At 56.7% G+C, this 56,252-nt stretch carries 55 protein-coding genes, 1 pseudogene and 1 other annotated feature (1 of these 57 running past the window's edge); of the genes and pseudogenes, 10 read left to right on the top strand and 46 right to left on the bottom strand.

All coding sequences use genetic code 11. The annotated features are described in order from the left end of the window. Both B5477_RS05350 and B5477_RS05345 read left to right on the top strand, forming a co-directional pair. Positions 1-158, top strand: partial view of a ferritin-like domain-containing protein gene (locus B5477_RS05350; RefSeq protein ID WP_159448940.1) — the 3' end only. It extends 394 nt beyond the left edge of the window; 158 of the gene's 552 nt are visible here — the last part of the coding sequence; its start codon lies off the left edge, out of view; its stop codon occupies positions 156-158. Positions 159-221: 63 nt separating this feature from the next. Further along, positions 222-1,649 (top strand): spore germination protein, encoded by a 1,428-nt coding sequence (locus tag B5477_RS05345; RefSeq protein WP_079698734.1) that lies wholly within the window; start codon positions 222-224, stop codon positions 1,647-1,649. A gap of 43 nt (positions 1,650-1,692) precedes the next feature. Here B5477_RS05345 and B5477_RS05340 read toward each other — a convergent pair whose 3' ends face one another. The 3 genes from B5477_RS05340 to B5477_RS05330 all read right to left on the bottom strand — a co-directional run bounded on the left by B5477_RS05340 (position 1,693) and on the right by B5477_RS05330 (position 3,281). Next, complete coding sequence (locus B5477_RS05340) at positions 1,693-1,860, bottom strand: LLM class flavin-dependent oxidoreductase (RefSeq protein ID WP_341455979.1); 168 nt, start codon at positions 1,858-1,860, stop codon at positions 1,693-1,695. Positions 1,861-2,262: 402 nt separating this feature from the next. Next, positions 2,263-2,841: a tRNA 5-(aminomethyl)-2-thiouridylate-methyltransferase MnmM gene (mnmM, locus tag B5477_RS05335; protein ID WP_079698732.1), complete on the bottom strand. Its 579-nt coding sequence runs from the start codon at positions 2,839-2,841 to the stop codon at positions 2,263-2,265. Beyond that, positions 2,838-3,281, bottom strand: coding sequence for a GatB/YqeY domain-containing protein (locus B5477_RS05330; RefSeq protein ID WP_079698731.1), 444 nt, complete (start codon positions 3,279-3,281; stop codon positions 2,838-2,840). Before B5477_RS05330 ends, mnmM begins: the two co-directional genes overlap by 4 nt. A 158-nt stretch (positions 3,282-3,439) precedes the next feature. On the opposite strand from B5477_RS05330, the gene B5477_RS05325 reads away from it, so the two are divergent. Next, positions 3,440-3,670, top strand: a complete 231-nt coding sequence (locus B5477_RS05325) for a hypothetical protein (RefSeq protein ID WP_079698730.1) — start codon at positions 3,440-3,442, stop codon at positions 3,668-3,670. A 103-nt stretch (positions 3,671-3,773) separates the two neighbouring features. Continuing rightward, a complete protein-coding gene (locus tag B5477_RS05320) occupies positions 3,774-4,298 on the top strand; it encodes a GNAT family N-acetyltransferase (protein WP_079698729.1) in 525 nt (174 codons plus the stop codon). A gap of 56 nt (positions 4,299-4,354) precedes the next feature. Here B5477_RS05320 and rpoN read toward each other — a convergent pair whose 3' ends face one another. The 5 genes from rpoN to B5477_RS05295 form a co-directional block, all read right to left on the bottom strand. After that, the gene (rpoN, locus tag B5477_RS05315; protein ID WP_159448939.1) at positions 4,355-5,713 is read right to left on the bottom strand and encodes an RNA polymerase factor sigma-54; all 1,359 of its coding nucleotides are present in this window, start codon (positions 5,711-5,713) and stop codon (positions 4,355-4,357) included. A gap of 61 nt (positions 5,714-5,774) precedes the next feature. Beyond that, on the bottom strand, positions 5,775-6,245 hold the full coding sequence (locus tag B5477_RS05310; protein WP_079698727.1) for a GNAT family N-acetyltransferase: 471 nt from the start codon (positions 6,243-6,245) through the stop codon (positions 5,775-5,777). Positions 6,246-6,273: 28 nt separating this feature from the next. Further along, positions 6,274-7,758, bottom strand: a complete 1,485-nt coding sequence (locus B5477_RS05305) for a DUF1846 domain-containing protein (RefSeq protein WP_079698726.1) — start codon at positions 7,756-7,758, stop codon at positions 6,274-6,276. 226 nt (positions 7,759-7,984) lie between these two features. After that, on the bottom strand, positions 7,985-8,734 hold the full coding sequence (locus B5477_RS05300) for a peptidylprolyl isomerase (RefSeq protein ID WP_079698725.1): 750 nt from the start codon (positions 8,732-8,734) through the stop codon (positions 7,985-7,987). Between the two features lie 104 nt (positions 8,735-8,838). Then, positions 8,839-9,555, bottom strand: a complete 717-nt coding sequence (locus tag B5477_RS05295) for a peptidylprolyl isomerase (RefSeq protein ID WP_159448938.1) — start codon at positions 9,553-9,555, stop codon at positions 8,839-8,841. Positions 9,556-9,782: 227 nt separating this feature from the next. Between B5477_RS05295 and B5477_RS05290 the strand changes: the two genes are divergently transcribed. Beyond that, positions 9,783-10,271, top strand: a complete 489-nt coding sequence (locus tag B5477_RS05290; protein WP_079698723.1) for a methylglyoxal synthase — start codon at positions 9,783-9,785, stop codon at positions 10,269-10,271. Between the two features lie 96 nt (positions 10,272-10,367). Further along, a complete protein-coding gene (locus tag B5477_RS05285) occupies positions 10,368-10,769 on the top strand; it encodes a putative ABC transporter permease (RefSeq protein ID WP_242942126.1) in 402 nt (133 codons plus the stop codon). A 124-nt stretch (positions 10,770-10,893) separates the two neighbouring features. On the opposite strand, the gene B5477_RS05280 is transcribed toward B5477_RS05285, so the two are convergent. The 16 genes from B5477_RS05280 to trxA all read right to left on the bottom strand — a co-directional run bounded on the left by B5477_RS05280 (position 10,894) and on the right by trxA (position 27,960). Further along, positions 10,894-13,284: an Ig-like domain-containing protein gene (locus tag B5477_RS05280; RefSeq protein ID WP_079698722.1), complete on the bottom strand. Its 2,391-nt coding sequence runs from the start codon at positions 13,282-13,284 to the stop codon at positions 10,894-10,896. Then, on the bottom strand, positions 13,281-13,721 hold the full coding sequence (locus B5477_RS05275) for a hypothetical protein (protein WP_143533546.1): 441 nt from the start codon (positions 13,719-13,721) through the stop codon (positions 13,281-13,283). Before B5477_RS05275 ends, B5477_RS05280 begins: the two co-directional genes overlap by 4 nt. Before the next feature lie 262 nt (positions 13,722-13,983). Next, positions 13,984-15,225 carry a tyrosine--tRNA ligase gene (gene tyrS, locus B5477_RS05270; protein WP_079698720.1) on the bottom strand — a complete coding sequence of 414 codons (1,242 nt, stop codon included), beginning with the start codon at positions 15,223-15,225 and terminating at the stop codon, positions 13,984-13,986. 91 nt (positions 15,226-15,316) lie between these two features. Further along, positions 15,317-15,567, bottom strand: a binding site (T-box leader). A 79-nt stretch (positions 15,568-15,646) separates the two neighbouring features. Beyond that, positions 15,647-16,861, bottom strand: a complete 1,215-nt coding sequence (locus B5477_RS05265) for a hypothetical protein (protein WP_079698719.1) — start codon at positions 16,859-16,861, stop codon at positions 15,647-15,649. A gap of 235 nt (positions 16,862-17,096) precedes the next feature. Next, complete coding sequence (gene recN / locus B5477_RS05260) at positions 17,097-18,782, bottom strand: DNA repair protein RecN (RefSeq protein WP_079698718.1); 1,686 nt, start codon at positions 18,780-18,782, stop codon at positions 17,097-17,099. A 28-nt stretch (positions 18,783-18,810) separates the two neighbouring features. Continuing rightward, a complete protein-coding gene (argR, locus tag B5477_RS05255; RefSeq protein ID WP_079698717.1) occupies positions 18,811-19,275 on the bottom strand; it encodes an arginine repressor in 465 nt (154 codons plus the stop codon). A gap of 35 nt (positions 19,276-19,310) precedes the next feature. Beyond that, on the bottom strand, positions 19,311-20,168 hold the full coding sequence (locus B5477_RS05250) for an NAD(+)/NADH kinase (protein WP_079698716.1): 858 nt from the start codon (positions 20,166-20,168) through the stop codon (positions 19,311-19,313). A 12-nt stretch (positions 20,169-20,180) separates the two neighbouring features. Further along, complete coding sequence (locus B5477_RS05245) at positions 20,181-20,984, bottom strand: TlyA family RNA methyltransferase (RefSeq protein WP_079698715.1); 804 nt, start codon at positions 20,982-20,984, stop codon at positions 20,181-20,183. Positions 20,985-20,996: 12 nt separating this feature from the next. Then, positions 20,997-22,844: a 1-deoxy-D-xylulose-5-phosphate synthase gene (gene dxs, locus B5477_RS05240; RefSeq protein ID WP_242942125.1), complete on the bottom strand. Its 1,848-nt coding sequence runs from the start codon at positions 22,842-22,844 to the stop codon at positions 20,997-20,999. A 43-nt stretch (positions 22,845-22,887) separates the two neighbouring features. After that, the gene (locus B5477_RS05235) at positions 22,888-23,376 is read right to left on the bottom strand and encodes a divergent PAP2 family protein (protein ID WP_079700392.1); all 489 of its coding nucleotides are present in this window, start codon (positions 23,374-23,376) and stop codon (positions 22,888-22,890) included. Between the two features lie 77 nt (positions 23,377-23,453). Then, on the bottom strand, positions 23,454-24,356 hold the full coding sequence (locus B5477_RS05230) for a polyprenyl synthetase family protein (RefSeq protein ID WP_117507976.1): 903 nt from the start codon (positions 24,354-24,356) through the stop codon (positions 23,454-23,456). Between the two features lies 1 nt (position 24,357). After that, a complete protein-coding gene (gene xseB / locus B5477_RS05225; RefSeq protein WP_079698713.1) occupies positions 24,358-24,564 on the bottom strand; it encodes an exodeoxyribonuclease VII small subunit in 207 nt (68 codons plus the stop codon). Positions 24,565-24,568: 4 nt separating this feature from the next. Next, on the bottom strand, positions 24,569-25,795 hold the full coding sequence (xseA, locus tag B5477_RS05220) for an exodeoxyribonuclease VII large subunit (RefSeq protein ID WP_079698712.1): 1,227 nt from the start codon (positions 25,793-25,795) through the stop codon (positions 24,569-24,571). Continuing rightward, a complete protein-coding gene (locus tag B5477_RS05215) occupies positions 25,792-26,727 on the bottom strand; it encodes a tRNA (adenosine(37)-N6)-threonylcarbamoyltransferase complex transferase subunit TsaD (protein ID WP_079698711.1) in 936 nt (311 codons plus the stop codon). Before B5477_RS05215 ends, xseA begins: the two co-directional genes overlap by 4 nt. A 154-nt stretch (positions 26,728-26,881) precedes the next feature. Then, entirely contained in the window at positions 26,882-27,376 is a 495-nt protein-coding gene (locus tag B5477_RS05210) for a DUF4830 domain-containing protein (RefSeq protein WP_079698710.1), read from the bottom strand. Between the two features lie 266 nt (positions 27,377-27,642). Continuing rightward, on the bottom strand, positions 27,643-27,960 hold the full coding sequence (gene trxA, locus B5477_RS05205) for a thioredoxin (protein ID WP_079698709.1): 318 nt from the start codon (positions 27,958-27,960) through the stop codon (positions 27,643-27,645). A gap of 318 nt (positions 27,961-28,278) precedes the next feature. Between trxA and B5477_RS05200 the strand changes: the two genes are divergently transcribed. Beyond that, the gene (locus tag B5477_RS05200) at positions 28,279-29,583 is read left to right on the top strand and encodes a hypothetical protein (RefSeq protein ID WP_079698708.1); all 1,305 of its coding nucleotides are present in this window, start codon (positions 28,279-28,281) and stop codon (positions 29,581-29,583) included. A 97-nt stretch (positions 29,584-29,680) separates the two neighbouring features. On the opposite strand, the gene B5477_RS05195 is transcribed toward B5477_RS05200, so the two are convergent. The 7 genes from B5477_RS05195 to B5477_RS05160 form a co-directional block, all read right to left on the bottom strand. Next, on the bottom strand, positions 29,681-30,598 hold the full coding sequence (locus tag B5477_RS05195) for a collagen-like triple helix repeat-containing protein (protein WP_242942124.1): 918 nt from the start codon (positions 30,596-30,598) through the stop codon (positions 29,681-29,683). Between the two features lie 405 nt (positions 30,599-31,003). Then, positions 31,004-32,686, bottom strand: a complete 1,683-nt coding sequence (locus B5477_RS05190) for a recombinase family protein (protein WP_007860184.1) — start codon at positions 32,684-32,686, stop codon at positions 31,004-31,006. A 95-nt stretch (positions 32,687-32,781) separates the two neighbouring features. Further along, on the bottom strand, positions 32,782-33,468 hold the full coding sequence (locus tag B5477_RS15300) for a DUF6870 family protein (RefSeq protein ID WP_205123935.1): 687 nt from the start codon (positions 33,466-33,468) through the stop codon (positions 32,782-32,784). A gap of 47 nt (positions 33,469-33,515) precedes the next feature. Then, on the bottom strand, positions 33,516-33,758 hold the full coding sequence (locus B5477_RS05175; protein WP_002604473.1) for a helix-turn-helix domain-containing protein: 243 nt from the start codon (positions 33,756-33,758) through the stop codon (positions 33,516-33,518). Beyond that, positions 33,742-34,179, bottom strand: a complete 438-nt coding sequence (locus B5477_RS05170; RefSeq protein WP_002604474.1) for a sigma-70 family RNA polymerase sigma factor — start codon at positions 34,177-34,179, stop codon at positions 33,742-33,744. Before B5477_RS05170 ends, B5477_RS05175 begins: the two co-directional genes overlap by 17 nt. Positions 34,180-34,652: 473 nt before the next feature. Continuing rightward, a complete protein-coding gene (gene rlmN / locus B5477_RS05165; RefSeq protein ID WP_002584956.1) occupies positions 34,653-35,636 on the bottom strand; it encodes a 23S rRNA (adenine(2503)-C(2))-methyltransferase RlmN in 984 nt (327 codons plus the stop codon). 16 nt (positions 35,637-35,652) lie between these two features. Then, positions 35,653-35,838 (bottom strand): cysteine-rich KTR domain-containing protein, encoded by a 186-nt coding sequence (locus tag B5477_RS05160; protein WP_003431289.1) that lies wholly within the window; start codon positions 35,836-35,838, stop codon positions 35,653-35,655. Positions 35,839-36,236: 398 nt separating this feature from the next. On the opposite strand from B5477_RS05160, the gene B5477_RS05155 reads away from it, so the two are divergent. The 3 genes from B5477_RS05155 to B5477_RS05145 all read left to right on the top strand — a co-directional run bounded on the left by B5477_RS05155 (position 36,237) and on the right by B5477_RS05145 (position 38,778). Beyond that, positions 36,237-36,593: a helix-turn-helix transcriptional regulator gene (locus tag B5477_RS05155; protein WP_002584957.1), complete on the top strand. Its 357-nt coding sequence runs from the start codon at positions 36,237-36,239 to the stop codon at positions 36,591-36,593. A 560-nt stretch (positions 36,594-37,153) separates the two neighbouring features. Then, positions 37,154-37,483: a plasmid mobilization protein gene (locus tag B5477_RS05150; RefSeq protein WP_002584958.1), complete on the top strand. Its 330-nt coding sequence runs from the start codon at positions 37,154-37,156 to the stop codon at positions 37,481-37,483. Further along, complete coding sequence (locus B5477_RS05145) at positions 37,444-38,778, top strand: relaxase/mobilization nuclease domain-containing protein (RefSeq protein ID WP_007860193.1); 1,335 nt, start codon at positions 37,444-37,446, stop codon at positions 38,776-38,778. The genes B5477_RS05150 and B5477_RS05145 overlap by 40 nt, the downstream gene beginning before the upstream one ends. A gap of 70 nt (positions 38,779-38,848) precedes the next feature. Here B5477_RS05145 and B5477_RS05140 read toward each other — a convergent pair whose 3' ends face one another. The 15 genes and pseudogenes from B5477_RS05140 to B5477_RS05070 all read right to left on the bottom strand — a co-directional run bounded on the left by B5477_RS05140 (position 38,849) and on the right by B5477_RS05070 (position 56,116). Continuing rightward, a complete protein-coding gene (locus B5477_RS05140) occupies positions 38,849-39,610 on the bottom strand; it encodes a hypothetical protein (protein ID WP_007860195.1) in 762 nt (253 codons plus the stop codon). 366 nt (positions 39,611-39,976) lie between these two features. After that, positions 39,977-40,186, bottom strand: a complete 210-nt coding sequence (locus B5477_RS05135; protein ID WP_007860197.1) for a transposon-transfer assisting family protein — start codon at positions 40,184-40,186, stop codon at positions 39,977-39,979. A 4-nt stretch (positions 40,187-40,190) separates the two neighbouring features. Then, a complete protein-coding gene (locus B5477_RS05130) occupies positions 40,191-43,220 on the bottom strand; it encodes an antirestriction protein ArdA (RefSeq protein ID WP_007860198.1) in 3,030 nt (1,009 codons plus the stop codon). A 126-nt stretch (positions 43,221-43,346) separates the two neighbouring features. After that, positions 43,347-43,715 (bottom strand): cysteine-rich VLP domain-containing protein, encoded by a 369-nt coding sequence (locus tag B5477_RS05125; RefSeq protein WP_007860200.1) that lies wholly within the window; start codon positions 43,713-43,715, stop codon positions 43,347-43,349. Further along, positions 43,712-45,787 (bottom strand): type IA DNA topoisomerase, encoded by a 2,076-nt coding sequence (locus B5477_RS05120; RefSeq protein WP_007860201.1) that lies wholly within the window; start codon positions 45,785-45,787, stop codon positions 43,712-43,714. Before B5477_RS05120 ends, B5477_RS05125 begins: the two co-directional genes overlap by 4 nt. Continuing rightward, a complete protein-coding gene (locus tag B5477_RS05115) occupies positions 45,784-46,524 on the bottom strand; it encodes a DUF4366 domain-containing protein (RefSeq protein ID WP_007860202.1) in 741 nt (246 codons plus the stop codon). Before B5477_RS05115 ends, B5477_RS05120 begins: the two co-directional genes overlap by 4 nt. Continuing rightward, on the bottom strand, positions 46,514-46,780 hold the full coding sequence (locus B5477_RS05110; protein ID WP_003508256.1) for a DUF4315 family protein: 267 nt from the start codon (positions 46,778-46,780) through the stop codon (positions 46,514-46,516). Before B5477_RS05110 ends, B5477_RS05115 begins: the two co-directional genes overlap by 11 nt. A 21-nt stretch (positions 46,781-46,801) precedes the next feature. Beyond that, on the bottom strand, positions 46,802-48,727 hold the full coding sequence (locus B5477_RS05105; RefSeq protein WP_432432396.1) for a C40 family peptidase: 1,926 nt from the start codon (positions 48,725-48,727) through the stop codon (positions 46,802-46,804). Between the two features lie 38 nt (positions 48,728-48,765). Further along, positions 48,766-49,722, bottom strand: coding sequence for a DNA-methyltransferase (locus B5477_RS05100; RefSeq protein ID WP_007709580.1), 957 nt, complete (start codon positions 49,720-49,722; stop codon positions 48,766-48,768). Then, complete coding sequence (locus tag B5477_RS05095) at positions 49,719-52,115, bottom strand: VirB4-like conjugal transfer ATPase, CD1110 family (protein ID WP_007860205.1); 2,397 nt, start codon at positions 52,113-52,115, stop codon at positions 49,719-49,721. The genes B5477_RS05100 and B5477_RS05095 overlap by 4 nt, the downstream gene beginning before the upstream one ends. After that, a complete protein-coding gene (locus tag B5477_RS05090) occupies positions 52,075-52,467 on the bottom strand; it encodes a PrgI family protein (protein WP_007860207.1) in 393 nt (130 codons plus the stop codon). The genes B5477_RS05095 and B5477_RS05090 overlap by 41 nt, the downstream gene beginning before the upstream one ends. A 1-nt stretch (position 52,468) precedes the next feature. Then, positions 52,469-53,377 (bottom strand): radical SAM protein, encoded by a 909-nt coding sequence (locus B5477_RS05085; RefSeq protein WP_040415648.1) that lies wholly within the window; start codon positions 53,375-53,377, stop codon positions 52,469-52,471. A 4-nt stretch (positions 53,378-53,381) separates the two neighbouring features. Next, entirely contained in the window at positions 53,382-54,245 is an 864-nt protein-coding gene (locus tag B5477_RS05080) for a VirB6/TrbL-like conjugal transfer protein, CD1112 family (RefSeq protein WP_007860210.1), read from the bottom strand. A 70-nt stretch (positions 54,246-54,315) separates the two neighbouring features. Beyond that, positions 54,316-54,408: pseudogene (locus B5477_RS15465) on the bottom strand (Maff2 family mobile element protein); the annotation flags it as partial. Positions 54,409-54,496: 88 nt separating this feature from the next. After that, on the bottom strand, positions 54,497-56,116 hold the full coding sequence (locus tag B5477_RS05070; protein ID WP_079698706.1) for a recombinase family protein: 1,620 nt from the start codon (positions 56,114-56,116) through the stop codon (positions 54,497-54,499). Positions 56,117-56,252: the final 136 nt, after the last annotated feature.

Below are 56,252 nucleotides of genomic sequence, written 5' to 3'. Positions count from 1 at the left end.
GCGAGCGGGACGCCCGGGACCTCTATCTCTCCCAGGCGCGCTTTGTCAAGGACGAGGAGCTCTCGGCCGTGCTGGCGCGCATCGCGGCGGACGAGGAGGTGCATTTAGCACTCTTCCAGTCCTTCCTGGCGCGCTTCGAGGCGGGCAAGCTCAGCTGACGGCTCATATTCTCCCCGTTTTTCGGGAATACTAGCCCCAAATACAGGAAATGGGGGCGGCGCATGAAACAGGGAGAGCGCTTGACGCCGGACTATGCCGGAAACCTTCGCACACTGGACGGGCTGCTGCGCATAAATGAGAGCTTCGACATCGTGGGAAGGGAGTTCACCACCGGAAGCAGGCGGGCAAAGCTCTATTTTATCGACGGCTTTGCCAAGGACGAGGTGATGGAAAAAATCCTCGAATATCTGATGGGCCTGTCCCCCGGGGACACCGAGCCGGCCGAGGACGCTTCGCAGTACTGCGAGCGGTTCATCACCTACGTCGAGGCGGACCTCAGCGATCAGTGCGGCGACATCGTCACCGGGGTGCTCAGCGGCACGCTCGCGCTGCTGATCGAAGGGTATGCGCAGGCGATCATGATCGACGCGCGCACCTATCCGGCGCGCAGTGTGGCGGAGCCGGACGACGACCGGGTGCTGCGCGGCTCGCGGGACGGCTTCGTCGAGACCCTGGTGCACAATACCGCCCTGATCCGCCGCCGGGTGCGCGACCCGGCGCTGACCATGGAAATCCTCACCGTCGGACAAAAGTCCAAGACCGACGTGGTGCTCTGCTACATGAAGGGCGCGGCCGACGAAAAGTTTCTCTCCACCATCCGCAAAAAAATAGGGGATATCACCATCGGGGCGCTGACCATGAGCCAGGAGAGCCTGGCGGAATGCCTGGTGCGCCCGCGCTGGTACAATCCCTTCCCGCGGGTGCGCTACACCGAGCGCCCCGACGCGGCCACCGCCAGCGTCTTTGAGGGGAGCATACTGGTGCTGGTGGACAACTCCCCCTCGGTGATGATCCTGCCGGCCTCCCTCTTCGACTTTGTGCAGGACACCAACGACTACTACTTCCCGCCCCTGGTGGGCACCTACCTGCGCCTGGTGCGCATCGCGGTCTTCCTGCTGACGCTCCTGCTCACCCCGGTGTGGTACCTGCTGGTGAAAAACCCGCAGCTCATCCCCGGCTGGCTGGAGTTCATCCAGGTGCAGGAGCCAAACGGCGTGCCGCTGATCGTCCAGCTGCTGATCATCGAGTTCATCATCGACGGGCTCAAGCTCGCCTCGCTCAACACCCCGAGCGTGCTGAGCAACTCGTTCAGCGTGGTGGGGGCTCTGATCCTGGGGGACTTCGCCGTCAAGGCGCGTTGGTTCGTGCCCGAGGTGGTGCTCTACATGGCCTTCGTGGCCATCGCCAACTTCACCCAGCCCAGCTTCGAGCTGGGGTACGCCCTCAAGCTCTACCGGGTGCTGATCCTGATCTTGACCGCGCTGTTTAACTATTGGGGCTTCGCCGCCGGGGTGCTGATCATGCTGCTGACCGCCGCCGGGACCAAGACCGCCACCGGGCGCGGCTATCTCTATCCGCTGATCCCCTTCCATCCAAAGGCACTGCTCTCGCTGCTGGTGCGCCAGCCGATCAGCCACAGGAACAGCTGAACAAACGGGCTGCCGGATATTCCGGCAGCCCGTTTGCTTAGGTTTACTCTTGCTCGTCCTTCCTGACCCATTCGATCCGGTACCCGATAACCTCCGCGATCTCTTGTGCCTCCCGGTATTTTAAGGTCCCGCGTGTGAGCTTATTGCTCAAATTGGCCACGCTGTCCTGCCGGCCATATTGCTCGTTGATACGGCGTACCACCTCGCTCATGGTACATCCTGAGCGGACAATGGCGGATTTAATCTCTTCTTTTAGCCCCATTGGAATCACCTCATATTTTCATTATACCGTATAGAAAACATATTTTCATCAGCTTTCCCAGTAGAGCAGCTTTTTTTCTTTCCTGCAGTCAGAGGCGCAAAATCATTTTTTTCGCAACCCATTACATCCTTTTGTCGAAGACAAATGGTCAGAGATTACCCTCGAATGCGAGTGCATGTTGACCGAAAGTGAACTGGAATTTGTACAAGAATGCTTCGATACCATTGAAGACATTAATCAACGGGAACGAACCTTTCTATACCGGCAGGGCTTTCAGGACTGTATCCGCCTGCTCAAAGACATTGGTATACTCTGCTGACCCAGTATTCGGAGTATTGCTGCGGGCACTCTTCATGTCTCCTTCAAAATAAACACCGGAATCGGTGGGTCGCCCGGCCGGTTATAAAACGGGGCGAGCAGCACGGTATATTCCCTGCTGTCGATGGTGCGCAGGTATTGCAGCAGCGCATCCCGCTCCTCATAGCCGGTGTCGCCCCCGTGATAGATGCAAAGGCTCATTACCCCGCCGGGACGCAGCAGGCGCAGCCCCGCTTCGATGGCGGCTATGCTTGAGGGCGGCCTTGTATAGATGGAGTGGTCGCCCCCCGGCAGGTAGCCGAAGTTGAAAACAACCGCATCCACCCTGCCCGCCTGGGCGTATTTCTCCATATGCTCGTGTGAATCGAGGAGCACCCGGGCGCGGGCGGAAAATCCCTTTTCCTTCAGCAGGGCGCGCGTACTTTCCACCGCCTCGGGCTGGATGTCGAAGGCCAGCACCCGCCCGCTCTCCCCCACCAGCGAGCAGAGAAAGGCGGTGTCCTTCCCCCGCCCGGCGGTGGCGTCGATGCAAAACATCCCCTCCCGGATATGCCCGGCGAGGAAGCGGTGCGACAGTCCCAGGGTATTGAGCGGATACTCCCTGCCGCTCATTGCAGGTACTCGCCCACCAGGCGGTTGACAAGCGCGCCGTCCGCTTTGCCGCCGACCCTTGGCATGAGCGCGCGCATGACCTTTCCCTTGTCGTGCGCCGTGGGCCGGGGGAGCCCCAGCTCACCCAGCACCTGCTTGATCGCCTGGCGGATCTCGTTTTCCTCCATCTGTTTGGGCGCATAGGCCGCGTAAAGCTCCAGGCGCAGCTTACATTCGTCCTCGATGTCCCGGCGGCCCTTCGCGCTCTCCATCGTCTCCCTGACCTGCTTGAGCTCGCGCTGGACAATGGCGTTTTCCTCCTCCCCGCTCAGAGGGGCGCGCTTGTCCTTCTCCTTGGCTTTGAGCGCTGAAAGCAGCAGCGAGAGCGCCTCCTTGCGCGGGGCGTCCTTGGCCTTGAGCGCCGCCATCATATCCGAGCGGATCTGCTCGATCTTACTCATATCCATCTTCCTTTCGCAGTAACGGTTCTGTTTTTATCATACCACCGCAAGGCCGGATTGTTAAGCGGCGGGGAAAATTTTTTCCGCCTCCTTCCCCTGCCGCCGAAAGCGCGATATAATAAAGGAAAAGCATGGCACCGGAAAGGAGTCCTTCACCGATGGAAGAAAAACATTTTGTTTCCCGCAAACGGCTCGCGCAGGCCGCGGCGCTGGCGGGGGCAGCGGGAACGCTGCTGGCTCTGCTGCTGAGCGCACTGAGCGGCGCGCTGGCCGTGCGCCTTTTCCGCTATCTCGGGCAGGCGCGGCGCACCATGGTCACCCTCGAGGAGGCCGCAAAGCTCTACCTCGAGGAGCACGAAAAAGAGGCGCCCGGCCAGAAGAAAAAGTAAAACGGCGGATTGTATCGGCCGCCCGCCATAACGGTGACGCCGGTACCGGACAGACGGGCGGGAGAGTGGAATACTTACAAAAAGCTTTCGGGAGGGCTGCCGGATGGAAAGGCTGATCCTGGTGCGTCCGGGCGAAGAGCATGAGGCCGCGGTGATGGACTACCGCCGCCGCTTCCTCTGCGCGGGCGAGGTGCTGCACGGCTGCGCCGGGCTCGAGCGCTTCGAGCGCTACGGCGGCTGGCTGCAGATGATGCGGGACAACTGCCGTGAGGAGACGGTGCACGCCCCGCTGGTGCCCGCCACCACCTTTCTCGCCCTGCGCGAGGAGGACGAGCAGCTCGCCGGGGTGATCGACGTGCGCCACCGGCTAAACGACTACCTGCTCGCACAGGGCGGGCACATCGGCTACAGCGTGCACCCTGACCTGCGCCGCCGGGGATACGCCAAGCAGATGCTTTCCCTGGCGCTGGAGGAATGCCGCAAAATGGGGATGCGGCGGGTGCTCGTCACCTGCGATAAGGAAAACGCCGCCTCGGCCAGAACCATCCGCGCAAACGGCGGGGTGCTGGAAAACGAGGTCGAAGCGGGCGGCCGGACCACCCAGCGCTATTGGATCGCGCTCCCATAACCCTTTTGCATTCAAATGCAAAAAGAGCCTTTGGCGTTTCCCGCCAAAGGCTCTTTTTATCGCGTCGCCCGTTGCTGCACGCTGGGAATCCCCAGCTGATCGCGGTACTTCGCCACGGTGCGCCGCGCGACCGAGAAGCCCTCGCCCTGCAGCAGCGCGCAAAGCCGGCTGTCGCTCAGCGGCTCCCCCGGGTCCTCCGCTCTCACCAGCTCGGCGAGGCGGCAGCGCAGCGCGTCGCTGCCGGGCGCCTCCCGGCCCTCCCCGGCGTTTGTCCCTTTGAGGGCGGCCCCCCGCGCGCAGAAGAAATATTTCAGCGGGAAGGTCCCGCGCCGGCAGCACAGATACTTCCCCGCGACCGCCCGGCTGACGGTCGAGGGGTGGAGCGAAAGCTCGCTTGCGACCATCCCGAGCGTCAGCGGGCGCAGCGCCCCCAACGGCTCCTCAAAGAAGGGGCGCTGCCGCGAGAGGATCACCCGGCAAACCGCCTCGATGGTGTGCTGCCGGCGTTCGATCGCCTCCATCACCCAGCGCGCCTGGGCGAGCTTCTCCCGAAGATACTCCTTCGCCTCGCCCTGCCGCAGCAGCTCGCGATACTCGCCGCCAATCGACAGCGCCGGTATGCGCCCCTTGCAGGGCCGGATGCGCAAATTTTCGCCCTCCCGTTCGACCACGACATCCGGCAGGATGTACGGCGCCTCTTCCCGCCCGAACGAGGCGCCGGGGTGCGGGTCGAGCTTCCGCAGCCTGGCATAGCACGCCCGCACCCGGGCGGCCGACACGTCCAGCTGCCGCGCCACCTTGGAGAAGTGCCCCTTTGCAAGCTCGCACAGATACCCGCGCGCCAGGGCGCAGATCAACTCGTCGTCCTCCCCCCGGCGCTCCAGCTGCAGGCACAGGCAGTCGCCGAGGTCATATGCCCCCACCCCCGCCGGGTCGAGGGTGCGCAGATAATCCACCGCCTCCCGCGCCGCCCCAGGGTCCACCCCGGCGAGACGGCCGAGCTCCCCGGTCCCACAGGTGAGGTAGCCGTTTTGATCCAGCGCGCCGAGCACCACCTCGAGCAGCCCCTCCTCGATCCCGCCGAGGCTCACGTCGAACTGGCTTTTGAGATAGTCGTAAAGGCTGCCCGGCCCGGCCAGAGCCTCCTTCCCCCCGCGCCAATCGACGGGCAGGTCGTCCCGCCCGCCGCTCCCGGCAGCCGGCAGGTCTTCGTAATCCGTCCCAGGATCGGGGAGCTCCTCCGGCGGTTCGGGCGGCTCGAGCTGGAGCACGGGGTTTTCCAGCTGGAGCGCTTCGAGATATTCCCGCAGCCCGGCGCTGTCCAGCGCCAGCAGCCGCAGGTACTGCAGCTGCCGCTGGGACAGGGCTTGGCGCTGGGAGAGGGACTGTTCCAGCCCCGGCGCCTGTTGTGCCATATATCCCCCTCCTTTCGTCCGCTTTTTAAAAGGAGCCCGGGAGGCTCCCGGGCTCCTGATTTTACCGGAGCATTCCCTTATAGATCCCCGGCACGCTGTCCGGGATGGGCACCGCGCCGCAGTACCGCTCATAGAACTCGAGCGGGCCCGCGTCCCCGACGATGGCGTAGGCATAGCCCCGGGCCTTCAAGTCCTCCAGCGCGATGTCCAGCAGCGCCTTGCCCAGCCCCTGCCGCCGCAGGTCGGGACGCACTCCGGTCGGCCCGAAGAAGTCCCTGCAGGTGGCCTCGCAGCAGGAGAAGCCCGCGAGCCCGTCCTCCTGCAGCGCGATGAAGCAGGTCGAGGGCTGGCGCGCAAAGGCCACGGCGCACTCGTCCGCCCATTCCTTGCCGAACTCCTCGGCCACCCAGCGCAGCACGGTGCTGCGCTCGGGCGGCAGCGCGCGGCGCACCGTGAAGCCCTTCGATTCGAGCTTCCTGCGAAGGTTCAGGTCCGGCGCGAATTCATACAGCTTGACCAGCATGTCCGCCATGGAAAGCCCCCCTTTTTATGGACAAACGTCACTTGTGATACAGCTTCTTGGTCTGATACTGCGGCTCGCAGGTCAGGTTCATCCCCAGCTTGCGGAAGGTCGAATCGTCCACATGCGAGAGGATGACCGACGAGTGCGCCTCGCACCCGCGCAGCTTGTGCAGCTGCTTCATGGCGAGCTCGGCCGTCGGGTTGGTCGCCGCGCAGATCGAGAGCGCGACCAGGATTTCATCGGTGTGCAGCCGGGGATTGTGGTTGCCCAGGTGCTTGGTCTTCAGGTTCTGGATCGGCTCGATGATGATGGGCGAGATCAGGTGGATGTCGTGCTGGATTCCGCCGAGCACCTTGAGGGCGTTTAAGAGCACCGCCGCGCTCGCCCCGAGCAGGGGGGACGTCTTGCCGGTGATGATCCGCCCGTCGCAAAGCTCGATGGCGGCCGCCGGCATGCCGGTGCTCTGCGCGCGCTCGAGCGCCGCGGCGATCACCCGCCTGTCCGAGGGCGTCACCTCCGCCTTGTTCATCAGCAGCTCGACCTTGTAGACCGTTTCGGCGTCCACCCGCCCCTGCCGCTGGTCGCACAGCGCCTGGTAGTACCTGCGCACGATCTCCTGGCGGGAGGCCGCGCAGACCGCGTCCTCGTCGGTTACACAGTACCCGGCCATGTTGACCCCCATGTCGGTCGGGGACTTGTAGGGACACTTCCCGGTGATCTTCTCGAACATGGCGCTGAGCACCGGGAAGATCTCCACGTCGCGGTTGTAGTTGACGGTGGTCTCGCCGTAGGCCTCGAGGTGGAAGGGGTCGATCATATTGACATCGTTGAGGTCGGCGGTGGCCGCCTCATACGCGAGGTTAACCGGGTGCTTTAAGGGCAGGTTCCAGATCGGGAAGGTCTCGAACTTGGCATACCCCGCCTTGACCCCCCGCTTATACTCGTGGTAGAGCTGGGAGAGGCAGGTGGCCATCTTGCCGCTGCCGGGGCCGGGCGCCGTCACCACCACCAGCGGACGGGTGGTCTCGATATACTCGTTCTTGCCGTAGCCCTCGTCGCTGACGATCAGCGGGATGTTGGCGGGATACCCCGGGATGGGGTAATGGATATAGGTGCGCACCCCCAGCGCCTCCATCCGCTTTTTGAAGGCGTCGGCCGCCGGCTGGGAAGCGTACTGGGAGATGACGACGCTGCCCACATAGAGCCCGATCCCCCGAAACGCGTCGATCAGGCGCAGCACGTCCAAATCATAGGTGATCCCCAAGTCCCCGCGCACCTTGTTCTTTTCGATGTCCGAGGCGTTGATCACGATCACGATCTCGGCCTCGTCGCGCAGCTCGAGGAGCATCTTCACCTTGCTGTCCGGCGCAAAGCCCGGCAGCACCCGCGAGGCGTGAAAGTCATCGAACAGCTTGCCTCCGAATTCGAGATAGAGCTTGTTGTCAAATTGACCGATCCGCTCTTCGATCCGTTCGGACTGCATACGCACATATTTTTCGTTGTCAAAGCCGACCGCTTTCATAGCACCAGACCTTCCCCTCACATTTTGCCAAAATCACCATACTCCTTCATTATAAAAAATTTTTCAAACTTTTACAACCGGATTTGCCCTCTTTTTTATGGCTGAGCGCAGCGAAGTAAGAAAAAGCAGCAGACGCGCGCCTATTTTCATCTTTTCCGTCCGCCGCCGGTATTTGCGCAAAAAAGCCGCCCGGCGCCAGAAGCGCCGGGCGGCTGATCGCTCGGATTTACTTATTGAAGGTGATCTCTTCGATGATCACACTCTCGACGGGCTTGTCGTTCTCGTCGACCTCGACGTTCGCAATCTTATCCACCGTGTCCATACCGGAATAGATATAGCCGAAGACGGTGTGCTTGTGGTCGAGCCAGGGGGTCCCGCCGACCTCCTTGTACTTCTCGATCACGTTCTCGGGGAAGCCGGCCTCTTTCATCTGGTCGAGCATCTCCTCGGGGACCTCCTTGGCCTGCACGATGAAGAACTGGCTGCCGTTGGTGTTCTCGCCCGAGTTGGCCATCGAAAGCGCGCCGTAGAAGTTCCACAGATCGAAGGTGAATTCATCCTCGAACGGCTCGCCCCAGATGCTCTCGCCGCCGGTGCCGTCACCCTTCGGATCGCCGCTCTGGACCATGAAGTCCTTGATCACGCGGTGGAAGGTCAGCCCATTGTAGTAGCCGTTCTCAGCGTGGGTCTTGAAGTTCTCGACCGCCTTGGGCGCATACTCGGGATAGAGCACCGCCCGGAATTCGCCCATGCTGGTCTTGATGGTAGCGATCACGCTGTCCTCACCCGGCTCCTCGAACTGCACGAGGGTCGCTTCCTGGCTCCCGTCTTCGCCGTTTTCCCCTTCGGAGGAACCCTCCTGGGAGGTTTCGGACGAGTTGCCCTCGGCGCCTTCCTCCCTGGATTTCCCGCAGCCGGAGAGCACTGAGGCCGATAAAACAGTAATCGCACAAAGCAAAATCAGAATTTTTTTCACGAATTGTCACCTCAAAAGTTCTTGTTATTCCATGTACCCGTTTATTCTATCATAAAAAGAGAAAAAATCAAACAATATTTTGAAAATTCCCTTTTCCAAACTTCTCACGGATCGGCCGTATCCCCGTCGGGGTCGTAGGAGATGATCTCCACCGTGTTGATGGTAAGGCCCTTCCCGCCTGTCTGCAGGCTCTCGATCATCCCGTCCACCACCTCCTGGCCCTGCACCACCTGGGCGAAAACGGAGTATTCCAACGAATATTCCGGCAGCCCGCCGTAGGTGCGGTAGGCCTCGATCACGTTTTGCGGATAGCAGGCCGCCTCGATTTCATCGAGCTGCCACTCGGGTACCGGACGGCTGCCTGCGATGAAAAAGCGGCTGTCCCCCTTGTCCGTGTCGTCGAGCACTGAAACGGCGCCGGTAATCTGCCACAGGTTCGCGGATATTTCCTGCTTGAAGGGCTTGCCGCCGACCCGGCTAACCCCTTTCTTCCCGCTATCGTCGCTGCTGCCTGAGATCAGCACCGGCAGGCTGCTCGCGAGCAGCCCCCGCGGCCCGATCACCGCGCGGTCGTTGAAAAAGCCCTCCCGCGCCAGGGTGACGAAGTTGTTCACCGCGTTGGGCGCTTCACTGGGGAAGAAGCGCATGCGGATCTCCCCGAAATCGGTGCTGATCACCGCGATGTCCTCCCCCTCGATCAGCGGGGCGAGCTGTAAAAGCGTGACCCGCGACCCGTCGAAGGGCAAAAGTTCGTCCTGCGTCATGCAGCCGCTCAAAGACAGCATGACCGAACAGGCTGTCAGCAACGATACTGCACGCATAGTTTTCGCCTCCCACATTAGCCTGATGTTCTTCCATTATACCCTGCCGGCAGGCAAGCTGAATTAACAAATTGTGAATGATTCTTAAAAAATGGCCGATCGGCCATTTTTTCGCACATCCGCCCCGCGAAAGGCTTGCAGCCACATAAAACTAAATGATATAATGGAAAAAATACGACAAGGCCTTCGGCAAAGGCGCCGTCGGCACGCCCAAGGAGGCTAACACGATGGAATTCGAGAAGGACTATACCCTTGTCAAAATGGAAAAACAAAAGCACATCGCCCTGATCGCGCACGACAACCGCAAGCGCGACCTCATCGAGTGGGTCAAGCAGAACCGCGAAGCGCTCAGCCACCATTTCCTGTGCGGCACCGGGACCACCGCGACCATCGTCGCGCACGAGACCCAGCTGCCGGTCACCGCCTTCAACAGCGGCCCGATGGGAGGCGACCAGCAGGTCGGTTCGCGGATCGCGGAGGGCAAAATTGATTTCATGATCTTCTTCTGGGATCCGCTCGCCGCCCAGCCGCACGATCCGGACGTCAAGGCGCTGCTGCGCATTTCGGTGCTCTACGACATCCCGGTGGCCTCGAACAAATCCACGGCGGACTTCCTGCTCTCCTCCCCTTTGATGGAGGCTCAGTATGAGCGCACCATCATCGACTACGCCAAGCGCATCCGCTCGCGTTCCCAGGAATACAGCGACGCCAAATAAAACCGCGCTGTTTTCCTAAATATTGCAAGGCATATTTTTCACGCTCAGGGTCATCCTGATAAGGTAGCAAACCTAATGCTTGGAGCGTGAAAAACTTTGCTGACCCGTATTGTGAAAAAAACATTGGTCTTCACCTTCGGGGGGACCGGTTACTGCCTGATCGAACTGCTGTGGCGGGGCCACACCCATTGGACCATGTATCTGACCGGCGGACTGTGCTTTTTTCTGATCGAAAACCTCAACCGCACCGTACTGCTGGGGAAAAACCTGGCTGCAAAGTGCGCGGCCGGCGCGGCCGTCATTACGGCGGTGGAGTTCTGCTCGGGATGTATCGTCAATCTTTGGCTGGGGATGAACGTTTGGGATTACCGCACCCTGCCGATGAACCTGCTCGGGCAGATCAGCCTGATGTATTCCTCCCTTTGGTACATGCTCTCCGCCCCGATCATGGGGGTGGCAAAGCTGCTGGACAGCCGGCTGAAAATCGAAGAAGCATAAAGGACGCGCCTCTTGCCTTCAAGGCGGGAATTGGCGTTGCGCCCTTCTCAAAATTTCCATTATGGGTGCTTCCGGAAACAGCGGCCCCGCGAAGGAGGTTCCTTCGCGGGGCCGTCTTTTGCTATTAGGGGTTGAGGATGACGGCGGGGCGGACCTGATCGGATGAACTCAAATAATCTGTACTCAATGTGCCTGCTGCCGCAACATCGACTCCCACACTGCTGTTTTTCGAATTTGGAGAACGCAGCCAACTTATACTTCCGCCATAAATGCTTTTTACCAGATTATAATTGGCTGAAGTTACACTATTTTTAGAGAGATAACTAAACTGCCTGGGAATTTCATAAAGATCACCCGCCCAGCCTACATTATTTTTGCTGCTGCCATAAATTTCATAGGCACTGGGCAGCCAGGCATAGTCTCCCACATATTTGTGCGGTGACAGCTTTCTTCTTTGGGCAGCGGTCAAACTGTTATAGAAATTGCTGCAGTGCGCACGTACCGTGCTGCCGCTGTATGTATTGTTGCCGCCGAATATGCTGCTCGTATAGTTAAAGTTCGCCAGCAGGACGACGGAATTTGTTTTGCCGCCGTACTGGCTACCGCCGGCGTCGATGACCCACCAGCTGCGTCCCGCCCAAGTGATCGTTTGTCCAAGCCTGGAGGAGGTGATATTGTTTCCACTGTCATCCTTCGGGTAAGCCGGCTGCACTGTCACGGTACAGGAGGCGCTGCAGTTGGTGTTTCCTGCGGCAGTGGCGGTGATGGTGGCGCTTCCCGCCGCCACACCGGTAATGGTGACGTTCGCCCCGCTGGCGGTGCTGGCAGGGCTGACGGTAGCGACGGCGGGATTGCTGCTCTTCCATGTCACGTTGGTGTTGAAGGCGTTTGCCGGGGTCACCGTGGCACTCAGTGCAGTGGTTTTCCCCACCGTGACCGTTGCGGCGGCGGCGCTGATTGTAATCCCGGTCGGGCCCTGGTCGGTCACGGTCACGGTATAGGGGGCGCTCGTCACGCCGTCGGCGGTGGCGGTGAAGGTGGCACTGCCCGCCGCGGTCGCGGTCACCAGCCCGGAGGTGCTGATGTTGATATTGGCGCTGCCGCCGGTCTTCGCCCAGGTCACCGCCGGGAGGGTCGCGTTCGAGGGATTGACCGTCGCCGCAAGCTGGGTGGTGACGGTGGTCTTGTCGCTGGTGCGCGTGAGGCTGTTGGTACCCGAGACGGTCACCGAGGCGACGGGAATCTTGTCCTTGACCGTGATGGTGCTGCTCCCGCTTTTACCGCCCACCGTCGCGGTGACGGTCGTGCTCCCCGGCGCGACGGCTGTTACCAGCCCGGTCTGGTTGACCGTCGCGGCGGCCGGGTTGCTGCTGCTCCAGACCGGGGCGGCGCTGGGCGTTACCGTCGCGCTCAGCTGCACCGTTCTCGGCTCCCCCAGGGTGTAAATCGTATAGCTGTTCGGACTGACGCTCACGCTGCCGATGGTTACCACCGTGACGATGCAGCTCGCCTTGTACTGCGCCGTGTCCGGCGCACCCTTGATATGGGCGGTGATGGTCGTGCTGCCCGCCGTCCTGCCGCTGGCGTCGATGGAGGCGCTGCGCCCGTCCGCCGCGACTGTCATCGCGGCGGCGCCGGGATTGCTGTTCGTCCATTCCAGCTCGTCGCTGGATACCCCGCCCGTCAGGGCGGCGGTGAGGGTAAACTGTGTCTCGGCCGCCGTGCCACCGGTGAAGAGGGTATAGGCGGTGTGGCTCAGCGACACCCCTGTCACCGCCGAGACGTTGACCGTGCAGGTGGCTTTTACCCTCCCGCCATAGACGCTGGCGGTGACGGTCGCCGTCCCGCCGTTGTGGGCGGTGATGAGCCCGGTCGCGTCCACCGACGCGACCGCCTCGTTGCTGCTCGTCCAGAGGACCTGTTCGGCGTAGCCGTTCGCCTTCATGTAGGGGTAGCCGGTCGGGCCGGTGGAGCCGGAACTGCCATTTTTCGTCGCGGCGAGCTGCACGCTCTGCCGCCCCTGGGCGTTGTTCGTCTGCAGATAGAGGTTTTTCCCGGTCGCGTCGGTATCCCCGCTCTTGATCGTCAGGCTCTTGATTGCGTTGTAGGTCATTACCGTTTCCTTCACCCCGGCCGCGTGGAAGCCCGGAGCGCTGCCTTGGGAGGTCACGGTGATGGTGAAGTCGGTGTCCTCCTGGGGCGGGGAAGCAAACGGGATTTTATAGTCCCAGCCCGCCCCCTGCCGCACGCCATAGAGGGCCGCGCCACCGCCCGCCGGGGCGGCGGCGACGGTGAAGCCGGTGATCAGGTCCGGATTGTTGTTGCCCAGCTTGACGGTGATCGCTTCCGTCTCCGCCCCGGCGGAGAACAGCGCCGCCCGGGCCGTTCTCCCCTCGGGGACCGGGGCGGGCCCGTAATCGAAGCCCCCGCTCTCGCCGAGCGTCGCCCCGGCGGGCAGGCAGAGCCCCGCCGTCAGCGACAGCGCGAGCGCGAGGATGCAAAGGCGGCGGTTCATCGCACTCCGCCCCCGCTGTATCCGCTCTCCCAGCCCGTCCCGGTGCGAATGCCCGCAACATCGATCTCGAAGTCGTCGAGCGGTATCCGCTCGCTCTCTGGGATGATCCAGTCCCACCGCTTCGCGAGGGCATATTCCCCGGCCGTCAGCTCCCCGGCCTCATACATCGCGGTGTAGATTTCTTTCAGGGCCTCGCGGTCCCCGGCGGTAATGAATGCGGAAATATTTTGTTCAAAAACTTCCAGCTCCTCCTGTCCCCCTCGGAGAGTTAGGGGGCCCACGGGGGGATGATTCCCCCCGTGAGACGCGCCATCGGCGTCAGCCGATAGCTGCATTCCCGCAGGAATGCTGCGCGCCCCCCTTCCCCCTAGCGTAAAGCCGCCCAGCATACAGAGTGCCAACGCGGCCAGGATGATGGCCAACAGCTTTCTTTTCATGCTTTCGTCCTCCTCAAAAAAGACCTGTAGCATAGGTTGCTTTCGGTCTTCCATTGTGAGGGATTCGGCGAAAAAAGCCGTTTTGACTTGAAATCCGTTCCAAAACAGGATATAATTAGGATAAATTCGGAAGGGGTGGGTTAAAAACCTGCCGCTCCTTTTAAAAAACAGCAAAAAGACGACCGTTAGTAACCTATACTAACGGTCTTTTGTACTCTCAAAAAGTGCCCGGGCCTTGCGGCCCGGGCACTTTTTATCTCTTTTATTTTTTCAGCACAGCCTTGTGGAAGACCTTCTTGCCCTTTTTGATGATCAGGGCGCCGCCGGCAAAGTCCTCTTCGCTGACCATGGCGTTCGCATCGGTGACCTTCTGCTCGGCGATGGTGCAGCCCCCCTGCTGGATGAGCCTGCGGCCCTCCCCCTTGGAGGGGACCAGCCCGCAGGCCAGCAGCAAATCAAGCACCGGCAGCTTGCCGTCCTGGAAGCTGCTGGCTTCAATCTCGGTGGTGGGCATGTGCGCGCTGTCGGTCCCCTGAGAAAAGAGCGCCTTGGACGCTTCGAGCGCCTTATCCGCCTCTTCCTTGGAGTGCACCATGGCGGTCACCTCGTGGGCGAGGATTTCCTTGGCCTTATTCAGCTGCGCGCCCTCCCAGCTCTCCATCGCCTCGATCTCCTCGATGGGCAGGAAGGTCAGGAGCTTGAGGCACTTGACAACGTCCGCATCGTCGATGTTGCGCCAGTACTGGAAGAACTCGTAAGGACTGGTCTTTTCGGGATCGAGCCAGACCGCGCCGTTTTCGGTCTTGCCCATCTTCTTGCCTTCCTTGGTGGTCAGCAGGGTGAAGGTCATGCCGCTGACCTCCTGCCCCTCGGCCCGGCGCACCAGCTCCACGCCGCCGATGATGTTCGACCACTGGTCGTCCCCGCCCAGCTCCATCTTGCAGTTATAGGTGCGGTAGAGGTGCAGGAAGTCGTAGCTCTGCATGAGCATGTAGTTGAATTCGAGGAAAGAAAGGCCCTTCTCCATGCGCGAGCGGAAGCACTCGGCGGTGAGCATTTTGTTGACCGAGAAATGCACCCCCACGTCCCGCAGAAACTCGATGTAGTTGAGCTTCTTGAGCCAGTCCCCGTTGCGGGCGATGAACGCCTTGCCCGGCTCACCCGGCTCGCCGAAGTCGAGGAATTTGGACATCTGGCGCTGGAAGCACATGGCGTTGTGGTCGATCTGCTCGACCGTTAACATCTTGCGCATGTCGGTCTTTCCGGTGGGGTCGCCCACCATGGTGGTGCCGGTACCCAGCAGCACGATGGGGGTGTGGCCCGCCCTTTGGAGGCGCGCCATGGTGATCAGCTGCAAAAAGTGTCCGACATGCAGGCTGTCGGCGGTGGCGTCATAGCCGACGTAGAAGGTCACCTGTTCGTTGTCCAGCCGCTGCTGGATCAGTTCGGGATGGGTCATCTGCGCGATCAGGCCGCGCCGCTCCAGTTCTTCAAAAATCTTCATGCTCTTGTTCCTTTCCTGTTTCTGGTTTTCCCGGAGCCGGACGCTTTATCGCATCAAAACGGAAAAGCCCCCTGCCCGGACTTTCGTTCGAGCAGAGGGCGAATAAACTCGCGGTACCACCTCTATTTGTTCCCCGCCCCCAGTGGTTTCAGCAGGCGGTAAGAACCTCATGGGTACTGACATACCCCCGCGCTTTAACGGGCGCACCCGGCACGGTCCTACTCTTTTTCAGACGGCGGCTCCGAAATGTATTCATCCCCGCCTCCTTTATGCGCTTGCACCGGCCGCGCACTCTCTGAAAATTCGGCACTGGGGACTACTTCTTTTCTTCTCAGCCTTTTGGTATGAACATTTACGAGAGCCAGTATACCCCACCCGTTTCGATTTGTCAAGCATGGTTTCCCCGGTTGAGGGAGCCTGATCACCCGATCGAGGCAACCTGGGAATTGCCGAAGCTCTCACCGGTATTGGGGACGACGTTCACACTGCCCCCTAAGCCCCAGCCGATCGCCCCGGCCGGGTTGGTCCAGTGACAGTTTTGAAAGATATTGAGGGTGGAGGCATAATATTCAGCGCCGACAATACCACCTGTGGCAATCCCGTTCGGACCCGTACTGGCACCAAAACCCGCCGAGGAGAGGCATTCGGCAAAAGTGCAATCATAGCTCAGTCCCACAATTCCGCCCAGATAGGTCTGGCTCTTCGATGTGCCCGCAACCGTCCCGCCCACCGCCTTGCAGCGCAGGAGGCTGGAGTATTCCGCCCAACCGGCAACCGCGCCGACGGTGCTGAAGGTCTCGCCATAGGAACTGTTTGCCCCGTCGACGATGATGTCGGCCCCGCTCACGGTGCAGTCCAGAAGCTGCGCGCCGGACGAAAGCCGGTTGACAATGCCTCCCGCAGCATAGTTGTGCGTTTTGTTCGGCGCCTGCATATAGTAGGAGGCGCTGATCACTGGCTGGTTTATGGTAACATTTTTCACCCGTGCGTCCGACCCGCTGACAACACTGAACAATCCGCCGGTGGTGGAACCCAGCCCGCTGATCGTATGTCCGCCCCCGTCGAAAACGCCGGTGAAGGCCCCGGGCGAGGTCCAGCTGCCGCTCAGGGTCAAATCGTTTTCCAGCCGCAGGCTGGAACCAAGGTGATTTTGCATATGGGCGAGCTGGGCCTGGTTTTGGATCAGATAGGGGTATGACGCACCGTTCCCCGCATAGTAGGCCCCCGCCGTCCCGGCGGGGCAGCCGCAGGTGGGCGCGGTGGTGAAGGTGCCGGTCGCCGACGCCTCCCGGTCAAAGGCCTCCCGGCCCGGTGCGACGTGGGCGGTGACCTGCAGCGTCCAGGTGCTCGGCCCGGCAAGATCATAGCGCAGCGGAAGGTGCACGTTTACCTGTTTTGCCGCGGTGATCTCCACCGCGGCCGTCACCTCGGGCGCGCCGCTCATGGCCTCGCCCGGGTAGAGGGCGAAGGTATAGCTGCCGGTGCGCGCCGAGCGGGTGAAGGGGACGTCCACCCCGTAGTCGCAGGAGTAGCCGTCCTGCACCGTTACCGTCACCCCGCCCCCCGCCGCCCGGACCGGGACGGCCGGCAGCAGGCAAAGGAACAGCGCCGCCGCGAAAACCCGTCGTTTACTCATGCGATCTACCCTCCAAATAAGACCGCTAGTATTGCTAGCTTGGGGGCAGCGGCCGGCGGGAAGGGCGGGAAAAATGCCGGATTCCCTTGAAAAAGGTGGTAAAACAGGATATAATTAGGACAAGTTCGGAAGCAACCGAAAGAAAATGCTTCCGAACTTGGAATATGACGATAAGAAATGACCGTTAGCTAGCAATGCTAACGGTCATTTTTAGGTAGAAAAAATTTAACCGGCCTTAGTTTTCAGCCTTTTTTTCCCGCGCGGCACAAAGCATCTCCTGTGCGTTTTGACGCGCCGCCCCGGTCACCGCGTCCCCGCTGATGATCCTTGCCAGCTCGCCGGCCTGGGCCTCCCCCTCGAGCAGCGCCACCTTCGTGAAGGTGCGTCCGTCCTCGGTCTCCTTGCGGATCAGCAGGTGCCGGTCGGCATAGGCCGCCACCTGCGCCAGATGGGTGACGCAGAGCACCTGCCTCCCCTTCGCCACCGCCGCGAGCTTAAGGCCGATCTTGTCGGCCGCCCGGCCGCTCACCCCGGCGTCCACCTCGTCGAAGATGGAGGTGACCCCCTCCTCGCCGGCGCTCAGGGTGTTCTTGATCGAGAGCATGATCCGGGAAATCTCGCCGCCCGAGGCGATCTTCTGCACCGGCTTCGGCGGCTCCCCCGGGTTCGGGGAGATCAGCAGCTCGATCGAATCGGCCCCCATCGGTCCCAGCGGGCGCTCCTCCTGCGAGACGGTGAGGCGCACCGAGGGCATATCCAGAAAGCGCAGCTGCTCCTCCACCGCCACGACGAAGGCCTTACCGGCCGCGGCGCGCGCCTGCGAGAGCTCCTTGGCCAGTTTTTGCGCCCTTGCCAGCGCTTTCGTATAGCTCTGCGAAAGGGCCGCGCGGCGCTCGTCGCTGCGCACGATCGAATCCAGCTCCTCCTGAGCGCGCGCGCAGAAGGCGAGCACCTCCTCGACCGAGCCGCCGTACTTTACCTTGAGCCCGTGCAGCAGGTCGAGGCGCGCCTCCAGCTCGTCCAGCGCGCGGGGGCTAAACTCCACCGCTTCCAGCTCGCTCCCCAGCTCGCCGTGCAGCTCCTGCAGCTCGTAGTAGACCTCCTGCAGCCGCTCGGCCGGCTCCTGGAGGCCCGGCAGATACCGCCCGGCGGCGCCGAGCTCCTCGAGCAGAGCGCCCAGCTGCTCCTGGAGCCCCGGCCCCTCGGCATATTCGGGGCTGATGAGCTCCCGCGCGGCCCCCAGCGAGGCGGCGATCTTCTCGGCGTTGCGCAGCACCTCGCGGCGCTCGGAAAGCTCCTCCTCCTCGCCGGAGACCGGCGCGGCTTTCTCGATCTCCCCGATCTGGTACTCCAAAAGGTCGATCCTTCTGGCCTTCTCCCCCTCGTCCATCTCGAGCGCGTCGAGCTCCTCCTTGATCTTCCCGAGCGCGCGGTAGCTCTCCTGATAATCCGCCAGCCGCCCGCCCAGCGCCCCGAAGCGGTCGATCAGCGAGAGGTGGTATTCCGGCGAGAGCAGCCGGGTGTTGTCGTGCTGCCCGTGCAGGTCCACCAGCGTCGCCGCCAGGGCTTTCAGCACCGTGACGGTGGCGGGCCGCCCGCCCACCCGGCAGTCGGTCGAATCGGGACGGATGGTGCGGGAGACGAGCAGGGTGCCGTCCTCCTCGGGGGCATAGCCGAACTCGTCGAGCACCGCCAGCGTCTGGGGGGAGAGGGAGTCAAACAGGGCGGTGACCACCGCACGCTGCTCTCCGCTGCGGATCAGGTCGCGCGAGGTGCGGCTGCCCAGCACCGCCCCGATGGCGCCCATCAGGATGGTCTTGCCCGCGCCCGTCTCGCCGGTAAAGACGTTAAATCCCTCGCACAGCTCGATCTCGGCGCGGCTGATCACCGCGAGGTTTTCGATGTATAGATTTCTGAGCACGTTTCCACGCCCCTCCCGCTTTTCGGATTTACGCCTTGCTGCGGCTGAGCAGCTGGTAGAGCTCGTCCACCAGCGCGGCGGCCGACTCGCTGTCCCGCATGATGATCAGGATGGTGTCGTCCCCGGCGATGGTGCCGACCGAGCCCTGCCACTCGATGGTGTCCAGCGCGGCGCACGCCGCATTGGCCATCCCGGTGTAGCACTTGATGACGATCAGGTTCTGGGCGCAGTCGATCTTGGAGACCGCCTCCTTGAAGATGGCGTGGAACCGGAAGGAGATGTGCGAGTCCTGCGCCTTGGCCCCGGAATAGCAGTAGCCCCCGTCGGACATCTGCACCTTGACCAGCCGCAGCTCCCGGATATCCCGCGAGACGGTGGCCTGGGTGACCGAAAACCCGGCCTGGTGCAGCTTTTCGAGCAGCTGCTCCTGGGTGTAGATGCGGTTCTCCGAGATGATTTCCATGATCTTGGCGTGCCGCTTGAACTTGGACATGAATGTTTCTCCTTCCTGTTGCCGTTTATTTGGGGTCAGCCCCGGGAGCTGAGCTTATCGCTGAGAATTTCGTAGAAGTTGCGCCGGTCCAGCGCCACCAGCTTGACCCGCCGGGTGGAGCGCTTGATCTCGATTTTATCCTCCGGGTTGATCATGACCGCCTGCTCGCCGTCGATGGTCATGTAGAGCTTGTCTGTGTAGTTGACGATCCGCTGGTTGACCGACAGCACCTTTTCGGGTGCGAAGATCAGCGGCCGGGAGCCGAGCGCGTGCGGGCAGATGGGGGTCATCACGATCGAATCGATCGCCGGGTCCACGATCGGCCCGCCCGCCGACATCGAATAGGCGGTCGAGCCGGTGGGGGTGGCGAAGATCAGCCCGTCGGCGCGAAAGGCGCCCACCATCTCGTTTTGGCAGCGCACGTCCAGGTCCACCATCCGCGAGAGGGCCCCCTTGGAGAGTACGATGTCGTTTAAGGCATAGTAGCGCTCCCGCCGCGAATCGGGCAGCACCCGGGTGGCCTTGACCATCATCCGCTCCTCGGTGCGGTAGTTGCCCGCCACGATCTCGCCGAGCAGCCCGAGATCCTGCAGCTCGAGCTGGGCCAAAAAGCCCAGCCGCCCGAGGTTGACCCCCAGGATCGGCTTATCGGCGGTGACCGCGTCCTTGGCCGAGTGGATGATGGTGCCGTCCCCGCCGATGGCGACGATCATATCGGCCCTTGATAGCTCGGTACTATAATTGCCGAAGCGCGCGCCCGAATTTTCAAAGATATAGGAAAACTGCTCCCCCAGCGTGACCTCGCACCCGAGCTCGATAAAACGGCGGATCACCTCGCGGGTATGCCCGGCGGCCCCGTCCTTGCGCAGATTGGGGACGATCAGTATCTTCACCGCAAAACCCTCCTATCGGTCCAGCTCGTCGTGGGAGCGCTCGACCAGTTCGGCGATCTCCTGTTCGCTTACCGCGCTCCCCTCGCCGCCCTTTTTGAGCCAGGCGAGGTATTCGATGTTCCCCTGCGGGCCCTTGATGGGCGAATGGGTCAGCCCCCCGAGCGAAAAACCCTGCGAGAGGGCGAAGGACACGACCCGCTCCACCACCTCGCGGTGGACGCCTTTATCGCGCACCACGCCCTTCTTGCCGACCTTTTCGCGGCCGGCCTCGAACTGGGGCTTGATCAGCGCCACCAGCTGCCCGCCCTCGCGCAGCAGCCGCAGCGCCACCGGCAGCACCAGCGTCAGCGAGATGAACGAAACGTCTATACTGATAAAATCGACCGGCTCCGGGATCTGCTCCTCTGTAACATAGCGGATGTTGGTGCGCTCGAGATTGTGCACCCGCTCATCCTCCCGCAGCTTCCAGGCGAGCTGCCCGTAGCCCACGTCCACCGCATAGACCTCTTTGGCGCCGTTTTGCAGCATGCAGTCGGTGAAGCCGCCGGTCGAGGCGCCGATGTCCATGCAGACCGCACCCTGCAGCGAGATTGGGAAGCATTCCATCGCGCGCTCCAGCTTATAGCCGCCCCGGCTGACATAACGCTCGCCGGATGAACGCACCTCGATGGGCGCGTCGGTTAAGACGCTCATCCCGGCCTTGTCGCACTTCTGCCCGTCCACATAGACCGCCCCGGCCATGATCAGGCGCTTGGCCGCCTCCCGCGAGGGGGCGAGGTTCTGGCTGCACAGCAGCACGTCCAGTCTTTCCTTCATCGAAGCCCTCCGTCAAAGGATTTTGGCTAAGGTTTCCCCGTCCAGTCCCACCGCCTGCATACACTGCTCGACGGTGCCCTGCGCGACCACCGGGTTTTCAATCGCCCGGTGGCAGAAATCGCCCTTCCAGCCCGTTTTGGCCAGTGCGGCGAGCAGATGCTCGCCGAGCGAGCCGCTCGCGGCGCTCTCCTCGATCATCACGATTTTGCCGGCCGCCCGCGCACTATCCAGCACCTCGCGCGGCAGCGGCCAGATTTTTTCGAGCAGCAGCACCCGGTAGGCGCGGCCCGCTATCCCGAGCGCCCCAAGGGCGTTTGCCGCCACCCGCCCGTAGGTGATGAGCAGCCCCTGCTCCTCCCCCTTTGGGGGGATCTCGTAGTAGTCCCCGCAGTCCTTTGCATTGTCCGGCAGCACCAGCGTCTGCCGCCCGCGCGGGTAACGCACGGCGCAAAGCCCCTCCTCCTCATAGAGCGCGCGGCTGATGCAGCGGCGCAGCCCGTCATAGGTGGCGGGGGAATAGATGGCGCAGCTGGGCAGGCTGCAAAGAAAAGGTACGTCGAAGAGCCCTTGGTGGGTCTCGCCGTCCTCCCCGACCAGCCCCGCGCGGTCCACCCCCAGCACGAGGTGCACCCGCTCCAGGCAGCAGTCGTGCAGCAGCTGGTCGTAGGCCCGCTGCAGGAAGGAGGAATAAACCGCGAAGAAGGGGAGCATCCCCCCAACCCCCAGCGCCGCGCCGAAGATCACCGCATGGCTCTCGGCGATCCCCACATCGTAAAAACGCCCCTCGTCCCGAAAACGGGTGGAGAAGTGGTGCAGCCCCGTGGCGTACTTCATCGCCGCCGTGATGGCCACGATCCGGCTGTCCCGCTCCCCCAGCTCGGTGAGGTACAGCCCCATCTGCTCGCTGAACGAGTCGGCCGGCATATCGTTTTGCTGCTCCTTGCGCGGGTCGAACTTCGATACCCCGTGGAAGGCGCCGGGATTTTCCTCGGCCTGCTTGTAGCCCTTCCCCTTCTGGGTGTGCACATGGATGAGCACCGGCTCGTCCATCTGCCGCGCCCGCTCGAAGACGGCGCAGAGCTGGGGCAGGTTATGCCCCTCGACCGGGCCGAGATAGGTAAACCCCATGTCCTCAAAGAGGTTGGAGTTATAAAGCATGTTTTTGGCCGCGCCCTTGATGGCCGACAGCCCCCCGACCATCCCGCGCCCGACGAGCGGGATGGCTCCCAGGGTGCGCTCCACTCCGCTTTTGAGCTCGAAATACCCCTTGGTATTGCGGATCTTGGCCAGGTGGTGCGCAAAGGCCGAGACGTTTTTGGAGATGGACATCTCGTTGTCGTTGAGGATGACCACCAGGTTGGAAAGCGTCTCGTCGACGTTGCTCAGCGCCTCGAAGGCGACGCCGGCAAACGCCCCGTCGCCGATCACGGCGATCGCCTTGCCCTCCTCGCCCCGCAGGCGCTTTGCCCGCGCCAGCCCGATGGCCGCCGAGATCGAGGTACTCGAATGCCCGGCGATGAAGGCGTCGTATTCGCTCTCGCCCCGCTTGGGGAAGCCGGAGAGCCCCCCGCTCTGGCGCAGGGTGGAAAAGCGCTCCCGCCGCCCGGTCAGGAGCTTATGGGTATAGCACTGATGCCCCACGTCGAAGACGATCCGGTCCTTTGGGCAGCTAAACACCCGGTGCAGCGCGATGGTCAGCTCGACCACCCCCAAATTGGAGGCCAAGTGGCCTCCGGTGCGGGACACGGTGGTGATCAGCTTGTGGCGGATCTCCCCGGCCAGGACCGGAAGCTGCCTCGCATCCAGTCTTTTAACGTCCTGTGGGGAATTGATTTTATCTAAAAGCGCATACTGCTGCATGACAGCCTCCCTCATTCGGGGTCCTTGGGCAGGGCCAGCCTTGTTAATTGACCGGAACGATCATTGCAATCAGGATTCCGAGCAGCGCGCCGCCGAGCACCTCGAGCGGCGTGTGGCCCAGGAATTCCTTGAGCTTCTTCTGGTCCGGGTTAGGCAGGCGGGTTTCGTCCTCCTCCTGCGCGCCGCTGACGTCCAGGAACTTGAAGCCGAAGACCAGCTTGTTAATCACCTTGGCCTGTTCCCCGGCCGAGCGGCGCACCCCCATCGCATCGTACATCACCACCGCGGCGAAGGCCAGCGACAGCGCAAACTCGGGGGAGGAAAAGCCCACCTTGCGCGCCATGCCGATGGCGAGGCTGCACACCAGCGCCGAGTGGGAGCTTGGCATCCCGCCCGCGCCGAAGAGCCGCTCGAAGTTCCATCTCCCCGAGGTCAGATAGGTCAGTAGCGTCTTGAGCACCTGGGCGATCAGCCAGGAGAGAGCGCCCACATTGATCAGATAATTGCTGGTCAGCATCCGTATTGCTTCCATGCAAACCTCCATACCGCCGCCGGCGGCCTTGTCCTTTGATCCGCCCCGAAGGGCAAAAAACATTTAAAAGCCGCGCTTTAGTGGGTGCGGCTGATCACCATCTCGGCCACGTCGTATAAGAACGGCTCCTCGATATGCAGATCGTGCAGGCACTTTTTGGCCTCCTGCACGCACTCCTGCGCCATCTTGCGGGATTCCTCGACCCCGTAGAGCACCACATAGGTCGTCTTCCCGCTCGAGCGGTCGCTCCCCACCGGCTTGCCCAGCTCCTCGCTGGTGGCCGTCACGTCCAGGATGTCGTCCATGATCTGGAAGGCCAGCCCGATCTGGGCGGCATATTTTTCGCAGAGCTCGAGCTGCCCCTCGTCCATCCCGCCGGCGATCCCGCCCATCAGGCAGGCCGCCCGGATCAGCGCGCCGGTCTTGAGCGCGTGCAGGGTGCCCAGCACCTCGGGGGTCATCTGGCGGGTGTTCTCGAAGCGCAGATCGATCGCCTGCCCGCCGATCATCCCGTCGAGCCCGGCGCACTGTGCCAGGGTGAGCGCGCCGCGCACCCCGCGCTCGTAGCCCATGGCGGCATAGTCGCACTCGCGCAGCGCGTACTCGAAGGCGCGGGTGAGCAGCGCATCGCCGGCGAGCAGCGCGTTCGCCTCGCCGAAGCGCACATGGCAGGACGGCTTGCCCCGGCGCAGCTCGTCGTTGTCCATGCAGGGCAGGTCGTCGTGGATCAGGGAATAGGCGTGGATCATCTCGATCGCCGCGGCGAAGGGGACGGCCCGCTCATATTCGCCGCAGCCGAGGCGGCAAAGCTCCAGGCAGAGCATCCCGCGCAGCCGCTTGCCGCCGCCGAGGGTGCTGTAGCGCATGGCCTCCTGCACCACCCCGTAAAGGGTCTCCTCCTCGCTGCCGATGGCCCCCTCAAGGGCCACCTCGATTTGCTCGATATAGCGCTGCTGCACGCTCATAAAATCATAAGACAATTTACGCTTCCTCCTCTTTTTGCGCCGCTTCAACCTGCTCGATCCTGAGCTTGGCGCGCTCGATCATCTTCTGGCACTGGGCGATCAGCTTGACGCTCTCGCCATAAATTTTGATGCTCTCGTCCAGGCTGACGTCGGGCGAGGAGAGGGCCTGCGCATAGCCCTCCAGCTTGTCGAGCGCCTGCTCGAAGGAAATTTTTTCGGCCATCTGCTTATCCTCCAAGCCCTGTGCGGGCCTTCGTTTTCTTGATTTCCTCTACCGTCAGCGAGAGCTGCCCGTCCGCCAAAAAGGCGGTCAGCGCATCGCCGCGCCGCACCTGCGACACTGAACGCACGCCCTCCCCTTCCTTTTTTAACACGCTGTAGCCGCGCGCGAGGGTGCGCAGGGGCGAAAGGGACTCGATCAGCGCGCCCTGCGCGTGCAGGCGCTCCCGCCGCAGCCGCATCTGCTGCGCCATCTGCGCACGCAGCCGCTCCCCGAGCGAATCGACGCGCTGCTGGGCCTCCCGCAGCCGCGCCATCGGCGCGTGGGAATGTGCGAGCGCCGCCGCGTTTTGCAGCCGGGACTCGTATCCTTTGAGCTTGCGCCCGAGCGTGTCGCCCATCGACGCCTCCAGGTTCCCCAGCAAAAAGCAGACCTCCCGCATGTCGGGAACCGCCAGCTCGGCGGCCGCCGAGGGGGTGGGCGCGCGCAGGTCGGCGACAAAGTCGCAGATGGTGTAATCGGTCTCGTGGCCCACCGCCGAGATGACCGGCACCGGGCAGCGGTAAATCTCCCGGGCGAGGGCCTCGTCGTTGAAGCAGAAGAGGTCCTCGAAGGAGCCTCCGCCCCGCCCGACGATGATCAGCTCGCTTTTCCCCTCGCCGGTCAGGGCGCGCAGCGCCGCGATGATCGAGCCGGCGGCCCCGTCCCCCTGCACGGTGGCCGGGGCGAAGCGCACCTCGCACAGCGGCCAGCGCCTTGAGAGGATATTGATCATATCCTGCACCGCAGCGCCGGTCGGGGAGGTGACGATCCCAACCGTCTGCGGATAGTGCGGCAGCTCCCTCTTGCGCGCCTCGTCAAAGAGCCCCTCCTTCGAGAGCTTCGCCTTGAGCTGCTCGAAGGCGAGATACAGCGCCCCGGCCCCGTCCGGGAACATCTCCCGCACGTAGACCTGGTAGCTGCCGTCCCGCTCGTAGAGCGAGACCGAGCAGCGCACCACCACCTTCATCCCGTCCGCGGGCAGGAAGCGCAGCGACTGCGCGTTGGAGCGGAACATCACCGCGTGGACGGCCGCGTCCTTGTCCTTGAGCACGAAGTAGAAGTGCCCCGAGCGGTAGTGGTTATTAAAATTGGAAATCTCCCCCGACAGCAGGAGGTCCTGCAGCCGGTAATCCTCATCCAGCCGCGCCTTGACGTAGCGGTTGAGCTGGGAGACGGTGATGGTCGTGTTCATGCGATCCCTTTCCTCTCGTGCCAAAAGCGGGTGAGCACCGCGATCCCTGCGGCGTTGTCCGAGGAGAATTCGGGCGCGGCGAAGGCGCCGCCCTCACGCTCCAGTACCGGGCGCAGGAAGAGGCTGGACATCACCCCGCCCGCGTAGACCACCGGCAGCTCACCGAAGCGAAGGCGGGCGTTTTCTGCCATGCGGCGCGCCACCGCCAGGATATACGAGAGGCAGTGCGCGGCGACCTCCTCGGGCGGCGCGCCCCTTTGCAGCAGCGCGGCGCACTGGTTTTCGACCCCCGACAGGCTGGCGTCCTCCCCCTTGAAGACGGGGCGCAGCGCCTTCGGCTCCCCGAAGCGCAGGGCCAGCTCGCTGAGCTTCGGCCCCGCCGGGAAGCCAAGCCCGAGCATTTTGCCCACCCGGTCGACGGCCTGTCCGGCTTTGAGGTCCAGCGAGGTGGCCGCGAGTGTGATCTGCAGCGGCTCCCCCGGCGAAACGAGCAGGCAGTCGGTGGTGCCGCCCGAAAAATGAAAGCAGATGAATCTTTTTTCCATCAAATCGAGCCGTCCGGACGAATAGAGCGCCGCCGCGACATGCCCGGCCTGGTGGGAGAAGGAATAGACCGGGACGCCAAAGGCCGCGCCCAGTATGCGCGCGGCGCCCGACCCGCAAAGGAAGCAGGGCATGTAGGAGCCCTCGGCGTCCCGGGGACTCACCGAAGCGCCCACCGCCGTGAGCGGCGCGCGCCGCTCGCCAAAGCAAGCCTCGATCATCTCGGGGAGCTGGCGGGTGTGCTCGAAAACCGCGTCGCTCTGGCGCAGCCCGAGCTGGCCCTCCCGCACCGGGAGCAGCCTCTTATGCTGGACAAGGGCGCCCGTCCCCGACAGGAGCGCCGCCGAGGTGGTGTAGTTGCTGGTGTCGATCCCGAAATACAGCGCCACGGCTCCCCTCCTCCCGTGCGGATATGATAATTATGCACCTGTTTGCATACCGCTATTGCTTTATTTTAGCATATTCTCTTTGTATATTCAAACCATTTTGCATAAATTTTCGAGCAAAAAGAAACCGCCCGCACCATTGTGCAGGCGGGCCCGTTCAGCCGTCGTAACGCAGGCCGTGCATGAAGCCGTCGAGCGCCAGGGAGCATACGTCGCCGCCGACCACCTTGCTTTCGGCCACCAAGAGGTTGAGGCGCACCTCGTCGCCGCAGTCGGGGTAATTGACGACCCGGTAGGTGTACCGTTTGACCTGCTTTCCCCGGTATCGGCTCAGGTCCAGGCCCTGCGACTTCTGGATTTCATTGTAATTCTCATAGACCTCGTCGAACTCCTTGGGCACGACCACATCCATGATCTCGCAGGGCTCCTCCTCCACCTCCCAGCCGAACTGGGCGATGAAGTTCAGCCGCTCCTGGTTGGTGGCGACGGTATAATTCTTGACCACCGCGCCGCTGCTGCTGATCGAGACCGGGACTTCGGCGCGGCGCTGGGAGAGCACCCCCATCACCGCCACCGCAAGCACCAGGATTCCCGCCGCGCTGCACAAAATGGACAGCAGGCGTTTATTCAGACGAAAGGACATCAAAAGCATAGTGAAACCTCCAACCCCGAACGTTATCCCCAAGGGCGCGTATTCGCCTTTAATTGCCGCGCCCCTTACATGTCCCCAAGACAGCTGGGTCCTACCCTCATCTATATGCCCCCGTCCCCCGTTTTAACCCTGAAAATGCAAAACGGCGGGTTATTCCCCGCCGTTTTGCTTATACTCATGAAAAGATCCGATCCCGTGGGCGGAGCCTTTCCCCGCCGTCATCTTGCCGAAAGCCCCGGGCGGGCTTCCCTACCGGGAATTGCCTGCTATTTTGCCTGCGCGAGCAGGGAAACCAGTTTGTCCTTCGAGGTGAAGCCCACCGAGCGGGCAACCTCCTTGCCGTCTTTGAGCACCACCACGGTCGGTATGCTCATCACCCCAAACTTCTGGGCGACGGCCGGATTCTCGTCGATATTCACCTTGCCGATCAGGGTCCCGTCGGTAATTTCGCCGGCAAGCTGCTCCACGATGGGACCGAGCATCTTGCACGGGCCGCACCAGTCGGCATAGAAATCGACCAGGGCTGTGACGCCCTGCTCCTCCGCCTGCTGGAAGGTTGCTTCGGTCCAATGCTGTAACGCCATTGACTCTTCCTCCTTTTGCACATTCATGTTCCATTCTATTATTTGTAGCATAGCAGGTAAATATGACTATTTTTTGAAGCCCGCAAAAATCCTTAAAATTAAAATGACCCGTAGAAATACTTTCTTTGGGCCATCGAATCGTTCAAATTGGTAAAACCTGTATACCGGCTCTCCGGCCGCTTCCAGATTTGTCCTAATTATATCCTATTCTGTCACCTTTTTCAAGGGAATCCGGCAAATTGGACCGGTCTCCCGCTGGATCCAAGACCGACAGAAAGTATTTCTATCGGTCTTTCTTATTCTAAAGGAGGCTTCCCCATGAAACGAACCGGCATCCGTGCGCTCGCCCTGCTCTGCTGCTTCCCTCTGCTCCCGGTGCTCGCCGCCCCGGCGGCGGCCGCAACGGTGACGGTGCGGGACGGCTACGAGAGCGGCTACGGAATCGAGATTCCCTTCACCCCCTCGCCCCGCGCCGACCGCTATACCTTCGAGGTGTTCGAAGCCGGGAACGCGGCCGGCACGCCGCTGGTCACCGCCGAGGTGGCCGCCTCGGGCGGGGAGCAGAGCATATATCTGCCGCTGTGCTACGACCCCAGCGGGCCCACGGCGTACACCCTGCAAATTACCGCGCATCCCGGGGATCAGCGCGTGGGCCTCGATTCAGCGGCCGCCAAGCGCGTCACCTTCACCACCAAGCCGACCTGCGGCTGCCCCGAAGGGACCGGGGGAGCCTTCTATCTCGGCGACGGAAGCGCGCAGAATCCCTACCGGGTATGCTCCCCCGCGCAGCTGCAGCATCTCAACCATGAAGCGCACCTCACCGGCGGTCAGAGCTTTTTGCAGACGGGCGACCTGGATCTGTCCTCCTATGGGGACTGGACCCCAATCGGCGGGAACGGCTACAGCGCATTCGACGGGACCTACGACGGGGGCGGGCATGTGATCCGTAATATGAAAATCAGCGGAAGCAAGGAAAACGCGGGCCTCTTCGGCCTCGCGGCCGGGACGATCCAAAATCTCGGCGTCGACGCCTCCTGCCAAATTGATACTCTGGGGTTACGGGCCGGGGGGCTTGCCGCCCAGATTCCACAAAACGGATCCCTCACTGTGCGCAGCTGTTACAGCGCCGCTTCGGTCCGTGTGACCTCTACCAGTACCAACATCACAATGGGCGGACTGGTGGGACACGCCCCCAACGTATCGCTCGATATGGCCGGATGTTACTTCTCCGGCTCGCTTACGGCAGCGAGCGGGCCGTACCGTTACGCCGGAGGTCTGGTCGGGTACCCGCCCCATTCGACACTGCAAATCAGACAGTGCTATTCCGACGGGACGCTGAGCATCGGAAGCGGCACGATCTGGCGGGGTGTGGGCGCCCTGTTCGGCTATCTTTTGGGCACGGGCACCGGAGGACTGAGCGGCAACTACTGGCAGAGTGGAAAAGGGGCCAACGCCACCATTGGGTCCTACGGCGACGTGGGCCCCGCCAGCAACGCGGGCGGCACCGCGCTGTCCACCGCGCAGATGGCCCAGCAATCGAGCTTTTCCGGCTTTGACTTCACCAACACCTGGCGGTGGGATTCCACCGCCAACCGTCCCCGCCTGGCCGCCTTCGACCACTGATCCCGCCCCGCCCCGCTTTTCCAGCGTAGGCGGTGGCTTAAAAGCCCGGCCCAGCATATGCGGGGCCGGGCTTTTAACATGGAATCGGGCGTCGTGGTCAGCTTGCGTCGCCCAGGCGGATGACGGTGAGGGCCACGTCCTCGAAGGTAAAGCCATCCTGATCGGCGATGACCTCCAGGTTTGCCACCGTGTTGGTCACCCGGATGGGGAGGTCGAAGGACATGGTAGCGACCTCGTCGGTGGACGAGAAAGAATGCCGCGCGCTCGCCCCGGTAACCGGAACGCCATCCAGATTGAGGCTCACCTGTAAGGACGACGGGATGGGGGTACCGGTATTGACCGATATGGTGCCGTGGAAGATGACCTGGTAAATACCCGGCAGGTTGATCTGTACGCTGGAAGACCCGGCTGTGTGGCTGATCGCCGCACCGGAGATCAGGGGGTTGTCGGTAAAGACCAGGGGGCTGTTGACGGCCGTCTGCTGGGGCGCGGTGTCGACCGTCGCCAGCACCTCGGGCGCCCCGCCGCCGCCGGGCTCGCCCCGCGGGATCACGAAGTCGAAGATCGCGTTCTCCGGGGTGCCGGAATTGGTCACCTCGGCATCGGTGCCCGGGTCCCCGGTGGTCACCGTCCCGATGGTGATGGTCGCGGCCTCCCCAGTGGGCCCGGTTGGGCCGGTTTCTCCGGTTTCCCCGGTCGCTCCAGTGGCGCCGTCAGCTCCGGTGGCGCCGGTTTCCCCCGTCGCCCCGGTCGGGCCGGCTTCTCCGGTCGCTCCAGTGGCTCCATCCGCTCCAGTGGCACCGGTTTCCCCCGTCGGGCCGATCGGGCCGGTTTCTCCGGTCGCTCCGGTCGCTCCGGTAGCGCCAGTCGCCCCAGTGGCACCGGTGGCTCCAGTCGCACCCGCCTCGCCAGTCGGGCCGATCGGGCCCGGGTCCCCGGTTGCACCGGTCGCGCCAGCTGTACCCGTGGCTCCTGTTGCACCTGCCTCGCCGGTCGCACCGGTCGCGCCAGCCAAGCCGGTCGCGCCGCGGGGAATGACAAAGTCAAGCACATGGTTCGGCCCGCCGGTGGTGTCGATTACCTGGGCGGGCACCCCCGGGTCGGCGGTCGAGGTGTAGCGCACGCTCAAGGTCTCCGCTTCGCCGGTCGCACCTGTGGCACCGGTCGCACCAGCGGCTCCAGCGGCACCTGTGGCCCCGGTTGCGCCGGTCGCGCCAGTGGCGCCGGCAGAACCAGTCGCCCCAGTGGGGCCGGTGGCTCCCGTCACCCCGGTGGCGCCGATCGCGCCAGCGGCGCCCGTGGCACCGGTCGCGCCGGTGGCGCCAGCAGAACCAGTAGCTCCCGTGGGCCCGGTCGCCCCAGTAGAGCCGTGTATTTATGCACAACATTAGATTTTCCTTTGTGTTGAGTAGGCAAGCCGTTAGATTGCCTTGTTCTCAATCACTCGGATAACGTTGTGGTTATTCTCAATGTAATCAATAATTCGCTGGTACTCGTCGGCAAAATTGAAGTCAACCGTTATTTCCCCGTTCTCATGCACCCAAACCGCTTTTACGAGTTCAACCATAATCCCGCGGTTAAGGCTCTGAATGTTTTTGTATTTCAGAAAGGCGGTTAGATACGGGTCGTCGGTTCCGATACCATCAGCCATTACCTGCATTTCCTCTTTCAGATAGGAGATGTTCGCTTCAAGCTGTTGTATCTGTTCTGCAATCTTGCCTTTCAAGCGGCGATATTCCTCTTTGGTAATCTCACCGCTTTTCCAATCAAGGTACAAGCTGTCGGAAGCGTCATTGTACTGTTTTAGCTGCTTTTCTGCCTGTTTCAAGGAATGGGATAATCTCTTGCTTTCCCGGTTGATAACAGGCGCGTTGTTAATCCGTTCAATTTCTTCTGCAAGCCGATCTACAAGGGCAATTTGCATTTGCAACGCTGCCAATACCGCGTTTTCCAACTTGTCTTGCCGGATAGAATGTTTGCTGCAAATCTTCTTATCGGTGTAGCTACGGCAAGAGTAGTAGGCAATATCACGGGCGGTTTTGCGCCGCATGGCCTTTTTGCAATCCGCGCAACGGACAAAGCCGGACATGAGATAGACTTCCTGTTTGCCGGGGGCTGTCCTTGTGTCGCGCTTATGTAGGGCTTGCGCTTTCTCGAATGTTTCCCTGTCAATAATCGCTTCGTGTGTGTTGGGGACGACAAACCATTCTTCTTCGGGGACGTTGATCTGCTTGTGTACTTTGTAGCTTATTACGCGGTTACGGCCTTGCACCATTACGCCCGTATAAACTTCATTTTGCAATATCCTTGCAATCGTGCTGGCAGACCACAAACCATCGTTTTTGTCGGAATTAGGGTTGTTATACTTAAAGCCTTTTTTCTTCTTATAGGCTTCGGGGTTCGGCTCTCCCATTTGGTTAAGCCGCTTTGCAATCCCCATTTTACTGTACCCCTCATTGACAAACCAATGGTAAATGCTTTTGACAACTTCCGCTGCTTCTTCATCTACAATCAAGCTGTTTTTGTCGTTTGGGTCTTTCTTGTAGCCATAAGGGGCAAACGCGCCTATGAACTCGCCGCGCTCCCGTTTCATCTTGAATGTTTTGCGGATTTCTTCGGAAGTGGTCGCGGCAAACTGCTCATTGAACATTCCCCTAATAGGTACTTCAAGACCGCTTGCAGAATGGGGGTTAGCGTAAGTGTCAATAAATGGCGTGCCTGTGCAAATAAACCTTGCGCCGTGAATGGGTATGAACTCCTCCAAAAACTTTTGTTGATCGGCAAGGTTGCGGAAACCGCGTGCAAGGGATTTGATAATCATGCAGTTTACTTCTTTGCGGACAATGCAGCCCTCAAGCCGTTTGAAGTTTGGTCGCGCTGTGTCGGTGCCTGTCAATCCGTCGTCGGCAAACACGTCTACAATCACATAGGTTCCCGGCTCAAAATAGCTGTCTACAAAGTCGCGGAGTATCTTTTCTTGGTTGATAACACTCTCGCTTTCGTCCTCGTTGTCGTCCTCTCTGGATAGTCGAATGTATAGCCCAATTTTCCAAAACGGCTCTGCATAACTGCGTGCCATTTTGTCTTTGCGTATGCGGGGCATTATACCTCCTTTCCCCCTATAATTACGAGTTAATTATACCATTTTCGCCCCGTAATCACAAGGTCTTTACCCGTAGAGTTAGGGAAAGTCGGCGGTTATTTCAGACTTAAAAAGTAATCACACAATGATTGCTTTAGCGTTCTATCCTCTGCGACAAACCGTATTCTTACGGGTGTATCACCACAAAGAAAACAGTATGGATTTACAATCTGCTCAAAGTAGCTTTGCATTTTCTTTGCTGCTGGCAAAGAACTGTCAATATGGATATTACGAATATCAACCAAAGTGCTGCGGTCAACCTGTGTAATATCAACATTTCTCATTTGTTGAAGTTGTAACTTGGTAATCATCTTCTTTCCCTCCCGGTTAGCGGCATAGTACAGAATATGCGCTCCGGCTTGTACGATATGAGAAATAAGGCTGAAACGGGCGGTTGTTAGCTGCAACCTCACGGGAGTTTCACCCCGGCCCATGCTTATGGGTGCGCCGCGCAATACTTTGAGGGTGTTCAACGCGGGAGTATCATTGTGCCGCCTTGTATGTCGTCGCCCACAAGCTGCTAAACCTGTTTTACGGCGCGGTAGTTGTCGCTCGACTTTTCCCCGTAGGGGAAAAGCTGTCATGGCGTACCCGCCGACTGGCTCGATACAGACGGAATGTACCCGTTGCCTGTTATGCTGCGCACCAAAGGTCGCTTTCTTTGTCAAGTTACAATAGGCTTTGTCGGCCTGCAAAAGCACATCAACAGCGGATATGCTTTTGCGGAACGACAAATAGCCCATAACGGGAATCGTGGAAAGGGGACACGCTCCCCGCATGGGCTAAAAGATTATCCTACATGAAAAGCAAGGGTGCGGGTAATAAGGCGCACTTGCAGCCTGTTACGCATTTCCTCGTCCACATAGGAATAGGTATTGCCCGCGTCGTCTTTCAGCGTGCGGGTACAAAGTTTCGCTATGTAACCCTCGTAATGCTTCAAGATCGCGCACATGGCGGTTGTGTCGCCGTTTGCCGCTGCGGAAATGACAGGGAACGGCAACAGATTTTCAGATTTCCTAACGGTATTCATCATCTGCTTTTCCCTCCAAATACTGTTTGATTTTCGCAAGCGCGGATTTCCTGTGCCGGAAAACCGTCGTGCGTACAACATTCAGCAGTTCGCCAATTTCCGCGTCGCTCATATCCAAGAAGTAGGACAAAAGGATAATGTCGCGTTTCCTTTCGGGCAAAGCGTTAAGGGCTTCGGCAAGCAGTTCATTTTTGACGAGTACATCAAAGCCGGACACTTGAAAACGGAAATAATCGCTTTCGTATTCGTCCGTTGTGAAAAGCTGCGCGAGTTCGCTTTCGCTCAAATCCGAAAAAGTAACTTCGCGTGCTGCGCGTTTCGCAAGAGTGCGGCGGTGGCTTTTCGCTTCGCCGACCAAAGTTTTCTTTGCTAATGCGTCGTACTGATGTTGTATTCTTTCCTTGTCGGAAGAAGATAGCTCCATAGAGTTCACCTCCTTCCCGCGTGGAGTAGAGGACGGGAGTTAAGGGCTTGTCCTCTCTGCCCCTTTCGCTCCGTACCCGTTCGGGAGATGGCTCTTGAGTGCGCTTTTCAGAAAAAAGTTGAAAAAAGCAAAATGCGCCCGTCCGCAAGACGCGGACGGGCGCAAAGGAAATGTAAGCAGTAGCTAAATGTATTGACAGTTCACATTCATAGCCGGAATATCCCGCTTGCGGAGCATAGCTTTTTTTGACCGCAAAGCATTAGGCGGGTTACAGTAAATAAAAATGGACACGGCGATACCTCCCCGATACCGCCGTATCCTTAAAAAAGGGCGACTTTAATACACTACCCGCAATCCATTCTATAATAGGGAACAGCGGCTTTTGCGCAATATTAAATAAAAAAGCCGATAACACATAGGTTTTTTGACCTAATGCGTTATCGGCTCTGCGTCTATGCGTCTGGCACTTTTAATCATTTTTTTTTGAATTTATTATATGTGTTAGCTAACTGTCCACAAGCCGCGTTAATCTCTCTGCCATGAGAAACTCTCATAGTAACTTCAAGTCCTGCTTGCTCTAATTGATGTTTGAATGCAACTATTTCCCGTTTCTGTGGTGCTTTAATTCTTGAATTGCTTGTTGGGTTGTATTGTAACACGTTAATCATAACTTTTTTGCCCCGAAACCATTTTGCAAGTTGTCTTACATCTGAGGGCCGGTCATTTATACCCGGTAAAAGCAAATACGCAAAGACAATTTTGCGATTATGCCTTTCAGAATAGGATAAGGCTTGCTTAACAACATCTTCAATAGCATATATGCGCATGTGAGGAATAATACGATTTCTTGCAGATTGTGTTGCTGCGTGTAAAGATATTGTCAACTGAATTTTAAGATGTTCCTCGCGCAATTTTTTTAATTGATCGACCGGACCAACTGTTGATATGGTAATGCCGTCGGTTGGAAAGTTGAGCCCATATCTATCTCGGAGAATATGGATTGCTTTTATCAAGTTGTCATAATTGAATAAAGGCTCTCCCATACCCATAAAAACGATACGGTTTACTTTTCGACGCAACAATATAATCTGTTGTACGATTTCTGACGATGTTAGATTACGAACAAAGCCATTTCGCCCGGACTCACAAAAAATACAACCAACAGGACAACCGACTTGTGTGCTCACGCAAACAGTTCCACCATCTCGCCGCTTGATAAAAACCGTTTCAATGTATTTGTTGTCTTTCAGTTCGTAAACATACTTTTCAGTATCACTGCTTTTGCAAATATTTTTTACCAACATTGATAGATTTTTTTTGCGTGGTAATTGCTTATATAATTCTTCATATAAGGCTTTTGCTTCATTCTCGCCAATAACTTCCGACATTTCTTTGTAAGTAAATCCGTATGGATCATTCCGTACTTCCGCAGGCGTATATTTAGGTAAACGTTTCATTTTTATATCCTTTCTTCTAAATAATAAAAGTTTGTTTTTCTGTATTTTTGATTACAATCTCTAATTTTTCTACATCAATGATATGCGTCAATTTGCATTTAGGGCAGAAAAGAGGAAAATCTTTTAATACAGTATTATGAAATACTTGAACTCTCGTCTTTCCGTTACAAATCGGACATTTTATCCAATATTTTTTAAGCATTATATTTCACTCGTCCTTTTTACACAAAAAAATGCAGGTCAATCCTCAACATGAGCATTGACCTGCATTTATAATGCACAGAGCAGTACAACAAAACTAAGGCATAGCTTGCACTATGTCTATACTATATCTATACGTCGTTAGTTTTTTGTATAGCATCCGCAAAATAAGCATGACAAAAAAGCCCATGTTGAAAATGGGAAAATCCTTTTTTTCAATGCTTATCTAATACGCATGCTATGCAACATAAACGCCGCCTCCTTTTACATAAATTTTATTTTATCAGAAAATCAGTCTACTGTCAATACACAACAGGAAGTATTTAACCTAATGATATGAATTGTGTGGACATATCCAAAAAGAAAGGTGAACTGTAAAATGTAACAGGGTGAATGAAAATGGCAAAAAGACCCGTACCATTGTACGACTTTAAGGCTTTCGGGGCAGCTATAAAAGCCGCGAGAAATGAATACGGCGAGAGCCGCAAAAAGGTAAGCGACGAGTTATATATTTCCCCGCGCTACCTTGCGAATATCGAGAACAAGGGACAACAGCCGAGTTTACAGGTATTCTATGACCTTGTAACCCGGTATCATATTTCGGTAGATCAATTTTTCTTCCCGAACAGCAATGCGGAGAAATCCACCGGGCGGCGGCAGCTTGACGCGCTGCTGGACGGTATGAGCGATAAAGGCATACGGATTGTAACCGCAACAGCAAGGGAGATAACGGAAGTCGAAAAAGCAGAGGATTAACCTCACAATATGAGAAATCATAACCCCACGTTGAACGTGGGGTTTGCAGAACGGCCCTATAAGGGCCATTATTCCAGCAGCACCTAAAGGTGCGTAATGAGCAACGCCAACCGCACTTGGCGTTGCTTTTTAGTTTCTTCTTCTACTGCGACCTTGTTTCTATTTGTCCTTTGCCGCAGGCTAACCCTTGTATCTACTAAACTCTATACCAAAGGACCATACATTCTCGGATATTTACTGCCGGTTCAGCTATCGCTGGTTTTATGCTCTTCTTTGTTGTCTGATGTCCCTTTCGTTAAAATGGGCATGCTTTCTTTTTCGGTTCAACGCTCGTGCTAGATTCGCCCACAAGCATAGCTTGTGGTTCTTATATGAATCGGGAGATTGCAGCGCATGGCGGCTGCAATCTTTTTTTGCGTCCAAAATCAAAGGAACGCGCAACAAATACCGCCTTTCGGTGGGGGTATGGAGTAGATAGCAAGCACAGCAAACGAGTACCCGTTTGCGGAAAATGCTTGTTGGGATAATCCCAAACCCTTATACCGAAAGGCGGTGCGGAAATGGAAAACCGAAAGAGAAATATACAGATGAAGTTTTACGTTACGGAAGAAGAAAAGCGGCTGATCGACGAGAAGATGAAGCAGCTTCCCATAAAGCAGTATGGGGCATACTTCCGTAAAATGGCGATAGACGGGTATATTCTTGTCGTTGACCGAAGCGACACAAAAGCATATATCCGGGAACTGCAAGCGGTGAGCCGGAACATCAACCAAATTGCAAAACGCGCCAATGCGACGGGGACGGTTTACAGGCAGGATATAGAGGACATTAAAAAGGCGGTGGACGAGATATGGCGGTTACAAAGACGCACCCTATTAAATCAACCTTAAAGGCTGCGATAGACTATATCTTAAATCCCGAAAAGACAGACGGGAAGCTGCTTGCGTCCTCTTTCGGCTGCGGGCTGGAAACCGCCGATATTGAGTTTGCATGGACGCGGGAAGCTGCCGGAGATCGCGGCACACATTTAGGGCGGCACTTGATACAATCCTTTGCGGTGGGAGAAACCACACCGGAAGAAGCGCACAAAATCGGCATGGAACTTGCCGGGGCGGTATTAGGCGGCAAGTATGAGTTTGTTTTGACAACTCACGTCGATAAAGACCATCTGCATAATCACTTGATTTTCAACGCGGTTAGCTTCGTTGACTACAAAAAGTACCATTCCAACAAGCAAAGCTATCACTTTATCCGGCGCACCAGCGACAGGATATGTAAAGAGCATGGGCTATCCGTCGTCGTACCGGGACAGGACAAGGGAAAAAGCTATGCAGAATACACCGCCGAAAAGCAAGGGACAAGCTACAAAGCAAAGCTGAAAACGGCGATAGATACTCTCATTCCCCAAGTGAAAGATTTTGACGAACTGCTGCGCCGCTTGCAGGAAATGGGGTATGAAATCAAACAGGGCAAATACATTTCCTTTCGCGCTGCCGGACAGGAACGGTTTACCCGCACAAAGACGCTCGGCGCGGCCTATACGGAAGAAGCGATAAAGGAGCGTATCAAGGGCGTGTATGTTGCCAAAACAAAAACGCTGCGGGAAGATAAGAAAATCCGGCTTGTCGTCGATCTTGAAAACAGTATCAAAGCCCAACAGTCGGCGGGCTATGAACGGTGGGCGAAAATCCATAATCTGAAACAGGCTGCTAAAAGCATGAACTTCCTAACCGAAAACAAGATTGAGTATTACAGCGACCTTGAAAGCAAAATTGCGGATATTATGACCGCCCATGACGCGGCGGCAAGGGCGGTTAAAGAGGTAGAACAGCGTATGTCTGATTTGTCGCTGCTTATCAAGCACACCACCACATACCGACAGTTAAAACCGATTTACGAGGAATACAAGAAGTCGCGGGACAAGGAAAAGTATCTGCGGGGGCATGAAAGCGAAATTATCCTGTTTGAAGCTGCGGCAAAGGCACTCCGGGAAATGCAGATAAAGAAGCTGCCCGATCTCGCCGCGCTGCGCAAGGAGTATAGCAGCTTAAACGACAGGAAAAGCAAATTGTATGAGGATTACCGCCAAGCGAAAAAGCAAATGCAGGAGTACGGCATTGTCAAAAAGAACGTCGATAGTATTCTTTACCCGTCCCAAAGCAAGGCGCGGGAGCAGGAGCGATAAACCAAACATAAATAAAAAGGACAGTCGATTTACTCGGCTGTCCTTACTGGTACTGCTTGATAACTCAAGATTACTTTTCCCAAGTAAAGCGGAGATACCGGCTGGCAAGAATCTGCCCTCCATCATCAAAACAAATCACCGTACTGGGATTATCCGGAGTAATTGTCATTGTTTCTAATTCTGAACCATTAGCGTCATAACAAATGATTTCCACCGAACCAACTTCACTCCCTAATTCAAAGGTTTGATAGTCAGTAACTTCCTCTGGGGTGTAATCTGTTTTGGAGATTTCCGAATGGTTTTCATCATAATATATCATGGAAAAAGATGTTGTCGGTTGTTGAATTTCAAATGTAACTTGGCAGGAATAATCAATTCCTGTCATGGCACATTGATCAGTGATTTCCATGCGGTCAAAATAAGTTTCTGTATCAAAATATACCCCTTCTTCATCATGATACAGATAGTAAGCTGTAACAGAGTTTTCGGATTCCTCTTGCGGAAGATATGCTATCGCGCCTTCAGCACCCACGGAATCATTGTCCAAGTTTGCCCCAAACGTCATACTGGTAAAGTTCTGATCTCCAGCATAAGCAACATCTGCACTGGCAGAGAAATAATATACGCAAGCAGCGTCCAAATCAAATGAGTAGCTATTATCTGCAAAATCCGCATAGACCTTTGTATTTTCCGGCAACTCTTGCTCATTGTTTATAAAAATTGCCCCTATCGCCGATTCATAATCAGGCGTAAAATTATCCTGCGATGAATTGCAGGCCGTCATACTTACCAATAAAGCTGCCATCGAAATGGCACATAGAAGTTTCCTCATTCCTTTGCACCTCATTTATTGAATTTAGAGTTCTAAAAAGCACAATGTGCTTTTTTATTATACCATATCCAACTGTTTCATTCTACCAAGAAATATGAAAAGACATGGATTAAAGAAAATGGGTTTTACTATCACCCATGCAAATTCAAAATTGTTGCTCGGTTAATTTAGAAAAGCAAGGGTAACAAGTGGAATGTTAAGGGCTGAAAACGCCTGTATTTCTGCGGCTTCCAGCGCGGGGAAACGGCGTAGACGATACTTTATATTCAAACCCGCAAAAACGGCTTTCTAATTGTCCACGCAAGGACAAAAAAGAACAGGGGCGCGGCGCCGGAAATCGGCAACCGCGCCCCTGTTTTCTATGGACTATTCCTCGTCGGTCAAGATAAACTCCCGTTCAGAAAACTCGCTGTCCGTCATGGCTTGCAGCTTGTTTACCGTTGCGGCGGCAAGCTGACGCATATCCTCGTCCATGTAGGGCATGGCGGCAAGGATATTTTCAAGCGTTGTTTCTCGGCTGTCCTCGGCGTAGATCGCAACAATGTTTTCTTCCTCTATGGTAAAGCAGATATTCATGCTATCAAACCTCCAAATCCTTTTTATGCTCTTTCTGTTTATCTTTCGGCTGCTGCGCCGCCTGTTTCTTATACTCGTCCAGCTTTTTCAGAATAGAGGGCTTTTTCTGCGGCTGCTCCCGTTTCTCGGCTTTTACCGCTTTCGCAAGGTCGGTAACGGAAATTGCTTCGCCCGCCTTTGCCCGCTGCTCCAAATCTGCGACGGTGGGCGTTTGCGGCGTGTTATTGATAATCCCGTCAAAATTGTTGTCGTTCTGCTCTATGGTGTCCTCGACGTGCTTTAAGGGATTATCCCGCTGCGGCTGCTCGGCGGCTATGGCGTAAGCCTGTGTGCCGTTCCCCATAATGAGATACTTCCCGTCCTCCGACGCATGGTGAAAACCAAAGCCCGACGCTTCGATCTGTTCCCGGCTCATATCGGTAATATGAAAATTGCCCCTCGGCGTTCTAACGGTTTCACCCGTCAAAAGGCTTTCGGGGGTCGCTTCCGGCTGCTGCTTTTCAAGCTGCCCGTCCTTGTAGGAATATCCTTGCGCCGCGATTGCTTCAAGGGTCTTGCCTGTAACGTCGCCATAAATCCGCTTATCTGCGTCAACCAGCATTTGCAAGGTGTTTTTTACGGTGTCGGACAAGGCTTGCTGCTGTTCGGGCGGCAGCTTGTCAAATACGGGGGTTTGCTGTTCCTGCTCGGCTTGCCGTTGCTGCTGCAACTCGGTAAAATGCCCCTCAATCTCGGTAATGAGTTCCTTTGCGGTGGCCTGTATCGTTTCAAGGGACGCTTTTAACTCGGTCATTTCCTTGCCGCTGCTCCAACCCGCCACATAGCCGAAAGAATAATCGGACGTATCAAGCCCAAAGTGCTGGCAGACGGTGTAAGCGACGCTTTCCGCTTCTACCTCGCGGGTATGGCGGTCAACGCGGTTTTGTTCTTCCGGCGGGGCGTTCAAGTCCACGTCGTGCAGCTTCGCATGGGCGATTTCGTGAATGGCGGTCTTTACCGCCTGTAATTCACTCACGCCCTCTTTGATTGCAATGCGCTTGTCGGTTAGACTGAAATACCCGTTTGCGCCGTTTGTAATCTGTTCAAAAGTAATCGGGACGGGGGACGCTTTTTCAAGGGCGGCGAAAAAATCCTCGTACTGCTCCACATCGGCAAGCAGCGGTTTAACGGAAAGGTCGGGAAACTCCTTGCCCTCGGTCTGCGAAATATCAAAGACGGTTATAACCTTAAAGGCGGGGACGGTGATTTCCGTTTCTTCCTTTACCACTTTTCCCTCGCGGTCAAGCATGGGCTTTCTCGTTTCGGGGTCGATTTTATCAACCAGCTTTTTCACCTTGTAGGGTGCGGGGGCAAAGATTTTAATGCCTTTCTCGCCTTTCTTTACATGGCGGTCAAACTCCTTTTCCCATTGACGGAAGCCCATTACTAAATTGCCGCCCTGCATAGCAATTAGGATAGTGTTATTCAAACTATAATCATGGAACTTCGACATAGCGGTTAGAAACTCTTTGTAGCGGTCGCTGTCAAAAATCGCTTGTACGCCCTGTTCCAAACGGGCGGTGATCTCCTTTACCTTTTCGGCGGGCTTTTCGGAAGTAAGGATAATGGGGACGACGGGGCGGGGCTGCTGCGGCTCTGCGGCCTGTACGGCTGCTTGCTGCGTTTCGGCTGCGTCCATATAGGCTTTGTCCTGTTCGCCGCGCGACCGCTGCGGGTAACTCATAATGCGGTATTCCTCCGGCACTTCGCGCCCCTCAAACTGCCGTTCCCACTCGTCGCCGCTTTCCACGATATAGCCGTATTCGGTAAACGCGCCTTTTTCCTGCGCGGCGGCGTTCCTGCCGAAAGTAGTAAGGTCAATGCCGCCTTTCCATTCTTCGGGCATTTGTACCATGCCGGATTGATATAAGTAATAGTCGCCCAAATCGCGGTAGGTATGTACTTCGGGGATATGGACGTAAAAATCCACGTTGTAGGTGAAGTCAATTACCTGTCCGATATTTGCAAGCCCGTTTTTCTGCTGCAAAGCTGCGTTCAGCTTGCCAACCTCGGCGGGGTCAAGCTGTTCGAGCTGCGCCGCAAGAAAATTGAGTTCGTCCACGTCGGCGGCGCATACCATTTCATAAGGCAAAGCAATATGTTTCTCCGGGTCGTCGGAATAGCCGCGAATGGAAAAATCCTGCGGGTTGTCTGCGGTAATGCCTACGTTCCGCATAGCTTCGTGTAACTGCTCCTTTGTGGCAGGCATATCCAGCCAATAGCCGCTTGGGTCGCCCGCTTCAAAGCGGCTGCGGTTGCCTATCATAATAGAAAACTGTTCGCTCATGTGTTCACGCTCCTTTTCCTGCCCGGTATTTTCGGGGATAGCTGCCGCCTGTTGCTGCTGCGGGGGTTCTTCGCCCTCTATGGTGTAGTCCGGCATGAGCATACCGTTTACTTTGAAATAGTCGGCGTACTCCTGCGGGATAGGCGGGGAGATTTCCGTAAACAAGCGGTCATACGCTTTGATACGCCCATTCAGATACTTTTCCATAGCCGCCTTATCGGTGAAAACCTTTCTATCTTGTCCGGCAATCTTCGCTTGGGTTCTGCTTGGGCTGTTGGTGCGCACGCTCCATGTAAGCGTCCATGAATACGGGATAGATTTCTGCGCTTCTTTGTCATAGCGGGTATTCTCGTAAATGTAGTAATTCATCTGATATACCCGGTTGCTGCGGGTATATCGGTCATATTCATTTTTCTGCCACTCATTAGCGGTGTGCTGGACGTGCGGCGTTCTCACATATTCAAGTGCTTTATCCAGCAAAAGCGTTTTCCCCGCCTGTTCTTCCCATGCGGCGGCTTGCTCCTTTAAGCTGTCAAAAATCGCCTGTTCTGCCGCCGCGCTTTCGCTGCGCATGGAAAGTAGCTGCGCAATCGGCAAGGAAGCATAAGGGGCAATATCTCCGTCCTTTGCTTCAAAATATATCCGGCGTTCTATCCGCATGGTTTCGGCGGCTTCTAATTTGTCATGGTCGTATGAGGTGTACGGCATATTGTTTCATCACGTCCTTTCTCGGTCATATAAGGGTTTGGGACTATCCCAACAAGCAAAATGCCCGCGCCGTTCCAAGAGCAGCGCGGGCATTTCTCGCAAACGGGTACTCGTTTGCTGTGCTTGCTATGTAGTTGTTTTTATCCGTAAACGCCTGTTTCTCTCACTTTCCGCTTTCTGCCTGCGGCGTATCTTTGCCGCACAATCGGGACAGTATTTCGCCCGATTGCTGCCCGCCGCAAACGTGCTGCCGCATACCGCGCAACGCTTCAAATCGGTTTCCCCGCTGCGGGTGATCTGTTCGCAAAGCTGCCTGTCTGCGGGTAAAACCGCTTCGCGGAAATAACGGCATAACAGCGAATAGCTGATACTCTGCACACACACGCAAGTTTCCCCGTCGTCCAATAGCAGACAGTTCCCGCAATCGTTGTTGGCGCACGCGGCGCGGGTCATTTTCTTAACGGCTCGATACTGCTTTTCATCAAGCCTAATCATTTTCGGTTCTGCTCGACGCGGAAGTTTACATACTTGCCGCCTGTGTCGGCAAGCAGCACAACCCCGTCAAAGGTCTTTCCCGTTTTGGTGGAGTACATACCCTTGATTTTTACCTTTCCGTCTTTCAAAAGGGCGGCGGCAATCGCCTTTGTGAAAGTCTTTTTGCGCTGCTGAAAGAACAAGTCATTTTTCCACATGACAAAGCTGCAAGCCCTGTCGGAACAGTAGTAGTTTTTCTTGCCCTCGTAAACCGTCGCGCCGCAACGGGGGCAAGTGCCGATTGCTTCCCGCTGCGGGGTAAACAGCTTCGCTTTATCTTCGGAAATCGCGGAATAGGTTTTGACAAGCCCCGCTGTCATTTCCTCAATGCTGCGCATGAAATCGTCCGGGCTGTCGCTGCCTTTGGCAATCCCGGTAAGGCGGGTTTCCCATTCTGCCGTAAGCTGCGGGGACGTAAGGACTTCGGGCAGGATAGCGGCAAGGTTATACCCGTCCTTTGTGGGGATTAGCTTTTTGCCCTTGCGCTCGGCAAAGCCCGCACTAATGAGTTTTTCAATGATACCCGCCCGCGTTGCGGTAGTGCCTAACCCTTTGCGCTCTGCGTCCTCCGGCGTTTCTTCCTTGCCCGCGTTCTCCATAGCGGACAGAAGCGTATCTTCGGTATATGCTTTCGGGGGCTGCGTGTAACACTCGGAGATCTCCGCTGCCGGATTGTCAAAGGTCTGCCCCTCGGCAAGCGGCGGCAAAACGGTTTCCGGCTCTGCGTCCTCGTCCTGTTCCTCGGACGCGGCGCGGGACAGCTTTTCAATCTCACGCCACCCCTCGCAAAGCGTCGTCTTTCCCTTTGCGGTAAAGGTATAACCGCCGCAAGAGATAACCGCCGTAACCGCTTCATATTCATAGGGCGCGGCTGCGGCGCAAAGCAGCTTCGCGCATACAAGGGTCATAAGTTTTGTTTCGCTGTCGGTAAGGGAAGAAAAGCCCGTTTTCAAAAACTCGGCTGTCGGCAAAATAGCGTGGTGGTCGGTTACTTTGCTGTTGTCGCAAACCCTTGTAAGGTCTGCTTGCAGCTTCACGTCCCGCATAAAGGGAAGCAGCGAACAAAGCCCGGTAATGAGTTCCTTTGTGCTGCCCTCCATATCGGAAGTGATATATTTACTGTCGGTGCGGGGATAGGTCAAAAGCCGTTTTTCATAGAGGGCTTGCGCATAGTCAAGGGTCTGTTTCGCCGTAAATCCAAATAGGCGGTTTGCTTCCCGCTGCAAAGAAGTAAGGTCAAACAGTTTCGGCGGGGCTGCGGTCTTTTTCTCTTTTTTAAGAGAAGTGCAAACGGCCTGCGATTTCTCGCAAGCCGCTTTCATCTGCCGCGCCGCCGCTTCGTCGTCCTGCCTTTCGGAAAGGGCGGCAACGCCGCCAACGTCCAGCCGGACGACATGATATTTCTCTTTCTTAAAGCTGCTGATTGCATAGTCGCGGTTTACCAGCATTGCAAGGGTGGGCGTTTGCACTCTGCCGACATTCAATGTTTTATGGTAGAGGATAGAGAAAAGGCGGGTCGCGTTAATGCCAATGAGCCAATCGGCCTTTGCTCTGCAAAGCGCGGATTGATACAGGTTGTCATAACCGCGCCCGTCTTTGAGGTTTGAAAAGCCCTCGCGGATTGCGCTTTCTTCCATGCTGCTAATCCAAAGGCGGGAAAAGGGCTTTTTGCAATTCGCCTGGTCATAGACAAAACGGAAAATGAGTTCTCCCTCGCGCCCGCTGTCGCACGCATTGACAATCTCGGTAACGTCGCTGCGGTGCATAAGGTCTTTGAGAATAGAAAACTGCTGCTCCTTGCCGCTGGCAACGATAAACCGCCACTCCTGCGGGACAATGGGGAGATCGTCGTACTTCCATTTACGGTACTGCTCGTTGTAGGTCGCCGCGTCTGCAAGGCTAATCAAATGCCCGACACACCACGACACAAGGTAGCCGCCGCCCTCATAATATCCGCTGCACTTTTCATTTGCGCCAATAACGGCGGCAATCGCCGCCCCGACGCTCGGTTTTTCTGCAATTACCAATTTCATAGATTTTCGTCCTCCTGCTCGGTCTGTTCGGTTTCGACTTCTTCCGTTTCCTCGTCGTCCTCGTCAAAATCAAGGTCGTCAAGGTTGTTGCTGCCTTTCGCCGCGTCCTTTTTGGACTTCAAAATCTTAAAGTAGTAGAACGCGCCGCCGCCCGCTGCGGCAACAAGCAGCACGACAAGCAGAATAGCACCGCCCATGCCGCCGCCTTTATCTTCCTCCGGCTCCGGCTGCTCGGTTTCTTCCGGCTCCGGCTCGGCTTCCTTGCCCGCGCACTCGCTCATGTTGACGCTGCAAACGGGGCAATCGGTGTTGACGCTTCCGGCAACGCATTTTTCAGTACAGCTACAAGCGGGGGTTTCGGTCTGTTCGTCCTCCATAAGCTGCAAAAGGTCTTTTTCATCAACTTGATTGAGGAAATGGACGGTGTTTTCTCCGTCCTCGGCGCGGTCAATGATGATGTAAAAATAGTTTCCGTTTTTCGTAACGACGGTAATAAATTGTTTATCGCCGGACGCTTCGCCCGTTATGTCGTCCACAAGGCTCATGTTGCCCTCCGGCGTTAAGGGCTGCGGCTCATAGCCGCCCGTCGTTTCTTCCGGCTCGGTTTCGGTTACGGGGGTAGGCGGCTCGTCGCTCACATCACCGCCGCCCGCAAAAGCGGTAACAGAAAAGCCGCCCATGAGTACAAGGGCGGCAAGCAAAGCTGTAACGCTGCGAAACAGTTTTTTATGCTTCATCTTCGGTTTCCTCCTGTTCGTCGGTATAGTCTGCGTCCGGCTGCGGCAAGGCAATTTCGCCGCTGGCGTAAGCGGAGAGGAACGCGGCAAGCTGCGCCCCGTCGAGGTGTACCGCTTTCACCATTTGAACGATCTGCGCGTTTTCTTCCTCGATTTTCTGCGCTTCAAGGTCTTTCAGCCTTTTTTGGTATTCAAGGATTTTCGCCCTCGTTTTCTCAATATCCCGTTCGATACGGTCAAGTTTCGTGTTTGCCATAGAAATAAACTCCTTTCAAAGTCAGTTGTAATGTAGCCGCCCATAGGCGTAAAAATGGGATTGCCAATAGCTTGTATCAAGTTTTGCGTATTGTATCGGGTCGCCACAATGCAGCATGACGGGGCTTCCGTCCCCGTCCTCGCCAACGTAGATACCCACATGAGATACCCCCGGTGTGTCATATGTACCCGTAAAGAAAACCAAATCCCCCGGCTGCGGGTTGGAAACGCGGGTTGAAATGTTGTAAAGCCCCTGCGCCCCAAGTCTGCCCGTATTGTATAAGCCGCTGTTCGTCAGCACATAGCTAACAAAACCGCTGCAATCAAAAGAGGTTTCCGGGCTGCTGCCGCCCCACACATAAGGAAAACCGACATACTTTTCCGCTTCCTCAATGAGCCGCGCAAACTGTTCATCTTCCAGATAGGCGGGCGGGATTTCATAATCCGCTGGCGGGTTTTCATAGTATTTTGAAATATAGCCGGATTGCGGGAAAAGGTCGGGTCTGTTCCCAAGCGACGACATATACATAGCGTACATGGATAGCTGTTCCTCGCCCATAATGTAAACGGGAACATGGGAGAGGTTGAAGTTTTCCAAATCCACATTGAGAATGTAATAGTTATAGGCTACTTCAACGTCGTATTCGTTGCCCTCGCTGTCCGTCCGCGTTTCGGTGCGGTAGCGTACCTCGACTTCCTCCGTAACCGTCAAGATATACTGTTTATCAAAGAGCATTTCAAGGGTGCTTTGCGCTTCATCGAGAGTAAACACGCCCTCATGCCAAGCGGAGAGGATAGAGATTAGCACATACGGGTCATGCTCGATCTCGTCAGCCGTTACCCGGTATTCGTCATAGCCGGGGTATTCGCTTTCGATGTTATCCAGCATATCCTGTAACTCGGCTTCCATAGCGACATACGCGCTTTCTGCGCCTGTAATATCCGCGTCCTCGGAGAGATAGGACGACGCAATCAAGCCGCTGCCGCTGTTGCCGCCGAACAGGGAACAAGAGGACAAGCCGCCGAAAAACAGAAGCACGATAAAGGCAATCCCGCCCACAATCAAGCAGCCTTTCCAATGCCGGACGACAAAGAACGTCGCCCGTTTGGTTTCCTGCGCCGTTTTCTTCGCCGCCTTTGCGGTGGCTTCGGCGGTCTTTTTCACCTTGCCGCCCGTTTTCAACGCCTTTGCATACTGCTTTTTAATGCGCTGTTTTTGCCAAAAACGGGAAATCGGGTTGGAGTGCGCAAGGGCGGGGTTATCATGCAGCGCCTTTTGGTAGAGGAAATCGGCGTTTGCCTTTGCTGCCTTTTTCTCGGCTGCTGCCGCCGCCCGGTAAGGTTTCAGCTTATGGCTGCGTATGCCGCGTTTTACTGCCCGCGTCGTCATGCCGCCCGCTTTCTCGCCCACAAGTTCTATCCTGTGTCCGCTTTCCACACCGACGTTTTCTTTCTCCACCTCATAGATTTTTCCATGTACGGCGGCGTCCAATTCCTGCGCCGGACGGGATAACGGGTTATGACGCAACTTGCCGTTTGGGGGCTTATCCGTTTTTTCAAAAGCAAGGCGCGTCTTTGCTTTGCCTTTGGCTTCGTCAAAAACGCGCTCTTTTGTGATTTTGGTCTGTTTGGGGATAGCTGCCCGCGCTTTGTCTAAACGGTCAGCCGCCGTATCGGATTTTTTGATTGCCTTTTGCAGGTCCGGCGTTGCCCGTTCCGCTTCGGAAAACTGCAAGCGGGACGTATGGGTTTTAAGCTGTGCTGCGTCAAGGGTCTTTTTCTCCGCGCCCTTTTCAAAGTGGCGGCTAACCTCTGTGCCAATACGTTGGGTGGCTTTTTCCGCTGCTCCCGCTACGGGGGCTGAATAGTTTTCCTCCGGCGGTCTTTCGCTGATACTCGTTGTTTCGCCCGTCGTAAGGTTTTCCGCAACCGCCCCGTCGCGGGTCATTTTCTGCGTTACCTTGTCGGGGGCTTTTAATTCCTTGCTCAATGTTCATCACCTCCAATACGCTGTTTTGCAAGGGTGCAGTATTCGGGGTTGATCTCTATACCCACATAGCGGCGGGAAAGGCTTTTTGCCGCCGCTGCGGTCGTGCCGCTGCCTAAAAACGGGTCAAGCACAATCCCGCCGACAGGACAGCCCGCCAAAATGCACGTTTCCGCAAGTTTGGGCGGGAACGCTGCAAAATGCCCGCCGCGATAGGAAGCTGTGTTGATCTGCCAAACGTTGCGGCGGCTGCGGACGGGGGAAATCATTTCGTCGGTGTATGCGCCTTTCCTGCGGGGACGGTTGATTTTCTGCGGCTGGTTTTGCCCCGGAACGGTAGCGGCATATTTGTTGCCTTTCCCAACTCCGCTTTTCAGCCGTACCGCCGTTGTGGGGGCTATCGGCTCGGCTACTGCTTGCCAATCGTAGTAATATTTCTTCGACTTGGTAAGCAGAAACACATATTCATAGCAGCGCGTCGGTCTGTCCCGCGTGCTTTCCGGCATGGCGTTTCCCTTGTGCCAAATGATAGAACTGCGCAAATACCAACCGTCGCCCCGCAAGGCAAGGGCTACAAGCCACGGAATACCGATTAGGTCTTTCGGCTTGCAGCCGGGGGCGCGGTGGTTTACCGCCACTTGCTGCCCGTTCCTGCCTTTGGGATATTTCGGGTCTTGGTGGTCGGCTTTGCTGCCTGTGCCGCAATAAGTGTCCGCGATATTCAGCCAACAAGTACCCTCCGGCGTAAGCACCCGCTTTACCTCATGGAAAACCGCTGTAATGCGGGAAACATATTCCTCCGGCGTTGCTTCCCGTCCGATCTGCCCGTCTGTGCCGTAATCGCGCAAAGCATAGTAGGGCGGGGACGTTACGCAACAATCCATACAGTTATCCGGCAAGGTTTGAAGCACCTGCAAGCTGTCGCCGCAATAGATTTTATCCGTTTCTATCTTCATGCTGACACCTCGCCGGGCTTGGTCGTCATCACGCGGTAGAGTTCCGTATCTTTTGGGAAACGGTCAATAAAGGGCAAAATCACGTTGCCATAGAAGATAAGTCCCTCGCCCGCTTCGGAATGGGTTACATAGGTCATTTGCTGCTGTGAAATGTTAAGCTGCTTGGCAAGGATTTCCCGGTCGCCCTGGGCTTGGTTGAGCATATACACAAAATCACTGTTTTCAAAGATGTTCTCCACCTCGCGGGACGACAACAAATCTTTCACGTTTTGGGTGATACCTGTCGGAATACCGCCCCACTTCCTAAAACGCTTCCAAATCTCGACGCTGTATGCTGCGGTCTGTTCCTCTTTGAGCAGCAAATGAAACTCGTCGATGTAATACCGCGTCGCCTTGCCCTCGCTGCGGTTTACCGTTACTCTGTTCCATACTTGGTCTTGGACGATAAGCATACCGACTTTTTTAAGCTGCGTACCGAGTTCCTTAATATCAAAGCAGACAAGGCGGTTATGAATGTCAACGTTTGTCCTGTGGTTAAAAATGTTCAAGCTGCCGTTTACATAGAGTTCCAATGCCGCCGCGATACGCTGCGCTTCCTTTTCCGGCTGCTTCTTGATCTCGTCGTAGAGGTCGCCCAAAATCGGCATATTTTCGGGCTTCGGGTCGGCAAGGTAGTTGCGGTACACGCTGATAACAGCGCGGTCAATCAAGGTCTTTTCGACAGCTTCCAGCCCGTTTTTACCTCCCATAATCAACTCACAAAAGGAAAGGATAAAATCGCTCTTTAAGGCTATGGGCGTGTCGCCCTCGCTGTAATTGAGGTTAATATCCATAGGGTTAATGTACTGCGTGCTGTTCTGCGAAACCTTGATAACCTGTCCTTTCAAACGTCCGACAAGGGGGTAATATTCGGCTTCGGGGTCGCAAATGATAATGTCGTCGGACGTGATAAGAAAAGCGTTTGTGATTTCACGTTTTGCAGAAAAACTTTTGCCGCTGCCCGGTGTGCCGAGTATCAAGCCGTTGGGGTTTTTCAGCTTCTTTCGGTCGCACAAAATCATGTTGTTGGAAAGGGCATTTAAGCCGTAATACAATGCTTCGCCGCTTTGGAACAGCTCTTGCACCGTAAAGGGAACGAAAACGGCGGTGCTGCTGGTCGTCAAGCCGCGCTGGATATGGATAAGGTTTTCCCCCAACGGGATAGAGGACATAAGCCCCTGTTCCTGCCGGTAGTCAAGGCGGGTCAAAATGCAGTTGTATTTCTGTGCGATTGCCGCCGCCCCGAACACTTCGTTATCCAATTTCTGCTTGGTATCTGCAAGGTTTAAGACAAGCAGCGTAAGCAGAAACATTCTTTCGTTGCGGCTCTGCAAATCGCGGAGTAGGTTTTTTGCTTCCCCGCCGTAGGTGGCAAGGTCGGACGGAATAATATCCATGTCATAACCGCTGCGGATTGCTTTCTTTTGTTCTTCAATCTTCATGCGGTCAAGGTCGGTGATCTTGCGCTTAATCGTCTTGATTGCTTCGTTGTGGTCGATACTCTGAATGTGCAGATTGACGATAATCCCGTTTTCCGCGTCCATGAAGTCAGCAAGCATACGGTCGGAAAGTTCCGGCGCGACGATCTGCAAAAAGGAAACCGCACCAAACTTGCCGCCCATTTGAAACATTCGCCCGTCGCCAAATCGGAAAGAGGACGGGGCGATAAAGTCTTTGACAGAAAGACCGCTTGCGGGTAGCCGTTCCCACGCAAAGTTAAAGCGTTCCCCGTCCGGGTGGAAAATCCCATGCAGCACTTCAAGACGCTGTTTCCCGTCCAATACCCGCGCCGCCGCGCCGATCACCTTAAAATGGTTGAGGGTGTCCGTTTCAATGCGGGCAAGACGCGCCCGCGCCGATCTAATGTCCTTTGCTTCAACGGTAAAGGTGAGAAACTTGGTCTTGATAAGCCCGTTGTTTCCGCGTTCAAGCTGCGTCCTAAGCATTTCGGTGTATTCTGCTCTGATACTGTCGAAGTCATCATTCTGCGGCGCAATCGTGATACTGTTCTTGAAATCGTCCTTGTTCGCATGGCGGCTGATTAGGGAAAGCTGCACGCTGATAGAAGCGTCGAACGAGTTATACATATCGCAAAGGGCTTCAAAAATGGCGGTTTTGTCGTCCGGCTGCGCAAGCTGATAGTTGATGTCCTCAAACTCAATGCACTTGGAATACCGCCCGTTTGCAAGGCGGCAAATCCCGTCCTTATACATTCGCTCAAACGGTATGCTGTCCTGCGCCGTATGGGGCTTCCCGTCGCCCTTTGCCTGTCGGATAAGGGTATCTATCTGTTTTCTTTCCTGTCGGGAAAGTTTACGCTTTTCGTTTTGGGTGTTTTTCTTTTCCTTTGACAATCGCCCGTACCTCCTTATCTAATTGCTCTTGCCGCGCAAGGGCGGCATAAAAATTGTTGGTCTGATAAGGTCGCTCTTTGGGGCGAAGAAACTTCACTTCCACAAATTGCCGAATAATCACTTCCAGCGGTTGCCCGTTTTTCTCGTACATGGCAAGCAAAAACATAGGCAGCATGGCAAGCACCATGCACAATGCCGCTGTGGTTGTTCCAACGCTGTCTTTTACCAAAAAGAACAGCGGCAGTCCGATTGCTACCGCCGCGCTGAAACAAATTAGCTGTCGTTTCGTAAGGTTGAACATTACCTTGCTTTTGATTTTTGTTAAGTCCTTTGGGACGGTTACATACGCCATTTCAAACCTCCTTTCTGCCCGGAATGTAATCTTCAAAACGGGGGACAGCATAGAAAAGCCGTTTGTTATTTACCCACCGTTGCAAATGGCGGGTAACAGGCGGGGCGGTTGGACGCTCGTAAATCATCACATACGGGTCAAAGCCCATAGCCCGCAAGGTGTTCACGCGGTATAAATCCTGTTCGTGAGTGCTGCCGTAGTTGGTAAGAACATACACGCGCCGCTGGCGGCTGCTCTTAATGGCGGTCAAATCCAAAAAACGTTGGAAATACCCGGTTAAGTCCTCGTCGGGATTATCCCATGCAAAATGTACCGCTTTTATCCGTACCCGATTTAACAGGCTGACATTATCCCTGTTCACAAGGCGAATATCCAGCCCTTGCGAAAAATCCACCCATGCGCGGCTTCGTATAAGCTGCTCAATGAGATTTTCATGGTCGGGACAGGCAAGCAGATTAGCGTCCATGATTTTTATTTCCGGCTGCCATTTCCAAAACTCGGACAAATCCGCAACCTTAACACTTTTGCGTCCCTCTTTACTGCTGACAATGCAAAACCCGCAATTTCTCGGACAACCCCGGCTTAAAAAGCCGTAGGCAATCCCGAAAAACTGCGGGTAGATAGAATAATCCGGGTAACTGTGTTCCACTTCCGGCGGCAAGCGGTTTTTCGTGTCGTAGCCCGTACCGCCGAAAATAACTTGTTCCGCGTTGGTAACGGTTATCGTGTCTTTGGAATAGGTGTCCGTAAAGACGCGGCTTTTATATACAAGGTCGTACCGCCCCTTTGCGTTCCACCATTCCACCGTATGCCCCTTTGCTTTATGATACGCGGATAGCTTCATCAAGCAGAGGTTGGGGAAATTATGGCTGTCAACGTCGATTAAACCGATTTTCAAATCATAACTCACCCCCTTAATGTGCCGAAAAGACGCTCTTTGCAAGGCTTCCCGTTTTGAAAAGCGTAAAGCACAAGAGGACGGTATAGCCCATGCAAGCCCAGATCGCGCCGGAAATGTCGTCGGTCGCTGCGATTGTTTGTATCAACACCGCATAAATGCCGACACACACCAAGATCAGAAACGCCTGAAAACCAAGCGCAAGCAAAGATTTTAAGTAATTCTGTCCCATGCTGCCCCATTCGTGATTTACCATTGTTGCCATCGGGATAGGGGCAACGCTCGTTACAAGATATATTTCAATCATGCGCCCATACACCACAAGCATAATGCAGATTGACAGGGCTTTCATGGTAAGCCCTACAAAGAGGGATTGAAACCATAACCCCAAAAGACCGCCCACGCTCATAGCGTCGAGTTTTGCTTCAATGTCGGTAATGACGGTGGTAACGTCTATGCTTGTATCGGATATGATAACCCCCGCGCTCTGATTGACGACGCTCTGCGTAACGTCGAAAACTCCCATGACGATGTTCCAAGTGTTTGTTACCAGCAGCACCGCAACAAAGGTCTTAAAAATCCATTTGAAGAAAATCCAAGTGTCGAGATCGTGCAGATTGTTTTTTTCAATTACAAGCTGGATTAGTTCATAACACATGACAAAGGTAATGATAACGCCCGCAATCGGTACAATGACGTTTTCCGAAAGGCTGCGTATCATGTTGAATATGCCCGCGTTCCACCCGGCGGGGGTCGTGCCGACTTGTGTTGCGATTTCTCCAACCTCTGTATTTACGCTGTCAAACAAGCCGGAAAGGTTCGATAAAATCCCGTCTGTCAAAATGCCGCGAAACCAATCTTCAATCATCTGCCATATCAAAAGTTAATCCCTCCTTTCCCGCGCCCTCCCGTTTCCGAGAGGGCGCGGCGGGTGGTATTTGTTTTAGGCATTATCCAAAAAGTTGAGAAAGCAGGGGAACAAGGGTGCCGCCGATCAAAGCGACGCCGCCGCCCGCCATGAGCTGCTTCATGCCCTGGCTCTTTACTGATGTGCGATAAAGAAGTAATAGAAGTGTAAAAAATTTTGCCGTTCCTATCCGGCACTTAGGGCTGTGTCGGATAGGTCGGGCGTTAGGCTTCGGGCAAGTCAATCTTGCCGACAAAGCTGTAATAAATCTCAATGTCCTGCCTGCGGGTGCCGTTCTCGTCATAGCTGCACTCATGCACGACGATTTTCTCAATCATCTCCCGCAAGAGGGTGGGGGTCAATTCCTCAAAGGCAAGGTGCTTTCGGACGATACCCATAAACTTTTCCGCGTTGACGGTGGCGGCCTGCGACTTGGAAAGTTCCTCCTGCAAAGCGGCGGCGCGGCCTTTCAGTTCCCGCTGCTCCTGCTCATAGTCTGCCGACAGTTCCATAAAACGCTCGTCGCTGATTTTGCCGTTCACATTGTCCTCATACAGCCGCTTGATAATGCGGCTCACTTCGGAAATGCGCTCCTGCGCCTGTTCAAGCTGCTTGGTGGCTGCGGCGGTCTTTCTCTTGCCGCCGATCTCGTTCTGCTGGATAAGCAGCTTCACAAAGCGGCTCTCATGCTTGGCGGCATACTCGGTCACTTGCCGGAGATTGGAGAGGACACCGGCGGTCAACAGGTCGGTGCGGATAAAGTGCGCCGTACAGTCGCGGGTGCGCTTCTTGTAGCTGCCGCAGATGTAACAGTCCTGCTTGCGGGTTTTGTTCTGATACCGCTGCTGGTACATCACATGGCCGCAGTCGGCGCAGAACAGCATACCGGAGAACAGCCCCACCTCGTCATAGCGGTTCGGGCGTTTGCGCTGCTTGCGTAACTCCTGCACGCGCTCCCATGTTTCCGTGTCGATAATCGGCTCATGGTGGTTCGGGAAAATGGCCTGCTTCTCAATGGGGTTCTCTACACTGTGCTTGGTCTTGTAAGAGGGCTTCGCCGTCTGGAAGTTTACCAGACAGCCGGTGTACTCCCGGTTTTCCAACAGGTGGACAACGGTATTTGTCGCCCATTTGCACTCATAGCCGGGGTGATAGCGGCGTGTGCTGCCAGTCCGCTGATATTCCAGCGTCCCCGGCGTGGGGATTTGCTGCTCCGTAAGCATACGGGCAATCTTGGTCGGGCCGTTCCCGGCAAGGCAAAGCTGGTATATCTGCCGGACTACCGGCGCGGTTTCCTCGTCAACGATATAGTTCTCGTCCTCGTCCATGAGGTAGCCATACACCGGCTTGCTGGTAACGGGCTTGCCGCTCATGCCTTTTGCTCGTTTTACTGCCTTGATTTTCTTGCTCGTATCTCTCACCAGCCATTCGTTGAACAGATTTCGCAGAGGGGTAAAATCGTTGTCCATGCCGGCGTTTGCGCTGTCCACATTGTCGTTGACAGCGATAAAACGCACACCCTTTTGAGGGAACAGCATTTCCGTGTAAAACCCTACCTGCAAGTAGTTACGCCCTAACCGGCTCATGTCCTTGACGATGACCGTACCCACTTTCCCGGCTTCAATGTCTGCAAGCATGGCTTGAAAACCGGGCCTTTGAAAGTTCGCGCCGGAATAGCCGTCGTCAGTGTACCAGCGCAGGTTAGTAAAGCCATTCTGTTTTGCAAAGGCTTCGAGTATCCTTTTTTGGTTCGATATGGAATTACTCTCACCTTGCAATTCGTCCTCATGGGACAATCTCGGATAAAGGGCGGTAATGAGGTTTTGGGTGGCTTGTCTTAACATAAAATCCTCCGTTTCCGACAGCCAGCCCCACTATTCCGTGGTTTCATTGTACCACGGAACAGGGCTGGTTGTATAGCGGCAAAAGTGTCAAATCTGCTTCTTTACAGCTTGTCAAATCGCCGGTTTTTGTGTAGCA

Source organism: Provencibacterium massiliense, from assembly GCF_900169495.1.
Taxonomy (GTDB): Bacteria; Bacillota; Clostridia; order Oscillospirales; family Ruminococcaceae; genus Harryflintia; species Harryflintia acetispora.
Note: the sequence above shows the minus strand (reverse complement) of the source record. Positions and strands in the feature narration are given on the sequence as shown.

Excerpts from the sequence above, each read along its gene's own strand:
- B5477_RS05310 (WP_079698727.1), bottom strand. The coding sequence starts at position 6,245 with ATGGCGGACATGCTGGTCAAGCTGTATGAATTCGCGCCGGACCTGAAC.
- B5477_RS05280 (WP_079698722.1), bottom strand. The coding sequence starts at position 13,284 with ATGAACCGCCGCCTTTGCATCCTCGCGCTCGCGCTGTCGCTGACGGCG.
- dxs (WP_242942125.1), bottom strand. The coding sequence starts at position 22,844 with ATGCAGCAGTATGCGCTTTTAGATAAAATCAATTCCCCACAGGACGTT.
- B5477_RS05090 (WP_007860207.1), bottom strand. The coding sequence starts at position 52,467 with ATGGCGTATGTAACCGTCCCAAAGGACTTAACAAAAATCAAAAGCAAG.
- argR (WP_079698717.1), bottom strand. The coding sequence starts at position 19,275 with ATGTCCAAGTTCAAGCGGCACGCCAAGATCATGGAAATCATCTCGGAG.
- B5477_RS05325 (WP_079698730.1), top strand. The coding sequence starts at position 3,440 with ATGGAAGAAAAACATTTTGTTTCCCGCAAACGGCTCGCGCAGGCCGCG.
- trxA (WP_079698709.1), bottom strand. The coding sequence starts at position 27,960 with ATGGCGTTACAGCATTGGACCGAAGCAACCTTCCAGCAGGCGGAGGAG.
- B5477_RS05175 (WP_002604473.1), bottom strand. The coding sequence starts at position 33,758 with ATGATGAATACCGTTAGGAAATCTGAAAATCTGTTGCCGTTCCCTGTC.
- B5477_RS05340 (WP_341455979.1), bottom strand. The coding sequence starts at position 1,860 with ATGAGCGAGGTGGTACGCCGTATCAACGAGCAATATGGCCGGCAGGAC.
- B5477_RS05110 (WP_003508256.1), bottom strand. The coding sequence starts at position 46,780 with ATGGCAAACACGAAACTTGACCGTATCGAACGGGATATTGAGAAAACG.
- B5477_RS05235 (WP_079700392.1), bottom strand. The coding sequence starts at position 23,376 with ATGGAAGCAATACGGATGCTGACCAGCAATTATCTGATCAATGTGGGC.
- B5477_RS05305 (WP_079698726.1), bottom strand. The coding sequence starts at position 7,758 with ATGAAAGCGGTCGGCTTTGACAACGAAAAATATGTGCGTATGCAGTCC.
- B5477_RS05150 (WP_002584958.1), top strand. The coding sequence starts at position 37,154 with ATGGAAAACCGAAAGAGAAATATACAGATGAAGTTTTACGTTACGGAA.
- tyrS (WP_079698720.1), bottom strand. The coding sequence starts at position 15,225 with ATGAAGATTTTTGAAGAACTGGAGCGGCGCGGCCTGATCGCGCAGATG.
- B5477_RS05135 (WP_007860197.1), bottom strand. The coding sequence starts at position 40,186 with ATGAATATCTGCTTTACCATAGAGGAAGAAAACATTGTTGCGATCTAC.
- B5477_RS05115 (WP_007860202.1), bottom strand. The coding sequence starts at position 46,524 with ATGAAGCATAAAAAACTGTTTCGCAGCGTTACAGCTTTGCTTGCCGCC.
- B5477_RS05330 (WP_079698731.1), bottom strand. The coding sequence starts at position 3,281 with ATGAGTAAGATCGAGCAGATCCGCTCGGATATGATGGCGGCGCTCAAG.
- B5477_RS05320 (WP_079698729.1), top strand. The coding sequence starts at position 3,774 with ATGGAAAGGCTGATCCTGGTGCGTCCGGGCGAAGAGCATGAGGCCGCG.
- B5477_RS05245 (WP_079698715.1), bottom strand. The coding sequence starts at position 20,984 with ATGAAGGAAAGACTGGACGTGCTGCTGTGCAGCCAGAACCTCGCCCCC.
- B5477_RS05155 (WP_002584957.1), top strand. The coding sequence starts at position 36,237 with ATGGCAAAAAGACCCGTACCATTGTACGACTTTAAGGCTTTCGGGGCA.
- B5477_RS05160 (WP_003431289.1), bottom strand. The coding sequence starts at position 35,838 with ATGCTTAAAAAATATTGGATAAAATGTCCGATTTGTAACGGAAAGACG.
- B5477_RS05140 (WP_007860195.1), bottom strand. The coding sequence starts at position 39,610 with ATGAGGAAACTTCTATGTGCCATTTCGATGGCAGCTTTATTGGTAAGT.
- B5477_RS05100 (WP_007709580.1), bottom strand. The coding sequence starts at position 49,722 with ATGAAGATAGAAACGGATAAAATCTATTGCGGCGACAGCTTGCAGGTG.
- rlmN (WP_002584956.1), bottom strand. The coding sequence starts at position 35,636 with ATGAAACGTTTACCTAAATATACGCCTGCGGAAGTACGGAATGATCCA.
- B5477_RS05190 (WP_007860184.1), bottom strand. The coding sequence starts at position 32,686 with ATGCCCCGCATACGCAAAGACAAAATGGCACGCAGTTATGCAGAGCCG.
- rpoN (WP_159448939.1), bottom strand. The coding sequence starts at position 5,713 with ATGGCACAACAGGCGCCGGGGCTGGAACAGTCCCTCTCCCAGCGCCAA.
- B5477_RS15300 (WP_205123935.1), bottom strand. The coding sequence starts at position 33,468 with ATGGGCTATTTGTCGTTCCGCAAAAGCATATCCGCTGTTGATGTGCTT.
- mnmM (WP_079698732.1), bottom strand. The coding sequence starts at position 2,841 with ATGAGCGGCAGGGAGTATCCGCTCAATACCCTGGGACTGTCGCACCGC.
- xseA (WP_079698712.1), bottom strand. The coding sequence starts at position 25,795 with ATGAACACGACCATCACCGTCTCCCAGCTCAACCGCTACGTCAAGGCG.
- B5477_RS05200 (WP_079698708.1), top strand. The coding sequence starts at position 28,279 with ATGAAACGAACCGGCATCCGTGCGCTCGCCCTGCTCTGCTGCTTCCCT.
- B5477_RS05290 (WP_079698723.1), top strand. The coding sequence starts at position 9,783 with ATGGAATTCGAGAAGGACTATACCCTTGTCAAAATGGAAAAACAAAAG.
- B5477_RS05275 (WP_143533546.1), bottom strand. The coding sequence starts at position 13,721 with ATGAAAAGAAAGCTGTTGGCCATCATCCTGGCCGCGTTGGCACTCTGT.
- B5477_RS05120 (WP_007860201.1), bottom strand. The coding sequence starts at position 45,787 with ATGAAATTGGTAATTGCAGAAAAACCGAGCGTCGGGGCGGCGATTGCC.
- xseB (WP_079698713.1), bottom strand. The coding sequence starts at position 24,564 with ATGGCCGAAAAAATTTCCTTCGAGCAGGCGCTCGACAAGCTGGAGGGC.
- B5477_RS05145 (WP_007860193.1), top strand. The coding sequence starts at position 37,444 with ATGGCGGTTACAAAGACGCACCCTATTAAATCAACCTTAAAGGCTGCG.
- B5477_RS05130 (WP_007860198.1), bottom strand. The coding sequence starts at position 43,220 with ATGCCGTACACCTCATACGACCATGACAAATTAGAAGCCGCCGAAACC.
- B5477_RS05210 (WP_079698710.1), bottom strand. The coding sequence starts at position 27,376 with ATGCTTTTGATGTCCTTTCGTCTGAATAAACGCCTGCTGTCCATTTTG.
- B5477_RS05105 (WP_432432396.1), bottom strand. The coding sequence starts at position 48,727 with ATGACCCGCGACGGGGCGGTTGCGGAAAACCTTACGACGGGCGAAACA.
- B5477_RS05295 (WP_159448938.1), bottom strand. The coding sequence starts at position 9,555 with ATGCGTGCAGTATCGTTGCTGACAGCCTGTTCGGTCATGCTGTCTTTG.
- B5477_RS05170 (WP_002604474.1), bottom strand. The coding sequence starts at position 34,179 with ATGGAGCTATCTTCTTCCGACAAGGAAAGAATACAACATCAGTACGAC.
- B5477_RS05125 (WP_007860200.1), bottom strand. The coding sequence starts at position 43,715 with ATGATTAGGCTTGATGAAAAGCAGTATCGAGCCGTTAAGAAAATGACC.
- B5477_RS05070 (WP_079698706.1), bottom strand. The coding sequence starts at position 56,116 with ATGTTAAGACAAGCCACCCAAAACCTCATTACCGCCCTTTATCCGAGA.
- B5477_RS05345 (WP_079698734.1), top strand. The coding sequence starts at position 222 with ATGAAACAGGGAGAGCGCTTGACGCCGGACTATGCCGGAAACCTTCGC.
- B5477_RS05265 (WP_079698719.1), bottom strand. The coding sequence starts at position 16,861 with ATGAGTAAACGACGGGTTTTCGCGGCGGCGCTGTTCCTTTGCCTGCTG.